This is a genomic window from Parafrankia elaeagni (assembly GCF_000374165.1).
Lineage (GTDB): Bacteria > Actinomycetota > Actinomycetes > Frankiales > Frankiaceae > Parafrankia > Parafrankia elaeagni.
Genome location: NZ_KB893746.1, coordinates 1 through 45,456 on the forward strand (window position 1 = coordinate 1; position 45,456 = coordinate 45,456).

General features: G+C 72.4%; 38 protein-coding genes and 1 pseudogene. 26 read left to right on the forward strand and 13 right to left on the reverse strand.

The window, feature by feature from the left end; genetic code table 11:
- Window positions 1-229 precede the first annotated feature (229 nt).
- The 5 genes from B207_RS37160 to B207_RS35025 all read right to left on the reverse strand — a co-directional run bounded on the left by B207_RS37160 (window position 230) and on the right by B207_RS35025 (window position 9,411).
- Window positions 230-3,280, reverse strand: coding sequence for a PKD domain-containing protein (locus B207_RS37160; RefSeq protein ID WP_018638881.1), 3,051 nt, complete (start codon window positions 3,278-3,280; stop codon window positions 230-232).
- Between the two features lie 8 nt (window positions 3,281-3,288).
- Entirely contained in the window at window positions 3,289-5,814 is a 2,526-nt protein-coding gene (locus B207_RS35020) for a DUF4129 domain-containing transglutaminase family protein (RefSeq protein WP_154675551.1), read from the reverse strand.
- Window positions 5,811-6,956 (reverse strand): DUF58 domain-containing protein, encoded by a 1,146-nt coding sequence (locus tag B207_RS0122615; protein ID WP_026311334.1) that lies wholly within the window; start codon window positions 6,954-6,956, stop codon window positions 5,811-5,813. Before B207_RS0122615 ends, B207_RS35020 begins: the two co-directional genes overlap by 4 nt.
- Complete coding sequence (locus tag B207_RS0122620; protein WP_018638884.1) at window positions 6,953-7,936, reverse strand: AAA family ATPase; 984 nt, start codon at window positions 7,934-7,936, stop codon at window positions 6,953-6,955. Before B207_RS0122620 ends, B207_RS0122615 begins: the two co-directional genes overlap by 4 nt.
- A 128-nt stretch (window positions 7,937-8,064) precedes the next feature.
- A complete protein-coding gene (locus B207_RS35025) occupies window positions 8,065-9,411 on the reverse strand; it encodes a serine/threonine-protein kinase (protein WP_051102627.1) in 1,347 nt (448 codons plus the stop codon).
- A 273-nt stretch (window positions 9,412-9,684) separates the two neighbouring features.
- Between B207_RS35025 and B207_RS0122630 the strand changes: the two genes are divergently transcribed.
- The 8 genes from B207_RS0122630 to B207_RS0122660 all read left to right on the forward strand — a co-directional run bounded on the left by B207_RS0122630 (window position 9,685) and on the right by B207_RS0122660 (window position 18,428).
- Complete coding sequence (locus B207_RS0122630; RefSeq protein WP_018638885.1) at window positions 9,685-11,364, forward strand: MFS transporter; 1,680 nt, start codon at window positions 9,685-9,687, stop codon at window positions 11,362-11,364.
- 114 nt (window positions 11,365-11,478) lie between these two features.
- Complete coding sequence (locus tag B207_RS0122635; RefSeq protein WP_018638886.1) at window positions 11,479-12,885, forward strand: mechanosensitive ion channel family protein; 1,407 nt, start codon at window positions 11,479-11,481, stop codon at window positions 12,883-12,885.
- Window positions 12,886-12,994: 109 nt separating this feature from the next.
- Entirely contained in the window at window positions 12,995-14,176 is a 1,182-nt protein-coding gene (locus B207_RS0122640) for a hypothetical protein (protein ID WP_154675552.1), read from the forward strand.
- A 197-nt stretch (window positions 14,177-14,373) separates the two neighbouring features.
- Window positions 14,374-15,726, forward strand: a complete 1,353-nt coding sequence (locus B207_RS37165; protein ID WP_018638888.1) for a hypothetical protein — start codon at window positions 14,374-14,376, stop codon at window positions 15,724-15,726.
- A 617-nt stretch (window positions 15,727-16,343) separates the two neighbouring features.
- Window positions 16,344-16,859, forward strand: a complete 516-nt coding sequence (locus B207_RS0122650) for a hypothetical protein (protein WP_154675553.1) — start codon at window positions 16,344-16,346, stop codon at window positions 16,857-16,859.
- Between the two features lie 117 nt (window positions 16,860-16,976).
- Entirely contained in the window at window positions 16,977-17,141 is a 165-nt protein-coding gene (locus B207_RS40770) for a pyridoxamine 5'-phosphate oxidase family protein (protein WP_018638890.1), read from the forward strand.
- A gap of 143 nt (window positions 17,142-17,284) precedes the next feature.
- The gene (locus B207_RS35035; protein WP_230205174.1) at window positions 17,285-17,515 is read left to right on the forward strand and encodes a hypothetical protein; all 231 of its coding nucleotides are present in this window, start codon (window positions 17,285-17,287) and stop codon (window positions 17,513-17,515) included.
- A gap of 58 nt (window positions 17,516-17,573) precedes the next feature.
- A complete protein-coding gene (locus B207_RS0122660; protein WP_018638892.1) occupies window positions 17,574-18,428 on the forward strand; it encodes a glycosyltransferase in 855 nt (284 codons plus the stop codon).
- 83 nt (window positions 18,429-18,511) lie between these two features.
- On the opposite strand, the gene B207_RS0122665 is transcribed toward B207_RS0122660, so the two are convergent.
- Entirely contained in the window at window positions 18,512-18,703 is a 192-nt protein-coding gene (locus B207_RS0122665; RefSeq protein ID WP_018638893.1) for a helix-turn-helix transcriptional regulator, read from the reverse strand.
- Between the two features lie 281 nt (window positions 18,704-18,984).
- Between B207_RS0122665 and B207_RS0122670 the strand changes: the two genes are divergently transcribed.
- Together B207_RS0122670 and B207_RS0122675 are read left to right on the forward strand one after the other, a co-directional pair.
- Entirely contained in the window at window positions 18,985-19,188 is a 204-nt protein-coding gene (locus B207_RS0122670; protein WP_018638894.1) for a cold-shock protein, read from the forward strand.
- An 857-nt stretch (window positions 19,189-20,045) separates the two neighbouring features.
- Window positions 20,046-20,792, forward strand: a complete 747-nt coding sequence (locus tag B207_RS0122675) for an S-methyl-5'-thioadenosine phosphorylase (protein ID WP_407671451.1) — start codon at window positions 20,046-20,048, stop codon at window positions 20,790-20,792.
- Here B207_RS0122675 and B207_RS0122680 read toward each other — a convergent pair.
- On the reverse strand, window positions 20,704-22,302 hold the full coding sequence (locus B207_RS0122680; protein ID WP_018638896.1) for a DUF2029 domain-containing protein: 1,599 nt from the start codon (window positions 22,300-22,302) through the stop codon (window positions 20,704-20,706). The genes B207_RS0122675 and B207_RS0122680 overlap by 89 nt on opposite strands.
- Before the next feature lie 184 nt (window positions 22,303-22,486).
- On the opposite strand from B207_RS0122680, the gene B207_RS0122685 reads away from it, so the two are divergent.
- Both B207_RS0122685 and B207_RS40775 read left to right on the forward strand, forming a co-directional pair.
- Window positions 22,487-23,686, forward strand: coding sequence for a molybdopterin-dependent oxidoreductase (locus tag B207_RS0122685; RefSeq protein ID WP_018638897.1), 1,200 nt, complete (start codon window positions 22,487-22,489; stop codon window positions 23,684-23,686).
- The gene (locus B207_RS40775; RefSeq protein ID WP_026311335.1) at window positions 23,683-24,381 is read left to right on the forward strand and encodes a hypothetical protein; all 699 of its coding nucleotides are present in this window, start codon (window positions 23,683-23,685) and stop codon (window positions 24,379-24,381) included. The genes B207_RS0122685 and B207_RS40775 overlap by 4 nt, the downstream gene beginning before the upstream one ends.
- Here the strand turns inward: B207_RS40775 and B207_RS0122695 are convergent.
- Window positions 24,265-25,434 carry a sensor histidine kinase gene (locus B207_RS0122695; protein WP_018638899.1) on the reverse strand — a complete coding sequence of 390 codons (1,170 nt, stop codon included), beginning with the start codon at window positions 25,432-25,434 and terminating at the stop codon, window positions 24,265-24,267. The two genes, B207_RS40775 and B207_RS0122695, sit on opposite strands and share 117 nt — an antisense overlap.
- Window positions 25,431-26,165: a response regulator transcription factor gene (locus tag B207_RS0122700; RefSeq protein ID WP_018638900.1), complete on the reverse strand. Its 735-nt coding sequence runs from the start codon at window positions 26,163-26,165 to the stop codon at window positions 25,431-25,433. The genes B207_RS0122695 and B207_RS0122700 overlap by 4 nt, the downstream gene beginning before the upstream one ends.
- 142 nt (window positions 26,166-26,307) lie before the next feature.
- Between B207_RS0122700 and B207_RS0122705 the strand changes: the two genes are divergently transcribed.
- The 6 genes from B207_RS0122705 (at window position 26,308) to B207_RS0122730 (ending at window position 31,577) form a co-directional block, all read left to right on the forward strand.
- Window positions 26,308-27,006 (forward strand): glycosyltransferase family 2 protein, encoded by a 699-nt coding sequence (locus tag B207_RS0122705; protein ID WP_018638901.1) that lies wholly within the window; start codon window positions 26,308-26,310, stop codon window positions 27,004-27,006.
- A gap of 11 nt (window positions 27,007-27,017) precedes the next feature.
- A complete protein-coding gene (locus B207_RS35040; RefSeq protein ID WP_018638902.1) occupies window positions 27,018-27,773 on the forward strand; it encodes a TIGR04282 family arsenosugar biosynthesis glycosyltransferase in 756 nt (251 codons plus the stop codon).
- A complete protein-coding gene (locus tag B207_RS37170; protein ID WP_018638903.1) occupies window positions 27,770-28,525 on the forward strand; it encodes a class I SAM-dependent methyltransferase in 756 nt (251 codons plus the stop codon). Before B207_RS35040 ends, B207_RS37170 begins: the two co-directional genes overlap by 4 nt.
- Window positions 28,526-28,573: 48 nt before the next feature.
- Window positions 28,574-29,623, forward strand: coding sequence for an NAD-dependent epimerase/dehydratase family protein (locus tag B207_RS0122720; protein ID WP_018638904.1), 1,050 nt, complete (start codon window positions 28,574-28,576; stop codon window positions 29,621-29,623).
- A 278-nt stretch (window positions 29,624-29,901) separates the two neighbouring features.
- A complete protein-coding gene (locus B207_RS0122725) occupies window positions 29,902-30,390 on the forward strand; it encodes a cupredoxin domain-containing protein (protein ID WP_018638905.1) in 489 nt (162 codons plus the stop codon).
- A gap of 284 nt (window positions 30,391-30,674) precedes the next feature.
- Window positions 30,675-31,577, forward strand: a complete 903-nt coding sequence (locus B207_RS0122730; protein WP_018638906.1) for a hotdog family protein — start codon at window positions 30,675-30,677, stop codon at window positions 31,575-31,577.
- Window positions 31,578-31,645: 68 nt separating this feature from the next.
- Here B207_RS0122730 and B207_RS0122735 read toward each other — a convergent pair whose 3' ends face one another.
- Window positions 31,646-32,347: a helix-turn-helix transcriptional regulator gene (locus B207_RS0122735; RefSeq protein WP_018638907.1), complete on the reverse strand. Its 702-nt coding sequence runs from the start codon at window positions 32,345-32,347 to the stop codon at window positions 31,646-31,648.
- Between the two features lie 81 nt (window positions 32,348-32,428).
- Between B207_RS0122735 and B207_RS35050 the strand changes: the two genes are divergently transcribed.
- On the forward strand, window positions 32,429-33,376 hold the full coding sequence (locus B207_RS35050) for an alpha/beta fold hydrolase (protein WP_018638908.1): 948 nt from the start codon (window positions 32,429-32,431) through the stop codon (window positions 33,374-33,376).
- 100 nt (window positions 33,377-33,476) lie between these two features.
- Here B207_RS35050 and B207_RS0122745 read toward each other — a convergent pair whose 3' ends face one another.
- A complete protein-coding gene (locus B207_RS0122745; protein ID WP_018638909.1) occupies window positions 33,477-34,103 on the reverse strand; it encodes a TetR/AcrR family transcriptional regulator in 627 nt (208 codons plus the stop codon).
- Window positions 34,104-34,684: 581 nt separating this feature from the next.
- Between B207_RS0122745 and B207_RS0122750 the strand changes: the two genes are divergently transcribed.
- The 5 genes from B207_RS0122750 to B207_RS0122770 all read left to right on the forward strand — a co-directional run bounded on the left by B207_RS0122750 (window position 34,685) and on the right by B207_RS0122770 (window position 41,151).
- Complete coding sequence (locus tag B207_RS0122750) at window positions 34,685-35,209, forward strand: gamma carbonic anhydrase family protein (RefSeq protein ID WP_018638910.1); 525 nt, start codon at window positions 34,685-34,687, stop codon at window positions 35,207-35,209.
- Window positions 35,206-36,492: a CaiB/BaiF CoA transferase family protein gene (locus B207_RS0122755; RefSeq protein ID WP_018638911.1), complete on the forward strand. Its 1,287-nt coding sequence runs from the start codon at window positions 35,206-35,208 to the stop codon at window positions 36,490-36,492. The genes B207_RS0122750 and B207_RS0122755 overlap by 4 nt, the downstream gene beginning before the upstream one ends.
- 131 nt (window positions 36,493-36,623) lie before the next feature.
- Window positions 36,624-36,848 carry a hypothetical protein gene (locus tag B207_RS41790; RefSeq protein WP_230205175.1) on the forward strand — a complete coding sequence of 75 codons (225 nt, stop codon included), beginning with the start codon at window positions 36,624-36,626 and terminating at the stop codon, window positions 36,846-36,848.
- Window positions 36,849-37,045: 197 nt separating this feature from the next.
- Entirely contained in the window at window positions 37,046-38,614 is a 1,569-nt protein-coding gene (locus B207_RS0122765) for an ABC transporter substrate-binding protein (protein WP_051102628.1), read from the forward strand.
- Between the two features lie 251 nt (window positions 38,615-38,865).
- Entirely contained in the window at window positions 38,866-41,151 is a 2,286-nt protein-coding gene (locus B207_RS0122770; protein WP_018638914.1) for an MMPL family transporter, read from the forward strand.
- 119 nt (window positions 41,152-41,270) lie between these two features.
- On the opposite strand, the gene B207_RS0122775 is transcribed toward B207_RS0122770, so the two are convergent.
- Window positions 41,271-42,707, reverse strand: coding sequence for an alkaline phosphatase PhoX (locus B207_RS0122775; protein WP_018638915.1), 1,437 nt, complete (start codon window positions 42,705-42,707; stop codon window positions 41,271-41,273).
- A 676-nt stretch (window positions 42,708-43,383) separates the two neighbouring features.
- Between B207_RS0122775 and B207_RS35055 the strand changes: the two genes are divergently transcribed.
- Window positions 43,384-43,890 (forward strand): hypothetical protein, encoded by a 507-nt coding sequence (locus B207_RS35055; RefSeq protein ID WP_154675555.1) that lies wholly within the window; start codon window positions 43,384-43,386, stop codon window positions 43,888-43,890.
- A gap of 164 nt (window positions 43,891-44,054) precedes the next feature.
- A pseudogene (locus B207_RS38800) lies at window positions 44,055-44,407 on the forward strand (type II toxin-antitoxin system RelE/ParE family toxin).
- Here B207_RS38800 and B207_RS37175 read toward each other — a convergent pair.
- Complete coding sequence (locus tag B207_RS37175) at window positions 44,388-45,200, reverse strand: transposase family protein (protein ID WP_018635919.1); 813 nt, start codon at window positions 45,198-45,200, stop codon at window positions 44,388-44,390. The pseudogene B207_RS38800 and the gene B207_RS37175 overlap by 20 nt on opposite strands.
- Between the last annotated feature and the right edge of the window lie 256 nt (window positions 45,201-45,456).

Consider the following 45,456-nt stretch of genomic DNA (forward strand, 5'->3'; position numbering starts at 1 on the left):
CCTCTCGATCCGTCAAGGCTCCGGGCAGGACGGACACAGGTGGCCCTTTAGGCACGCGAACGCAGCACTCGACCGCGCGGCGAGAAACCAGACACAGCGTCAGATCACCCGATGCGACCCACAGGCGTCGGACCACGACCAGCCAGCCCGACGCCTCCGACGACACGTGCACGTTCACGTCGGCCCCGGGGGGTGCCGCGCCGGGGCCGGCGCTGGTCGTCTCGACGCATCAGCCGGATGCCGCGGCCGGCGGCTGCTCCGGTTCCGGTGGCTGCTCCGGTTCCGGCGGTGGCTGCTGTTCCGGCACTGACTCCGGCGGTGGCGGTGGCGGGTCCTCCGTCGGCGGTGGGACCGGTGCGGGCGTGGTCGGATCCGGATCCAGCGTCGTTGGCGGAGGAGCCGGGGTTGTCGGCGGAGGTCCAGACTCGTCCGGTCCCGGTCCCGGTCCCGGTCCCGGGGACGGGGATGGGGATGGGGATGGGCTGCCCTCCTCACCTGGCCCCGGGCCCGGGACCCCAGAGGGCAGTGTGACCTCGTCGTGGGCTGAGGAGCGGCCGGCGGCGTTCTCGGCGATGATGCCGAAACCGTAGGTGCCGCCGGGGACGCCGTCGACGGTGTAGGACGTCCCGGGGTCGGAGGTGGCGCCGCCATCCCCGTCCTCGCCCCCGGCCCCCGGATACGAGTGGGAGACGAAGTAGGTCTCGACGTGGGTGTTGGACGGCAGGGTCCACGTCCAGGTGATCTGCGTGCCGACGACCGTGCGGGTGAGGACGATCGGATTTGGGACGGTGCAGCCCATCCCGGTTACCGGCTCGGAGGTCGCAGGGCCACCCGGCCCGGTCGCCGTGACGGTGACCGTGATCAGGCGGCAGTCCGGGGTGCGGAAGCGGATCTGGTCGCCCAGGGGCTCGACGCCGAGGCCGCCACCGTCCCCGCCCTCGGCGGTGTAGGACCACTCGTAGCTGACCGATCCGGCCGGCCCCGGGTTGCGGACGGCGACGGTGAAGCCGAACCCCTCGGCCGGGTTCACGACCAGCTCCGGCGGTTTGCTGGTGCACATCAGCCCGTCCGCCGGTGGGTCGAGCGGCCGTGGTGCCGCCGGGGTCGAGGCGCCGTCGTCGGCGTAGGCGGTGAGGGTCACGGTGAACACGGCGCAGCTGGTCGGGACGACGTCGAACGCGGTGTCCGACACGGGTGTGACGGTGACGTCCGGCAGGTCGGCGGTCAGGGTGAGGCGGGTGGTCGGGGCGCCGCCCGTCCCGGCCTGGGCGTTGACCCGCCACCGGTCCCCGCTCGCGGCCACCGTCATCGTCGGGACGGCAGGGCCGCCGGTGTCGGTGATCGTGACCGGCTGGCTGGCGCGGCTGACGTTCCCGGCCTCGTCGGTCACGGCGACGGACACGGTGAAGGTGGTGCCGGCGGCGCCCTCCTCGTAGGTGTGCGTGGCGGACGACGCCGTGCCCGGCCCGCCGGACGTCGTGCCGTCGCCGAAGTCGAAGGCGTACCCGGCGATCGGCGCCGTGCCGGCGGTGGATCCGGTGGCGTCCGCGGTGACCCGCAACGGGGCCGCGCCGCTGGCCGGGGCGACGGTCAGCCGCGCGACGAGCGCGTCGGCGAGCCCGTCGTCCGGCCCACCCGGCTGGACGTCGACGCCCGTTCCCGGGACCGGCGGCGGGGCGGTCTGGTCGACGGTGACGCGCACGGCGGGCGCGGCGTGCCGGCCGTCGGCGAGGGCGGCGTGCGCGATGACGAGGTAGTCACCGGGCTGGGACCAGGCGTGGCTCGCCTGGGCGCCGCCGCCAGTCGTCCCGTCCCCGAAGGACCAGGTCGCCCCGGCGATCCGGGTGCCGTCCCGGGCCACCAGCCGCAGTGTCACCGGTCGGCCGACGCCCACGCGTGACGCCGACACCTGGATGGCGACGCCGGTGTTACCCACCGGCGCGGCGGGCGGCACGGTCTTCGGCCGGGTGACCCGCGGGGTGGGTGCGGTCGGCGGCAGCGGGGCCGACACGTTCCGCGTCCCGTCGTCGTCACGGGGCTGGTCGGTCTCGCCGTTCCCGGCGCCGCCGGCCAGGCCCGCGCCGGGCCGGTCCGGGTTGTACTTCTCGACGACCCGCACGCTGCCGTCCAGCCGGATGGCGCCGGCCCGGAAGCTGCCCGGGTCGTTGAAGAACATGTACGGGCCCTGGGCGACCAGCTCGAAGCGGGTGCCGGCGGGCAGCACCTCGGGACGCGCGACGATCCGGCGGTCGGCGGCGTCCAGAACGATCACCCGCCCGTCGGTGAAGTCGGGGATGAAGACCCGGCCGGCGGCCTGCCGCGGCTGGCCGAGGGCATGGCCGGCGGCGGCGAGGTCGAGGACGGTGTCGCAGCTGCCCGTCGCCAGGTCGGTGATCACGAGGGTTCCGCGCTGGCCGCTGACCGCGTAGACCCGCGGCCGGGACTGGTCACCGAGGACCGCCACGGAGTCGTCGGCGGGCAGGGTGTCCAGACAGGCGCGCGTGCCGGGGGCGCCGTCGTCACCGAGTGGCAGCACGGTGCGCGCCGCCGCGTCGACCACCACTGGCCGGCCGGCCACCAGGACCAGCCGGCCGCCGTCCGACGCGGTGGCGGGCGCGCGCACCTTGCGGCCCCGTTCGTCGAGGCGGACGATGCCACCGCCGCCGCGGTCGATCAGCCACAGCCGCCCGGCGTCGTCGGCGACCACTCCGCCGGTCCCGGCGCGGGCCGCGATCGACTGCAGGCCCCGGGTCTGCAGCGTGCCCGGGTCGGCGGTCGTGACCAGCCCGGACTGTCCGTCGACGACGAAGGCGGCCTGCTTCGTGGGGAAGACCTGCAGCTGCCGCGCGGCGGTGGACGTCCCGAAGCGCACCGGTTCGGTCGGTGCGAAGGTCGCTCCGTCCACTCGCAGCACGCTGCCCGCCGTGCTGTTGACGACGTAGGCGTTCGGCCCGGCCTGCGCGGACGACAGCTCGCCCGCCCCGACGGCGACCCGGGCCACCACCTGGGATGACGCGCCGTCCACCAGGGCGGCCTGCCCGGTCGCGGACGACACCAGCCATGCGGCGCCGTCCTCGGCGGCCAGCTGCCGGGCGGAAACACCGCCGCCCCGGCTGACGACGGCGAGACCGCCGGCGACCAGCCCCAGCGCGACCGCGAGCCGCAGCAGCAGGAGGAGCCGTCCTCTCAGGAGGAGCCGTCCTCTGTGGAACAGCTTTCTGCGAAGTGGTCCTCTGCTCGGATGGCGCATGTCGCGGATGCTCTTCTCCTGCCGGGTCATCTGCCGGGTCATCGGGTGGCCGCCCGGGTGCGCGGCAGCAGCGGACGCGGGTCGATCGACGCACGGATCCGCCCGAGGCGGCTTCCGAGGGCGCGGCTGGACAGCCGGGTGAGATCCCAGGCACGGCGGGCCTCGTCCTCGCCCGGCTCGGCCGCCCCGAACAGCGCCATCGTGACCAGCGGCGCCAACGAACCGAGGTGGTGCGCGGCCGCGGTGCAGGCGGGTAGTTCGCGGGCCCGTCCGGCGACCTCCCGCGGGGTGAGCGCGGGAGACCCGGGCAGGCCGTGCTCGGTGAGCCGATCGCAGACCTCGCGCCAGGCCGCGGCGATCCGTGCCGCCGGCGGTCCGGCGCGGCGCCGCCGCCATCGACGGCGCCGCTTCTCCAGCGGGACCAGCACCAGGCCGAGCAGTGGAGCGGCGAGCAGGGCCGCCGCGTAGCCGGGCCAGGTACGCCCGGCCCGCTCGCCGCCGCCGGCGGCTGCCCCGGCCGGGTCGAGCTGGGGCACGACCACCGGCGCGACGACGTTCACGTTCAGGTCCTGCTGGCCCGCACCGCCGGTGGCGGGGCGGTCCGCCGGCGCCAGGGCGAGCCCGAGCCTGCTGGTGTCGGTCGGTTCGAACCCGACCCAGCCGATCCCGTCCAGGGCGACCTCCGGCCAGGCATGGGCCTGCCGGGTCGTCACGACGAAGCCACCGGGGCCGTCGGTGGACGCCCGGTCGAGCAGATACCCGACCGCGATCCTGGTCGGGAAGCCCTGGGCCCGGGCGAGGACGGCGAACGCGGCCGCGTGCTGCTCGGCGTAGCCGCGCCGGTCCGCCGCCGGGTCGGCGCCCGCCGCGCCCGCACCGGTCACCTGGCCCGGCGCGGTGGCGGTGGTGGCGGTGACGCCCAGCAGGCGGGCGACGGCACCGTAGGAATGGCCCGGCGGGGCGCCGCCGTCGTAGGGGAAGCGGTCCGGGTCGCGCAGGTAGTCCGCCAGGGCGACCAGCCGGTCGTACGGCGTCGCCGCGCTGGCCGTCACCTCGTCGGCGAGCTGGGCCACTTCCGGAGCGAGGCCGGGTGGCAGCGCGGCATAGCGGTCCGTCGCCGGCCCGGACGCCGCCCGGGCCAGGCGCAGCGCCTCGCCGTCGGGTGTCGCGACCTCGGCGCGGAGCCGGTAGCCCTCGCCGGTCCGCGGGGTGGCGACGGCCGCGAGCGAGCCCGAGCCGGGCTGCACGGACACCGCCCGGCCCCGCAGCCCGACGGGCACGCCGATCGAGGGAAGCAGCGTCCCGCCCCAGCCGTCGATCGTGACCTCCATGCCCACCTGCGTGGTCGTGACGGTGACCTCCGGGCCGTCTGCCGGCAGGGTGCCGCCGGCCCGGACGAACAGCCCCTCGTCGCGCCAGTCGGCGCCGTCGAAGTCGCCGAGCGCGGCGATGCGCAGCCGGTCGACGGGCAGCTGGCCGGTGGTGGACGACAGCCGGGCGGTGAACAGCGACCGCGGTGGGTTCGCCCGCTGCTCGACCTGAACCTGGGCCAGCGGGTCGAGCAGCGGTGCCGTCACGACCGGAGGCTCGCGGTGGTCCCGCGGGTCGAACCGCTCGGCACCGTCCGCCAGCGGCAGGATGCTCGCGCCAAGGGTGGCGGCCGCGGCGGCGCCCGCGACGAGCGGCAGGCCGAGCGTCAGCCACCCGGCGGACTCCGCCGAACCGGCCGAACCGGCCGAACCGGCCGAACCGGCCGAACCGGCCGCCTGGGACGTCCTGACCAGCACCAGAACGAGGGCGGTGAAGGTGAGACAGCCGGTCAGCGGCAGCTGCGACCGCCCACCCGACGCAGTGACGACAAGGAGGAGGACGTCGGCGAGCACCACCGGCAGGAGCGGGAGCAGCACCGCGTCGGTCCGCAGAACGAGCAGGACGGCCGCGACCGTCATCACCCACAGCACCAGGCTCGGGATGACGAGCAGCTCGACGGTCGGGTCCGCGGGCAGGGCCACGGTGAGCAGGTCCGCCCAGCCGTCCCGCAGCGCGGCACCGAACGCGGGCGGGCCGGCGGCGCCCCGGGCGGCGACGAGGGCGACCAGCGCGCAGGGCGCCCAGCCGACCACCGCGGCCAGCACCACCATGTCGGCCGGGCGAAGCCGGGCGGCCAGCACCGTGGCCAGCCCGCCGGCGAGCAGCACCGTCCCGCCGAGCGACAGCAGGAACCCCGCGCCCGCGAAGAAGCCGCTGAAGGCCGCCGCGACCTGCACCATCAGTACGACGGCCAGCGTGACCTGCGCCGGGCGCCGCCGCCGCACCCGCCCGGCCGCATCCGGCGGCCCGGGGGAGACCTGCACAGTGGCCGGCGACCGGAGCGCCGAGTCCGGCCCCGCGACCTGACCAGCCGACGGCTGCCCCGGGGGCACGCGCAGCGTGGCGACGTCGGAGATGTCCGCCAGCTCCATGTCCGCGGGCACGAGCTTGTGCAACCTGGGCGGCAGTGGACGTCCCACGCTGCCGCCCGTCCCCAGGCCGCCCGTCCCCAGACCGGGTGTCGGGCCGGTCACCGGACCACCCGGGTGTTCCACGCGGTGACGAAGTCGTCGCTGTCGCGCACGTTCAGCACCAGCGCGCCGCGCACCACCGGACCGGGCTGCCCCGGCCGCGCGCCGACCTGGATGACGCTGACCATCGCGAACCGGGCGCGGACCTTCGACACGGTGGCGGTGCCCGCGACCGGCGCCTGACCGGTCACGACCCCGAGGGCCATCCCGCCCTCCCGTGGGACGAGCGTGGCCAGCGCCCCCAGCCCGGGGTCGTCGGGAGCCGTTCCGACGTCGGCGAGGAGATCGAGCAGTGCCGTCGACGGGGCCGCGCCGCGTTCCGCCACGGCGTGACGTCCACCGGTGGTGCGCACCTCGACGCCGAACCCGTGCGTCACGGCGGCGGCGGCCAGCGACGCGGCGATGCGCACCGCGTCCTCGAACTGGTCCGCCTGGTACGGATCCGCGCTGGTGTCGAGCATGACCAGCATCCGCGGCTCCCGCGGGACCACGTTGTGGCGAACCATGAGGGTGCCCGTGCGCGCGGTGGACCGCCAGTGGACGAGCCGCAGGTCGTCGCCCCGCACGTACTCGCGCAGGCCGTGGAAGGCCACCCCGCCGGGTGCGGCGGAGGCGGAGGTCGGCCCGTCCACGTCCGGTGAGCCACCGGTCGGCAGCGGCGCGACCGGCAGCAGCCGCGGGTGCACCCGCAGCACCGAACGGGACGGGAACCCGCGCCGGACGTGCATCAGCCGCAGCGGATCGGCGTGGCCGACGGTCAGCGGACCCACCTCGAAGACGCCGCGGCGGGTGGTCGGCAGCTCGTACCGGGCCTCCTGGCTGCCGCCGGGGGGCAGGCTCGCCAGCGCTATCCCGACGTGGCGGCCGCCGACCGACTCACCGGCGACGATCGGCGGCGACCGGCGCCGCGCGGTGTTGGTCACCAGCAGGACTGCGAGCGCCGGATCACCCTCGGCGACCCGGTCCGGGCGGATCTCCCGCTCGATCGTGACGTCCGGCCGGGCGAGCATCCAGCCGGCGGCCACCGCGACCACGACGGCGGCGCCCAGGCCGAGAACGATCAGCTCGGGGTAGTCGAGCAGCACCCCCGCGACGACGAGCACCCCCGCGGCCGCGATCATCGCGGCGCCGGACCTCGTGATCAACGGGTGGCCTGCCGCTGGCTCGGGACCGGAACCGCGGCGACCGTCTCCCCGATCAGGTCCACGGCGCGCAGGCCGGACATCTCCGCCTCCGGGCGCAGCAGCACCCGGTGCCCGAGGACGTACGGCGCCAGCGCCTTGACGTCGTCAGGTGTCGCGTAGGTCCGACTGTCGGCCGCCGCGTGTGCCTGCGCGGCGGCGGCGAGCGCCAGCGCGCCCCGGGTGCTCACCCCGAGCCTGACCTCCGGGCGGCGCCGCGTCGACGCGGCGAGGGTGACGATGTAGCCGAGCAGTGGCTCGGACAGGTGGACCCGGCGGGTGATCCCGATCATCCGGTCGATGTCGGCGGTGGTCAGGACGGGCGTGACGGCGTCCACCGACCGGCCGCCCCGGCGGTTCGCCAGCACCTCGACCTCGGCGCCGTGGTCCGGGTAGCCGATCGTGAGCCGCATCATGAACCGGTCGATCTGCGCCTCGGGCAGGTCGTAGGTCCCGCCGTGCTCGACCGGGTTCTGGGTGGCCACGACGAGGAACGGGCGCGGCACGGCGATCGGCGTCCCGTCCACCGTGACCTGCTGCTCCTCCATCACCTCCAGCAGTGCCGACTGGGTCTTCGGCGAGGCGCGGTTCACCTCGTCGGCGAGGATCACGTTGCCGAAGACCGGGCCCGGCTGGAACTCGAAGGTCTCCGTCCCGGAGTGCCACACCTGCACGCCGGTGACGTCGGTGGGCAGCAGGTCGGGGGTGAACTGGATCCGCCGCATCGTGCCGGCGATCGAGTTCGCCACCGCCTTCGCGAGCGACGTCTTGCCGGTGCCCGGGACGTCGTCGATCAGAACATGACCCTCGGCCGCCAGGCAGACGGCCACGAGCCGCACGATCTCGGTCTTGCCCCGGATCAACGTCTCCACGTTGCGGACGAGCGCCGTGCCGCGCTCGGCGAACCAGGCCGCGTCATCCGGGCCCAGCAGCGATTCCGTCATGGTCCCCCCGATTCGATTCCGGCAGGCGTGTCGTCCTGCCGGCCAGTCCGGCCGTCAGCGCGGCATCGTCATCCGCGCCCCGGCACCGTCATTCGCGCACTGGCACCGTCATCCGCCGAGCAGTTGCGTCATCCGCGTAGCAGCAGTGCCGTGGCGACCAGCAGTCCCACCGCGGTGAGCAGCACGAGCGCGGCGACGGCCGTCCGGTAGCCGAGCCTGCGGTACTCGGCGTCGGTGCCGGTGCGGATCACGACCCGCGACTCCTCACCGACGACCCGCTGCAGCGCCGCCGTGCCCGCGACCACGCCCGAGCCACTGACGCCCGAGCCACTGACACCGGGGACCGGGCCGCCCGGCGGCAGGGACATCCGCAACACCGGCCCCGGCCCTGGCCCCAGCATCGGTCGCGGTGGTTGGGGTGGAGAGGGAGTCGGTGGCGGTGCGGGTGGTTCCGGCCGTCGGCGAGTCGGCGGTACGACCAGGGTGACCGCGGGCTTCGGCGGTCCGGGTGCAGGCACAGTCAGGCCTGTGCTGCCCCGCGCCGCCGGCAGCCCGCCGCCGGGGAGCGGCACCGCGGCCGGGTCGCTCGTCGCCAGCGCGCGGATGTCGTCGTCCAGGCCGACCACCAGGCCCGCCCGGCGCAGCCAGTCGGGACCGAGCGCCTCGGTGGCGGCGCCGGCGAGCGCGGCGGCGAAGTCCCGCGCTGTCTGGTACCGGTCGGCGGGGCGCTTCGCCAGTGCCCGCAGGACGACCGCACCGATCGGAGCGGGCGCGGTGTGCAGTGGCGGCGGCGCCTCGCCGAGGTGGCTGCGGCGAAGCCCTTCGGACGAGGACTGCGCGCCCGTCGGGGCCGCCCGGAACGGCGGCCGGCCAGCCAGCAGTTCGTAGAGGATGACGCCCAGCGCGTACAGGTCGGTGGACGGCCCCAACGGCCCCGCCAGGAACTGCTCCGGCGCCATGTAGCGCGGGGTTCCGACCGCCGTCGCGGTCCGCAGGTCCGAGCCCGTGTACTCCCGCGCGATGCCGAAGTCGGCGACCTTCAGCTGCCCGCCTTCCGTGAACAGCACGTTCGCCGGCTTCACGTCCCGGTGCAGCACGCCCCGGCTGTGGGCGTGGCCCAGCGCGGCGGCGGTGGCCAGACCCACCGCGCACACCTGGGCCGGGGACAGTCCTCGCACGGCCCGCGCGCGCAGTGTGCCGCCGCCGACCAGCTCCATGATGATCAGCGCGCGGTCGTCCAGCTGGATGTAGTCGTACACCCGGACGATGTGAGGGTGATCGACCTTGGTGAGGGTGAGGGCCTCCGCCCTGGCGTCGACACTACCGCCGTCCACGCCGGGAACAATTTTGATCGCAACCTGACGGTTCAGTCGATCCCGGCCCGACAGGACGACACCGAAAGAACCATGGCCGATCTCGCCGTGTACCGCGTAGCCCGGCAACGCAGCCGCGATCAGGTCATGTTCGCCGGTCAAGAAGTCGCCCCCCCAGGCACAGCGCGCTGCCGTCAAAGGCCCGCGACATTCCGACTGTAGCTGCTCGAAATGCCGTACGCCCGGCACGGCCCCCGTTGCGCCGGGATTTCGCCAGGTGCGGTTCGACATAGTCGGCCGGCTTCCGGCATCCCGGCCGATCCCGCCGAGGCCCCCGGCGTCGTGCGCTGACAATGCGGCGGCCGCGGTCAACAATGCGGATGGCCGGAGCCCGGACATCGACATTCGGCGGAGCCGCATTCGTGGGGAGGAAAGATGGCCAGCGCCGGGACGGGAACGGGGACGGCCGGGGTGGCGGCCAGGGCGGCGGGCGGTGACAGGGCCGTCCTGCCCACGCTGTGCGCCGGTCAGTTCCTGATGACCCTGGACAGCTCGGTCATGAACGTCTCGATCGCGACCGTCTCCGCGGACGTCGGAACGACGGTCAGCGGCATCCAGACCGCCATCACCTTCTACACCCTGGTCATGGCCGCATTCATGATCACCGGTGGTCGGCTCGGGAGGATCTTCGGCCGGAAGCGGGTCTTCGCCGTCGGCTGCGTGATCTACGGCTGCGGGTCGCTGACCACGGCGCTCGCCGGAAATCTGGCTGTGCTCACCGTGGGCTGGTCAGTGCTTGAGGGGATCGGCGCGGCGCTGATCATGCCGGCGATCGTCGCCCTGGTGGCGGCCAACTTCGCGCCCCCCGACCGTCCGCGCGCCTATGGCCTGGTCGCCTCGGCGGGAGCGATCGCGGTCGCCACCGGACCGCTCGTCGGCGGCCTGTTCACCACCTATCTGTCCTGGCGGTGGGTGTTCGCCGGTGAGGTGGTGGTCGTGCTGGTCATCCTGGCCTTCACCCGCCGGATGGCCGAGTCCCCGGCAGGGGAGCCCTCCGGTGGATCCCGGGGGTGGAGTGCCAGCCTCGACCTCACCGGAACCGGACTTTCCGCGCTGGGGCTGTGTCTGGTCGTCTACGGCGTCCTGCGGGCGGGGAGCTGGGGGCTGGTCAGGCCCAAGGACGGCGAACCGGCCTGGCTGGGGCTCTCGCCGGCCTGCTGGCTGATCTTCGCCGGCCTGTTCACCCTGCGGGTCTTCCTGTGGTGGGAGGAGAGGCGGATCGCCCGCGGACGGCCCGCGCTGCTCGACCCCGCGATGCTGCGGAACCGGACGCTGCTGGGTGGCCTCACGTCCTTCTTCTTCCAGTACCTCCTGCAGGCGGGGCTGTTCTTCGTCGTGCCGCTGTTCCTCTCCGTGTCCCTGGGGCTGTCCGCGGTCGAGACCGGGGTGTGGCTGATTCCGCTGTCCGCGACGCTGCTGGCCGCGGCCGTCGGCATCCCCAGGCTGCTCCCGCACGCCTCCCCGCGCCGCATCGTCCGCCTGGGCTTCCTCGCGCTCCTCGGCGGGATCATGACCATGATCGCGCTGCTGGATCTCGGTGCCGGCCCGGAGATCGTGACCTGGCCGCTGCTGCTGGCCGGCCTCGGCATCGGCGCGCTCGCGTCCCAGCTGGGCAGCGTCACCGTCTCCTCCGTCGCGGACGAGGACAGCGCCGAGGTCGGCGGGGTGCAGAACACGGTGACCAACCTGGGCGCCTCGATCGGCACGGCGGTGGCCGGTACGGTGCTCATCGCGAGCCTGACGACGTCGTTCCTGGCTGGCGTGCGGGACAACCCCGCGGCACCGCCGGACCTCGCGGCACAGGCCACGGTGCGGCTGACAGAGGGTGCCCCGTTCCTGTCGGACCACGATCTGGAGGCCGGCCTCGCCGACGCAGGCGTGCCCGCGCCGACCGCGGAGGTGATCGTCGACGAGAACGCCCGGGCCCGCGTCACGGCACTGCGCGCCTCGCTGGCGGTCCTCGCGCTCGTCGCGCTGCTCGCGACGGTGTTCACCCGCCGGATTCCGCCGCGCCAGCTCGCCGGCTCCGGTCGCGGCCCCTCCGCGACCGGGTGACCTGGCGGCCCGCCGAAGCGTGGCACCTTTCCGAAAGCAGGGCATGACCCGGACGGAGGCGGGCATACCGGGCCTGGCCTGTGGACAGCTACCGCTATGCGAGGAGCTTCGCCTATGACCGACCGTTCTGCGCTCGGCTCCATCCCCGGCATCGACGGCACGGACTCCAGCCTCGGCGTCCTTGTGATCATGGCCGGGGCCGCCATCGTCGGCTATCTGGCCGCTTTGCTCCTGTACCGGGTTCTGCGCCGCATCGGCCGGCATTCGCAGATCGTCCGCGACCTCGCCGTCCGCGGACGGCGGCCGACGCGTTTCGCCTTCGTCGTCCTCGGGCTGCTCACGGCCGCGAACGCCACCGTGGAACAGTCCTGGACGCCCCCCACCGTGCGGGTGCTCGGCCTGGCCCTGATCGCGGCGATCGCCTGGCTGGTGGGCGTTCTCGCCTTCGTCGTCGAGGACCTGGCCCTGTCCCGCTACCGGATGGACATCGCCGACAACAGGCATGCCCGCCGGATCCGGACCCAGGTGATCCTGCTGCGCCGGATCACCGTGCTGGTCATCTCGCTGATCGCGATCGCGTCGATGCTGATGACGATCCCCAGCGTCCGCGTGGCGGGGGCGAGCATCGTCGCCTCCGCCGGAGTGGTCGGCATCATCGCCGGTCTCGCGGCGCAGACCTCGCTCGCGAACGTCTTCGCCGGCCTGCAGCTGGCGTTCACCGACGCCATCCGGGTGGACGACGTCGTCGTGGTCGAGGACGAGTGGGGAAGAATCGAGGAGATCACCCTCACCTACGTCGTCGTGCACATCTGGGACGACCGCCGGATGATCCTCCCGTCCACCTATTTCACGACGAACCCGTTCCAGAACTGGACCCGCCGGGAATCGGCCGTCCTCGGCGCGGTGGAGTTCGACCTGGACTGGTCGGTCCCCGTCAACGACATGCGGGCCGAGATGCACCGCATCGTGGAGAACACCGAGCTGTGGGACAGAAGGGTCAGCGTCCTGCAGGTCACCGACGCCATCGGCGACCACGTGCGGATCAGGGTTCTCGTCAGCGGCAAGGACGGGCCGACGACGTTCGACCTTCGCTGCCATGTACGGGAGGCACTGGTGGACTGGCTGCGGCGCCGGCACCCGGTCGCGTTGCCGCGCACCCGAATCGAGCTCGATCGTTCCTCGGTCGAGTTCGGTTCCCGGAACGGGCACGGCGGACGATCCGTCCCCACGGAACGCGTCCGGCTGGAGAAGGAAGCACCCGAGGTGATCTCGGACGCCCGTCTGTTCACCGGCAGCGCCGAGGCCGAGGAGCGCTCCCGCGCCTTCAGCGAGACCGGTGAGCACGACGTGGACCCCGCCGGCATGCAGGATGGCGACGGGTCCACGGGCGACCGGTCCACGGGCGACGGGTCCACGGGCGACAGACCGGACGGCGAGCCGCGCGCTCCGCGGCAGCGCGGGACGGACGGGCGGGAAAACAGCGACTCGGCCCCTGCGCCCGCGTCAGCCCACGTGCGCTGACGAAACACCGCCGTCGGCGCAGCCCTCGCCGGGCTCGCCGCGTCACGCGGTGGCCCGGGTCTCGGGCGCAGACTCACGATCATCGGCCTGTTCGTGCGACGGTTACTGCGTGAGCTTGTTGGGTGACGCCCTGGAGAGCATGTCCACCAGCGCCGGGCGGTGGGCATCACTGCGGGCCGACCTTCACTGGTGGGCCGACAGCGCCGCGCTGACCAGGGCTCGGACCGCGGCTGCGGCTGCGCGTGGGATCCCTGCCGACATCCAGCCGCCAGGGTTCCCGCGCGCGCCGGTCGCCGCGGTCGCGGTGGACGAGCAGCGCGGTTCGCTCCTCGCCACCCCTCGTTCGCTGCGGGTCGAATGGCACGCCAGCGCGGTGGCCGCCGCGGACGGCGGCGCCGGTGCCACCGGCGCGGTGGTCGCCGTGGTGCGGGGGGCCGTGGTGCGGGGGGACGTGGTGCGGGGGGAGGAGTGGCGTGAGCGTTGCGCCGGGCACGTCCGGGGCTCGCAGGCCACCGATCCCGGCACCGGCCTGACCGCCCGGTGGGTCCGCGAACTCGTCTTCGTCCGACCCTGGCGGCTGCTGCCCTGCCTGCATTTGAAGGCCTACGACGCACTGGACTGGCACGGGCGGCCGGCGACCTGGCTGCGTGCCCAGCCACGCGAGAACGAGTTCTGGTCGACACCCAGCCTGCACAGCCTCACCGACGGCGACGCCTATGATCTTGTCGTCGACAGCGCCACCGGTGTGCTGCTGGACCTGACCACCTGGCACGCCGACCAGGAGGTCGAGCGGTGCTGGCTGAGCGACCCGCGGTTCGACGCCCCGCTCGACCCGGCCCACTTCGACCTGGCGACGGTCGGCACCGCCGCCGAGACCGAATCCCCGATCAGGCGAGCCAGACCGCTCGCCGAGCTCGCCGACGAGGTCGACTTCACCGTGCTGAGCCCGCGCGGTGAGCGCTACACCGGAGTCGTCGACACCGACGAGGGCGGGTCCGTCATCGTCGCCCATCCTTCGGCCGGCGGACCCGGCGGACCCGGCGGACCCGGCGGACCCGGCGGCTGGCGCCGGTGGTTCACGCAGTCCGGGGGAGCGAGGATGGCGGATCCGGCGGAATGGGAGCCGATCCAGCTGCCGGACGGCACCCATGCCCGGCGGTGGTCTCCCAGCGGCGACCCCGACCAGGTCCATCTGCGCTTCGAGCGGGCCGGCACCCAGGTCTGGGTACAGGGGCGTGGACGTCGCGACGTCCACCGACTGGCTGCCAGTCTCGAACCGATCAGCCGCTGACACTCGTCCGGACTCGCCTGTCCGGACTCGCCTGTCCGGACTCGCCTGTCCGGACTCGCTTGCCCGAACCGCCGCGGCAGCTCGATCCCGTCCTCCGGCGGCGTAGCTCTGCCCACTGTTGTTCTCGTGATGTGAACCTTTTCGGGGGTGATGGACTCTTTACCCTCTGCGGCAACCAGGCCGCAGAGGAGGACACGATGACGATGTCCGACCGGCCGGGAAGCCACCCGGCCGATCACCGCACCACCGGTCTCACCGGTCTCACCGGCGTCACACGCAGCGGCCCGGGCACCCGGAGCCGCCGGGGCTCCCGGGGCTCCCGGGGCCGGCGCCTGGCCGGGCTGATGCTGGTCGCCACCGCCGTGGTGGCGACGATCCCCGCGCAGGCGGCAATGGCCGGCGGGCCCGGGCCGCGGCCGATGCCGCCCCGGCCGACGCAGGCCCCTGCGACCCCTGCAACCCCTCAGGCTGCGATCACCGCGGCCTACACGCAGGCTCTCACCGGCGGTCAGGGCCCGGACCACGCCCTGGCGGCCGTCGAGGACGGCGCGGCCCTGGCCGGCACCCTCGCCCTGGCCACGGAGAACTTCCCGCAGGCGACCAGCACCGCCCAGGTGGCCGTCAGCGACATAGCCCTCCAGGGCCCCCGGAAAGCGGCCCTGCACTTCCACGTCACCTACCAGGGCGGCATCGACTTCGGTGTGCGGGACGGCACGGCCGTGGTCAGCGACGGCCGCTGGAAGGTGAGCCGCGAGACCTACTGCATGGTCCTGGGCTGGGCCGGCGCCACCTGCCCGCCGAAGGCCGGTCGCCCGCCGCGGAACGCGGCCGCGGCGCGGGCCGCCATCGGGCAGGCCTACGCGCAGGCGTTCACCAGCGGCGAGAACACCGCCCGCGCCCTCGCCGCGGTGGAGGACGGCCCGGCGCTGGCGGGCACCCTGGCACTGGCCACGCAGAACGTCCCGCAGCTCGTCTCCGCCTCCGCGGCGACCACGAGCGACGTCGTCTTCACCGACCCGCGGAACGCCTGGCTGCGCCTCCGTCTCACCTACCCGGAGGGCCTCGACTTCGGTGTGCGGGATGGCACCGCCGTGGTCAGTGACGGGCGGTGGAAGGTGAGCCGCGCGTCCTTCTGCGCCATCCTCGGCACGGTCGGCGTTCCCTGCCCGCCGAAGGCCGGTCGCCCGCCGCAGAACGCGGCCGCGGCGCGGGCCGCCATCGGGCAGGCCTACGCGCAGGCGTTCACCAGCAGCGGGGACCCGGCGCACAGCCTCGCCGCCGTGGAGGACGGCCCGGCCCTGGCCGCCACCCTCGCGCAGGCCCAGCAGAACTTCCCGCAGGCGACATCCAGTGCCTCGGTGACGACGAGTGACGTGACCTTCACCGACCCGCGGAACGCCTGGCTGCGGTTCCACGTCACCTACCAGGGCGGCGTCGACTTCGGTGTGCGAGGCGGCACGGCCGTGATCAGCGAGGGCCAGTGGAAGGTGAGCCGCGAGACCTACTGCATGGTCATGGGCTGGGCCGGTGCCACCTGCCCGGCTCCGTGACGCGGGTGAGCGCGGCGGAGTAACTGCTCCCGCCCGCGGAAGCTCATAGGACGGGCAACGTGGCCGGGCGGTTTCTGGCTCGGCCACGTCGCCCTCCCGCCTCGTCTCCGACGGTTCTGCGTGGCCCTACCGTCTGAGCTGGCCACATGTGGGACGGCGGGTTGCTCCCCGGGAATACCGAGATCGCCGACGGCAATACCAGTGATTTCGGACTCCCTACGGCCGAACAATGTGTTCGGGCCGTCCCGCCTCATGAACAGGTCGGTCGGTAATCTGCCTGGCTCGAATCGATTCGGGCTGTTTCGCGCACGCCGATGACGTTCCCGGTGCCGCCAGGCTCCGGCTCCGTCCGCGTCGCTTCATCGACCGACCCTGGAGATACGGCGGGCCCCACCCCGACGGCCACAACCACCACCCCGACCCCGGGACCCACGCTGCCGCAGCCCACCACTCCGGCCCCGACGCCCCCGGCCTCCTCGCCGACCCCCGCTTCCCCGCCCTCGAGCGACGCGCGGACGCCGGTGATTCTCGGCGCCAACCGCGGACCGAACGGTCTCGAGGTCGGCGTCGCACCCGCCGCACCGCCCGGAGCTCAGATCCCGTGGGCGACGGGCACCATGACGGTGCACGAAGGGAACAGGCTTCTGGGCACGGTGCCGATCGCGAAGCCGGACGAGCCCATGGGCAATCCCTACGCACATGGCATCCTGGACATCGACCTGCTGCCGGGATACCACCCGCTGACCCTCGACTACAGCGGCGACGCGAACTTCCAGCCGAACCGGGCCACGGTGTCGGTGGACATCCCGAACGCAGAGGTCATCGCGTCGGTTCCCGGCTCGCCTGTCGACGGCCAGCCGTACACCGTCGAGGTTCAGGTGGTGCCGCTGCCGGGAGCCAGCGGCATACCCACCGGCAAGGTTCGCAACGCGGAGGACTTCGCCCAGCCCTCGTTCGAGGCGACCCTCGACGCCCAGGGCCGAGCGACGATCACCGTGCAGCAGCGCCCGTCCAACCCTCCCCGCACGGCTCCGATAGCAGCACACCTTTTCATCGAGTATCTGGGTGACAGCACCTTCGTCCCCAGCCGCACGCTCGTCCAGTTCACCATTCTCCCGAGCCCGGCCGCGTAACGGCGCCGCTCGCGCCGACGGGTCAGGTAGCGAAGGCGCACCCTGCCCGGCAGCGCCGGGCAGGGTGCGGGCAGGCCTGGCCTCACCATTCGGTGAGAACCCGGAAAGGAGCACGAGATGAGCAGCGGTCTTCCACAGTCCCTGAAGGATCTGGTCGCATCCGGCCCGTCGGCGCACCTGAGCACCATCAACGCGGACGGAAGTCCCCAGGTCTCGGTCATGGTCCCCTATTCGGTGCAGCGTATCGGCGGTGTCGGCCCCTGGGCCCCGTCCTCGAAGTAGGGCACGGACAGCAGGGCGACAATAGGTGCCATGGCAATGGACAGAGAGCTTTTCCTGGATGTCGCCGCGTCGACGGCGCCGTCCGAGACCTGCCCGGGCGCCTGGCGGCGGAGCCGGCCGGGCGGCTCGTGAGCTTCGCGTCGATGGTGCTGTCCCTGGACGACTTCCTGGCCACCCGCATCCTCGAGATCGCCGTCCACTCGGACGACCTGGCGGTGAGCGTGGACGTCCCGACACCGGCGCTGCCCGTGCCGGCGACAGACGCCGTCCTGGCCCTGCTGACCCGTCTGGCGGCGCACCGGCACGGGCCGACGGCCGTCCTGCGGGCCTTCAGCCGGGCCGAGCGCGCACCCACGACGATCACGGCGATCTGACTGCCACTCTGTCCCCTTCGACCGCGAATGGGCGGCCTACTGAGGTAAGCACTGATTCGTGCAGCCTCTCCAGGTCGTCATCGTTCACCGCAACCAGCCGGCGCGCCTCGTCGACACGATCGACGCCTTCCGTGCCCAGGACGTCCCCGTCACGATCACGGTCGTCGACAACGGCTCGGAGGCCGTGCCGGCGGTCGAGGCCGCCGATGTCGCGGTCGTGCTGGCCGGCAGCAACCTGGGCTTCGGTCCGGCGGCCAACATCGGCTACCGCCGGTTCCTCGCCGACGGCGACGCGGGCGAATGGGTGGTGCTCGCGCCGCACGACGCGCTGCCCGAGCCGACCTGTCTGAGCAACATGCTGAGCGTGCTCGCCGAGCACCCACGCGCGGGGCTGGCCTGCGCGGACGTCGGTGACGGCGCGACACCGGTCATCGACCCCTACTTCGGCGGGATCCTCGTCCCGGCCCGCGTCGAGCAGGGATGGGAGCCGGTCGGCCACCCGCACGGGACGCTGATGCTCGCCCGGCGCTCCTGCCTCGACGAGGTCGGGATCTTCGACGAGCGCTACTTCGCCTACTGCGAGGAGGCGGACCTCGCGCTGCGGGCGACTGCCGCCGGCTGGGAGTCCGGCCTTGTGCGGGGTGCGATGGTCCGGAACCCGTCGGTCGGCTCGGCCTCGGCGTCGATCGACTACCTGCAGCTGCGCAACACGCTGCTGCTCGTGCGGGAGCACTCCGGCCGTTACCACGTGTTCATCCGGCTCTGTATCGCGCTGTGGCACCTGGCGTCGGGCGCGGTCGTCCCGGCCCGGCGCGGGCCCTACTGGAACGTGGAAGGACGCCTGCGCGGCCTCCTCGACTTCCTCCGCGGGCGTTTCGGCCCGCCACCCCCGCACCTGTTCGCCAAGCGCTGACGGGCTGCCCTACGCCCGGCGCGACCGGGGCAGGCAGCCCACCGCCAGGCGGGCTCACCGCCACGGCCCTACCGGAAGGGGCCCTATCGGAAGGGGCCGGTGTCGCCCTCGAGCAGCCAGGCCTCGATGTCGTGCGCCCGCCACCGGTCGAAGTGCGGCTCGGACTGGACGGGCCGGGGAAAACCGTCGCGGGCGCACAGCCGGCGGGCCCGCTCGACCGAGATCGACAACCGCCGGGCGATGTCCGCGGTTGTCCACAGATCGCCGGCCGTCATGCCTCCATCGTACGGCGGGGCGGCAGGGCGGCGCTGCGGAGCATCCCGCCCAGACCCGCCCCGGCGATCGTCCGGTTCCCGGCACGGTGGGCGGAACACGGAGGCAGCGTGCTCCCGCCTGGCACCCGTGACCGGGGGGTGTACGGTGGTCCCGTTGCTCTTCTCCTTGGTGCCGCCGGTCACCAGTACAGGATGGCATCACGATGATCGCCAATCGCGATCATCGGCGTAACGCCGGGACACCACGCGGGTGTGCCGCAGCAGGGGAACGAGGAAAGAACGTGTCCGAAGGTACTGTCAAGTGGTTCAACGCCGAGAAGGGCTTCGGCTTCATCACGGTTGACGGCGGAGGCCCCGACGTCTTTGCCCACTTCTCCTCGATCGTTGGAGACGGCTACAAGTCTCTCGAAGAGGGTCAGCGCGTCTCCTTCAACATCGAGCAGGGCCAGAAGGGCCCGCAGGCCGCCCAGGTGCAGCCTCTCTAGACCTTGACGGATTGCCGCGAGCCCGTGTTGGGACCGGGCTCGCGGCCTTCCGCACGAAAAGTCCCATAAGGCCGCACCAGGCCTGACCACGACAGGGTGGCAACCGGCCCACCCGTGTCGAGTTTTTGCCTGGGCTCTCGCCAGGTCGGTGACTGCTGCGGTAGTTCAACCGCCGATCAGTACCGTCGTTCCCAAGGGGAATTACGGTCGAGTACCGGCCGAAGGCCAGTCTTTTCCCGGCAGACGTGGTCATTACCGTCTGCCGGTAGGTGAACACCGCCGCCCTTCGGGCGCTGGTCCGTGCCGTCGAGCTGTAGTCCGCCGCGGCCGACGACCAGCGGGACCTTGCCGGGGGCTACGCCGGCCTGTGTGATCGAGGCACCCGTTGGCCCAGCCGCGGAGAGCCGTCACCAGCGCCGCATCTTGCCATGCCGTCACCAGCGCCGCATCTTGCCATGACGGTTCCGTGAGCTCCGTTCCGTGAGCTCCGTCGCCGGGCCTCGCGCCACCGCCGACCTCCTCGCCGGACGGCCACGATGACCGGGGCTGGGGCACCTCGCGCGACGCCGCGACCTCCGACGCCGCGACCTCCGCCGCCGCCGCTGCGCGGGGCGGGGCGGCGTCCCCACAGCTGGGTGTTACGAACCGCGGACGGATGCCCCGGAGCGTGGGAAAGGAACCTGCGGCGTCGGTAGCTTCCGCGTCGGCGGGGGTCGAGCGCGGCCCGGATCCCGCCGGAGCCGGGCCACAGCGAGCGATCCCGGGACCAGCTCGGATGGCGATGACGGGAGACGGATGTGACCGGCGCGGAAATCGGTGTGATCGGCGGAAGCGGCTTCTACTCGCTGTTCGACGGGATGACGGACGTCGCCGTGACGACCCCGTACGGGGACCCCAGCGACGTGGTCGCGGTCGGGGAGGTCGGCGGCCGGACGGTCGCGTTCCTGCCCCGGCACGGCCGGGGCCACCGGCATCCGGCGCACACGGTCAACTACCGGGCGAACCTGTGGGCGCTGCGCAGCCTCGGGGTCCGGCAGGTGATCGCCCCGGCCGCGGTCGGGAGCCTGCGCCCCGAGCTCACGGCCGGCACCGTCGTCCTGCCCGACCAGCTGGTCGACCGGACGTCCGGTCGACCGCAGACCTACTACGACTCCGGCGCGGCGCACGTCTCCTTCGCGGACCCGTACTGTCCGGCGGGCCGCTCGGCGGTGCTCAAGGCCGGCGCCGACAGCGGCCGGCCACTGGTCGACGGCGCGACGATGGTGGTGGTGCAGGGCCCGCGTTTCTCGACCCGGGCCGAATCCCGCTGGTTCGCCGCGCAGGGGTGGTCGCTGGTCAACATGACCGGACATCCGGAGGCCGTCCTCGCCCGGGAGCTTGCGCTCTGCTACACGACGATCGCGCTGGTCACCGACTACGACGCGGGCGTGGACGCCGCCTCGGCCGTCAGCCAGGCCGAGGTCTTCGAGGTGTTCGAACGCAACATCGAGCTGGTGCGCGACCTGGTGTGCCGGGTCATCCCGACGCTGCCGTCGACGTCCGCGCGGTCGTGCCCGTGCCCGGCCGCGCTGGACGGCCTGACGCTCCCCGTCGACCTGCCCTGACCCTGACGCTGACCCGCGCGATGCTGACGCCGAGCACGACGAGCGCCCCGACGACGTAGCCGCCGGGGCGGGTGATCCGGTCGGCGAGCGCGAGATCGGTGAACAGCGCCATGTAGAGGACGTAGGGCGCCGCGGCCACCGCCAGCCACTCCGGGCGCCGGGCGAGCACCGCCAGCGCCACCAGCGGTATCCCGTACCAGGGCTGGGCCGGGGTGGCGAGCAGGAAGGCCGCGCCCAGCAGCCGGAGCGCGCCGAGCTCCGCGCTGACCCTGGCCGGATCGGCGCGCCAAACCGCCGCGGCGACCCCGGCGAGGACGACTCCCGCGGCGAGCTTGGCGGACGTCCCGGACAGGCCGACCAGGCCCAGCAGCAGGAACCGGTGGCCGTCCTGGTAGCCCTCGACCGACAGGTATCGGGGCAGGAAGCCGACGACGTCCGGGCCGACGGCGAGCACATGCGGCAGGTACGACAGCGCGACGACGGCGACGGCGGTGCCCCCGACCGCCAGTGTCCGGCGGCGCGCGGCGGCGACGAGCAGCAACGCCGGGTAGAGCTTCACCGCGACCGCCGCGCCCAGCAACGCCCCGGCGGCGACACCGACCCGCGCCGCGGTGCCGCTGGCGGTCTGTGCCCCGGCGCCGCCGGTCTGTGCCCTGGCGCCGCCGGCCTGTGTCCTGGTGCCGCCGATGCCCGTCCCGTCGGCGTCGCCGAACCGCGGGGGCCTGCGCAGCCACGGCCGGCCGGGCCGGGCCGGGCCGGCCGGACGTCGCGCGAGCAGCGCGCAGGCTCCGACGGCGAACAACGCCGCGAGCACGTCGACATGGGCGTCCATGCCCGCGTCGAGCCCGGCGGACGGCGCCCAGGCGTAGGCGGCGGCGTACCCGACCGGATGCCCACGTCCCGCGAGGACCCGGACGAGCAGGCCGGTCAGCGCCAGCGAGACCAGCGCCCCGTAGAGCTGGACCTTGTTCTCCCGGGGCGGCCCCGGCAGGTAGTGGACCGCGGTGAAGTAGGCCTGCGCGACGGGCGGGTAGATCGTGTGCGCCTGCGGGTAGTTGAGCCTCGTGCAGCCCGGGCCGCGGTTGATCTCGGCGCAGGCGGCGTCGTCCGGCCAGAGCCAGTCGTCCCGCAGGTGCGCCAGCTCGGGGGAGCTGGTCGGGTGGCGGTACGGGTCGATCCCGGCGGCCTGGACCCGGCCGTCCCAGCTGTAGCGGTACAGGTCGTCGCTCATCCGCGGGCCCGCGCCGATGGCGAGCACATGCACCGCGACGGCGCCCGTGAGTAGCAGCCAGACCGTGGCCCGCCGGGAGCCGGCGCGTACCAGCAGCCAGGTCCCGAGCGCGGCCACCGCCCACCAGGCGAGTGCCAGGTACAGCACCGCGGGCGGGCCGGGCAGCGGGCCCGGCTGCGCGATGACCGCGCTCTCCAGCGCGAGCGCACCGGCGAGGGCGCCGGCCGCCGCGACGAGAGCCCACCGCCGCCGTCCGGCTCCTGGTACGGGTCCCTTCACGGGTCCCGTACCGGCGGCTGGTCTGTCGGGTGCCGGCGCGGGCGCCTCGGAGTGCGGACGGATCGCCATGGGGCCCCAGCCTGGCCGCGCCAGCCCGAGATGGCCCGTGCCCGGGCGGACGCTTCCGCGGACCGTAATGAGCCGGGCAGGTCCGGAAAGCCGACGTCCTGCCTACCGTGCGTGCATGAACCTGCTCGACCGCTCCTTTCCGTCGCCCCCTGAGCGGCTGCGGCGGGGCCCGCTGCGCGGTGACGCCTTCACCAGCCGCCTGCACGACCCGCGCGTCGCGTCGCTGCTGGGCCTGTGGCTCGGCGTGGCCTTCCTGACGGCGTTCCTGACCGGGCTGGTGTCGCACTTCATGCAGCACCCGCCGGGCCAGTTCGCCTGGTGGTCCAGGCCGGTGTGGTTCTACCGGCTGACCCAGGGCGTCCACGTCGCGGCGGGGCTGGCCTGCGTGCCGCTGCTGCTGGCGAAGCTGTGGACGGTCTACCCGCGGCTGTGGGAGTGGCCGCCGGTGCGCAACGCCGCCCACGCGCTCGAACGGATCTCGATCGTCCCGCTGATCGCCGGCGCGCTGTTCCAGCTCGCGACCGGGATCGCCAACATCGCCCAGTGGTACCAGTTCCGCTTCTTCTTCACGGTGACCCACTACTGGGTCGCCTGGATCACCATCGGCGCGCTGGTGGTGCACGTCGCCGCCAAACTGGCCGTCGTCCGGGCGAACGTGGGACGTCGCCGCGCCAGCCGGGCGCAGCTGACCGACCGGGTCAGCGAGCCCGAGCCGCCGGGCGAGGGGCTGTCCCGGCGCGGCTTCGGGATCGCGGTCGGCACCGCCGCCGGTGTGATCACGGTGTCGACCGCCGGCCAGTTCGTGCCCGGCGTCGGCGGCACCGTGCTGCTCTCGCCGCGCAGCCCGACTCTAGGGCCGCAGGGAGTACCGGTGAACCGCACCGCGGCCGCCGCCGGCGTCGTGGGGATCGCCCGGGACCCCGGGTACCGGCTCGAGGTCGTCGGCCCGCGCCCGTTCACCCTGACGCTGGCCGAGCTGCACGATCTCGGCCGCGCGACGTCCCGCCTGCCGATCACCTGCGTCGAGGGCTGGTCGGCCGACGCCACCTGGGACGGGGTGCGGCTGCGCGACCTGCTGGACCGGGCCGGCATCCCGGCCGACGCGAGCGTCCGGGCCGAGTCGCTGGAGGCACGCGGCGGCTACCGCACGAGCGAGGTCGCACCGCCGCACGCCCGTGATCACCTGACGCTGCTCGCGACCCGGTTGAACGGGGAGCTCCTCGACATCGAGCACGGTTACCCGGCCCGGCTGATCGCGCCGAACCGGCCGGGCGTCCTGCAGACCAAGTGGGTCCACCGGGTGGTGATGCTGTGAGCAGCGACGTGAGCGGCGACCTGAACGGCGACGTGAGCGGCAGTTCGAGCGGTGGCGGGCTGCGGCCCGGCCAGCCCGGCCAGCCCGGCCAGCCCGGCCAGCCCGGCCAGCCCGGCCGGGCTGGTCAGGTCGTGCGGGTCCTGCTCGTCTGCGCCGGACTCGCGGCGCTCGGCTACGGGCTCGCCGGCCTGTTCACCCACCCGCGACCGGTCAATCTGCCGAACTCGACCCGATGGCTGGCCGGCGGGGTCCTGGTGCACGACCTCGTGCTGGTGCCGGCGACCATGCTGGTCGGGCTCGTCCTCGCCCGGTTCGTCCCGGCGCCGTACCGGGCCGTGGTGCAGGGTGCCCTGATCGTCTCGGCTTCCGTGGCGCTGATGTGTCTTCCGCTGTGGCTCGGCTACGGGGGCACACCGGGAAACCCGACCACGAACCCGCTGCCCTACCGGCGCAACCTCGCCCTCGTGCTCGGGGTCGTGTGGGCCGCCGCCCTTGCGATCATGTTTCTTCGCGCGGTGCGGCAGGGCCGGGTGCGCGGCGACCAGGCCCGCGGCGCCCAGGCCCGCGGCCGCCGGATCTCAGGCGGCGAGGGGAAGCTCGACGACGAACCGGCAGCCACCGTCGATGTTGTGGACGGTCACGCCGCCACCGTGCGCCTCGACGATGCCGCGCACGATCGCCAGCCCGAGACCTGACTGGCTTCCCTCGACGGCCGGAGCCGTGGGCGGGGTGTGATCGTGCGCCCTGCCCACGGTGGGGGTGCGGGCCGGCTCGCCGCGGAACCCGGTCTCGAAGAGCCGGTCGAGGTCCGCGTCGGGGATGCCGCCGCAGGTGTCCGCGACCGACACCACCGCGCGTGCCGCCGACACGTTCGCCGTCACCGCGACCGTCCCGTCGCTGGGGGTGTGCCGGATCGCGTTGACCAGCAGATTGCTCAGCACACGGCCGACCTCGGCGACGTCGATGTCGACCTTGGTGGTGTCGTCGGCCTCGCCCCGCAGGAGCACCCCCTTCGCCCGGGCCAGCGGGTCCGCGGCGGCGACCGCGTCCGACACGACATCGCTGAGCGCCACCGTCTCCAGCGTGAGCTCCAGCGAGCCGGCGTGCAGCCGCGACAGCTCGAACAGGTCGTCGACGAGGCTGGAGAGCCGCTCCGAGCTGCGCACCATCGCCCGGTGGTAGCGGGCGACGGTGGCGGCGTCGCTGACGACCCCGTCGTCGAGTGCCTCGGCGGTCGCGCGGATGCCGGCGATCGGCGTCCGCAGGTCGTGGCTGACCCACGCGACCAGCTCGCGGCGGCTCGCCTCCAGCGCCCGCTCCCGTTCCCGCGCGGCGGCGAGCCGCCGGTGCGACTCGTCCAGCGCCCGGGCGATCGCCGCCAGCTCGGCGGTCGGCGGCGGCCGGCGGACGGGCTCGTAGCCGGGCTCGCCCAGATGCCCCGCGGCCACCGTCAGCGCGGTGGACGCCCGCGCCAGCGGACGGCCGAGCCACAGCGTCGTCGCCGTGGCGGCCACGGCGGACACGGCCAGCACCACGAGCACCACGTCGAGATCGTGGTCGGAGAGGAACATCGCCTGGGCCGTGCCGGCGACGCCGGCCGCCATCGCGGCGACCCCGGCGAGAACGAGCACCGCTCCCCAGACGCGGATCGGTGCGCGCCGCAGCCAGCGCAGCGCCGGCGCGACGAGCAGCGGCGCGACCAGTGAGCAGGCCAGCGCGATCCCGACGATGTGCAGCAGGTCCGTCACGACCGCTCCCCGCCCGCGCCGACGTCACCCGGACCGACGTCGCCCGCGCTGGCTCCGGCCTCGAACCGGTACCCGATGCCCCAGACCGTCAGCAGCAGCGCCGGACTGGTCGGATCCGCCTCGACCTTCTCCCGCAGCCGGCGGATGTGGACGGTCACGGTCGAGGCGTCGCCGTAGGTCCAGCCCCACACCCGCTCCAGCAGTGTCACCCGGGAGAACGCCTCACCCGGGTGCGCCATCAGGAAGGCGAGCAGGTCGAACTCCCGTACCGTCAGCGCCAGGGGCTCGTCACCGCGGGTCGCCACCCGGGCGGCGACGTCCACGACGAGGGAACCGGCCCGCAGCACGCCGCGCCCGGCCGGTGGCGGCGCCAGCGTGCGGCGCAGCACCGACTGGACCCGCAGCACCAGCTCGCGCGGGGAGAACGGCTTGGTGACGTAGTCGTCGGCGCCCGTCTCCAACCCGGCGACCCGGTCGGCCTCCTCACCGAGCGCCGTCAGCATCACGATCGGCACCGCGCTTCGTTCCCGCAGCCGGCGACAGACCTGCCGCCCGTCCAGGCCGGGCAGCATCAGGTCGAGCACGACGAGGTCGGGCTGGCACTCGGCGGCGAGCGCCAGGGCCGCGTGGCCGTCGCCGGCCCGCTCCACCTCGAAGCCGGCGTGGGAGAGGTAACGGCCGACGACGTCCGCGACGGTCGGGTCGTCCTCGACGAGCAACACCCGGGCCATCCGCCAACGTTAGACGTCCCGGGAGCCCCCGCCGAGGGCTGTCCACGTGTCCGTTCGTGCTTTGTAAGAAGCAGGCCGCGCCGGCGAGGACGTTCCCGTTCTGTAAGAACTGTCAGCACGTTCCGTCACTAGCCTGCCGACCATGCTCACTGAACGTCAGTCGCCGCCGGGCGCCGGCGCCGTCCACCAGGTGGATGTCGTGCTGCCGTGTCTGGACGAGGCCGCCGCCCTGCCCTGGGTCCTGGAGCGGATCCCGGCCGGCTACCACGCGATCGTCGCCGACAACGGCTCCACCGACGGCTCCGCCGCCCTGGCCCGCCGGCTGGGCGCCCACGTCGTCGAGGTGCCGATGCGTGGCTACGGGGCGGCCGTGCACGCCGGTCTGCTCGCCGCCCGCGCCCCCGTGGTCTGCGTCTGCGACGCCGACGCCTCGCTCGACCCGACGGAACTGCCGCGCCTCGTCGGCCCGGTCGCCGCCGGCGCGGCCGACCTCGTCGTCGGCCGGCGCCGGACCACACAGCGGGGCGCGTGGCCGCTGCACGCCCGCACCGGCAACGCGATCGTCGCCCGCCAGCTCCGCCGGCGCTGCGGGGCACCCGTTCGCGACATCGGCCCGATGCGCGTCGCCCGGCGCGAGGCCCTGCTCGCCCTCGGCGTGGCCGACCGCCGGTTCGGCTACCCGCTGGAGCTGCTCGCCCGGGCCGCCGCGGCCGACTGGCGCATCGCCGAGGTCGACGTCCCGTACCTGCCCCGCCGGGGCCGGTCGAAGGTCACCGGGACAGCCCTCGGCACCGCCCGCGCCGTGCGGGACATGTCGGCGGTGCTGCGGAGCATTCCGTGAGGCAACATGCCGTGAGCAAACGTTCGGTGACGCTGATCGTCATCGCCAAGGAGCCGCGACCAGGCCGGGTGAAGACCCGCCTGACGCCCCCCTACCGGCCGGAACAGGCGTCGGCGCTGGCCGCGGCCGCGCTCGCCGACACCCTGGACGCCGTGGCGGCGACCTGTGCGAGCTGCCACCCCGAGCTACCGGTGCGTCCCCTGGTGGTTCTCGACGGGACACCCGGCGACTGGCTGCCGGCCCACCTGCCGGTCGTCGCCCAGGCCGGCGGCCCGTTCGACGAACGGCTCGCCGCCGCGTTCGACACCGTCCGCGGCGAACCGGCCCTGCTGATCGGGATGGACACCCCGCAGGTACGTGCCCACACCCTGGCCGCGGCCTGCCGCACGCTGCTCCGCACGGACGCGGTCCTCGGCCCGGCGCTCGACGGCGGCTGGTGGGCACTCGGCCTGCGTGCGGCCGACGGCAACCTCGTCCGGGGAGTCGCGACATCCCGGACGGACACCGGCGCCGTGCAGCGTGCCCGGCTCGGCGCCGCCGGCCTGCGTGTGGTGGATCTTCCCGTGCTGCGGGACGTCGACACCGCCCCCGACGTGGAGCTGGTCGCGAACCTGGCACCGGACGGGCGGTTCGCCGCCCTGACCCGCTCCCTCCGGAACCCCGGCCTCCAGACCACCGGCCTCCAGACCACCGGCCTCCAGACCACCGGTCTTCAGACCACCGGCCGTCAGGCCGACCACGAGACACGTCTGACCCACTCAGGATGAGGGCCGACAACACCGCCGTCGCCCGCTCCGGAGCCGCGGGCGCGGTCGCGGGCGTGGGCGTGGGCGGGGGCGTGGGCGTGGGCGGGGGCGTGGCGTCACCGGGTGCCGTCTACGACGCCGCGCTGCGCGCACCGGGCAGCCCGCTCCTCGCCCGGCAGCACGGGCAGTGGAGGGCACTGCGCGTCGACCGGTGGCTGGGCCCGGCCTCGACCGCCGACGAGTCGGTGCTCTCCCGATGCCACGGCCCCGCCCTCGACGTCGGCTGCGGGCCGGGACGTCTCGTCGCCGCCCTCGCCGCCCGTGGCATCCCTGTCCTCGGCATCGACGTCGCTCCCTTCGCCGTCCTCCTGACCCGGCGGTCAGGCGCCTCGGCGCTGTGCCGCGACGTCTTCGGCCCGCTGCCCGGGGCCGGCCGGTGGCGCGAGGCACTGCTCGTCGACGGCAACATCGGGATCGGCGGCGACCCCGGCCGGCTGCTGAACCGGATCGCCCTGCTGCTGGCCCCGGACGGCACCGTGCTGGTCGAACTCGACCCGCCAGGCGCACCGACCGGCCCCTACTGGACCCGGCTGGCGGCCGCGGGCCTCGTCAGCGCCCCGCTGCGCTGGGCCGGAGTGGGCGTCGACGGGATCGCCGGACTCGCCGCCGCCAGCGGTTTCGACGTCGCGGAGACCTGGCGGGCCACCGGGCGGCACTTCGCCCGCCTCGTCCGCGCCGGCGATGCGGCCCGCTCTGATTTCCTCGGCTCGTAAGGACCCGCGGGGGCCCGCGGCGCCACGTCGGCACCTAGCGTCGCCAGCGTGCACATCCTCGTCACCGGCGGCGCCGGTTTCATCGGGTCCCATCTCGTCGAGGCGCTGGTGGCGGCGGGGGAGCGGGTCCGGGTCCTCGACGCGCTGGACCCCGCCGTCCACCGGACCCGCCCGACCCCGGAGAACCTGCCGGCCGAGCTTGTCGTCGGCGACGTCCGCGACGCGGGCGACGTCGAGTCCGCGCTCGATGGGGTGGACGCCGTGTGCCATCTCGCCGCGAAGGTCGGCCACGGCGTCGACCTCGACGACCTGCCCGCCTACACCAGCCACAACGATCTCGGCACGGCCGTCCTGCTCGCCGCGATGGCACGCCGCGGCGTGCGCCGGCTGGTGCTGGCGAGCTCGATGGTCGTCTACGGCGAGGGCGCGTACCGGTGCGCGGCCGACGGCCCGGTCAGGCCCAATCCCCGCGCCGAGGGCGACCTGCGGTCCGGACGGTTCGAACCCGCCTGCCCCGGCTGCGGACGTCCGCTGGAACCGACCCTGGTACACGAGGACGCGCCGCTCGACCCGCGCAGCGTCTACGCCGCCAGCAAGGTCGCGCAGGAACACCTCGCCGCCGTCTGGGCGGCTGCCTGCGGTGGATCGGTGGCCGCGTTGCGCTACCACAACGTCTACGGCCCGCGGATGCCGCGGAACACCCCCTACGCCGGCGTCGCGTCGATCTTCCGCAGCGCCCTGGAACGGGGTGAGCCCCCGCAGGTCTTCGAGGACGGCGCCCAGCTCCGCGACTTCGTCCACGTCCGGGACGTCGCGCGGGCCACCGCCCTGGCGCTGTCCCCCCGGGCCGCCGAGCCCGGGCGGCTGAGGGCCCTCAACATCGGCAGCGGCCAGCCGCGCACCATCGGCGACATGGCGTGGGCGCTCGCCCGCGCGTACGGCGGTCCGGACCCGGTGATCACAGGCCGTTACCGCGCGGCGGACGTCCGCCATGTGACCGCCTCGTCCGCCCGCGCCCGCGACATCCTCGGCTATCAGGCCGCGGTCGCCTTCGCCGAAGGCCTGACGGAGTTCGCCCGGGCCCCGCTGCGGGTGTGACCCGGCCGCCGTCACCACGTGGACGAGCTCTGAGCGGACGGTGACGAAGATCGACGCGATCGACGTCGTGGGTGACCCTGTTATCTGATCGCGAGCTCGTCGGACGTCGCCTGAGCGACCGGTCGCCGGAGTGACAGAGCGCACGCGAAGCGGGATGAGGGCAGCAGCATGGTCCCCAGCCGATCCGCTCGTTGTTCCGTGCCACGGAACTGCAACAGGCGGATGACGATGTGTGAGGAGCTGCTGTGAACCTCAGAGACATGACCCGAGGACGCCGAGTGGGAACGACGGGGGCACCCCTTCGCGTCGCCGTCGCCGGCGCCGCGTTGGCATTGGCGCTGGGCGCCTGCTCAGGATCCGACGACACGGACACCGCCGCCGGGGTCACGCCGGACGCGTCCGCTCCGGTGGCCGCGACGGCGGACGGTGCGGGCCACTCGTCGTCCTACGGATCGCACCCGTCCACCACGACTCCGGCGGTGGCTGCCACCGGAGCTCCGGCGGGCGGTGCGCAGAGCGCGACGACCGTGACCATCGAGAACTTCGCGTTCAGCCCGCAGACCGCGACGTTCAAGGTCGGGCAGACTGTCACCGTCGTCAACAACGACAGTGCTCCGCACACCTGGACCTCGGCGGACGGTGGCTTCGACACCGGCCGGCTCGAGCAGGGCCAGAGTGCCACGGTCACCTTCGGCAAGGCCGGAACCTTCACGGTGATCTGCGAGATCCACCCGTCGATGACCGGGACGGTGACGGTCACGGCCTGACGTGATGCGGGCCTCGTGCCGCTTCGTACCGGGTGGTCTGCCCGCGGCGTTTCGATCGGTGTTGCCGACAGACCCGGCCGGAGATGGTGCCCTCGGTTTCGAGGCCAGGGCCGCGCCGGGCACGGCGCCCGGGTAACGTCGAACCGGCCGCCACCAGCCAGCCCGGTCGTGGGCGCCGCTGATCGTGTGGCTTCGGAACGTGATTCGAGACCGCCGAAGGCGCCGTTGCCGCGCCCGCGTGGGCTCTGCTACGACGAGCCAGCGGCTCAGATCTGGAGTGCTCCATGCCGTCCGAGACGGATCCGTCGGGCACAGCGCCGCGCCGCTCCTTCGTCGCGGACGCGGCTCTCACCGAGCTTCTGGTCTCCGACCGGCGCTGTCTGATGGTGGCTCCGCTGACCGACGCCGTGCGTTCCCCGGAGGGCTCCGTCTCGGCGGGCATGATCCTCACCATCTTCGACGTCGGCGCCTCACACCCCGCAATGATCGCCTCCCAGCCCGGCTGGACTGCTACCCAGGACATCTCGCTGCACGGCGCGGGTCCGATCACCGAAGGCCCGATCGTGATCGACAACCAGCTCGTCCGGGTGGGGAAGAAGGTCGTCATCGCGTCCGCCGCCGTCTACGACGGGCACGGGGTGGACGACATCGAAAAGCTCCAGCAGCTGATCGACCAGGCAGGGCCGTCGGAGGGCCCCGCCGGCCTGGCTCGGGCTGGTGCCGGGCTGATTGCCTTTGCCCGCCTTCCCCGGGGGGCGGCGCCCGGCATGGACGACTACGACCCGGCCAGGTACATCGGGCAGGTCCGGCGCACCGGGGGCGCCGGCCTGGGCCCGGCGGTCGAGGGCTCTCTCTACGAGCGGGTGGGGCTGCGTCTGGTCGAGCCCCGCACCGGCCAGTTCGAGCTCGACCGAACACCGTACGTGACGAACAGCATCGGCACGATTCTCGGCGGGGCCCAGGCCATCATGGTCGAAGCCGCTGCCGAGGCCATGCGCCCCGGCATGGTGGCGGCAGACCTGCAGATCCACTTCCTGTCCCAGGTGCGGACGGGGCCGGCACGCAGCGTCGGCACGGTGCTGCGCGACGCCGGAGACCACTCGGTGGTGACGGTGCGGGTCACCGACGCGGGCCACGGCGACCAGATCCTCGCCCTCGCCACCGTCACCCTCCGCAGAGGGCAGTAGGCAGTAGGCAGAGGGCCGGTAGGCAGTAGAACGGTAGAAGGTAGGACGCAGGCGACTGCCCGTCGTGATCAGTCGACGTGGACGGGCCGGGCGTCCGCCGGCGGCTCGCCGAAGGTTTCCACCATGTCGCGCGGCGCGACCTGCTCCCTGGTCAGAGTCGCGCCGCGAACCCGGTCGAGCCGGAACCACCGCCCGGCGCGGCGGGTACGGCACCAGGCCAGCAGATACCAGTGCCCGCCGGTGGCCGCGAACACCACAGGCTCGACGGCCCGGCGCGTGCTCGTCCGTCCCTCCCGGTCGACGTAGTCGAGGACGACGACCACCCGCCGGCGCAGGGCCTCGTCGAGGGTGCGCGCCAGGGCCGGGCGGACATCAGCGATCTGGCGCCTCATCCAGAGCCGCGAACCGAGGTCGCGAGCCCGCCTCCGCTCGGTGACCGGCATCGCCGCCAGCACCTTCGCCAGCGCACTGCGGCCGTCCGGGGCGAACGGCAGGGCCGGGACAGCCGCCAGTGCCAACGCGATCGCCGTCGCCTCGGCGGCGGTGATGTTGAGGGGCGGCATGGTCGCGCCCCCATCAAGCACATACCCTCCGCCCGGCCCGGACTGCGCCCAGATCGGGACGCCGCCGTCCTGTAGTGCCGTGACGTCCCGTTTGATGGTCCGTTCGGACACCTCGAATCGCTGGGCGAGCTGCCGGCCCGTCCGGCCGGCCGGGCCAGCGGCCCGCAGCTGCTCGACGATGGCGTAGAGCCGATCCGTCCGGTTCATGTAGCTCCCGGCCAAGTGTCAGAGAACTTCCTCGGAGTCGGTGACACAACGGTGTCACCGACTCGCCTCGACGCTAGTCCCATGACGAAATCAGCGACGAACCCGACCGCAACGACGGCGGCGGCCCCGACCGTGATGACGACGGCGGTCCCGACCGTGATGACGACCTCGGCCACCGGGGCCACCTCGACGCTGACGGCGCCCGACGGTCGTACGGTCGCCTTCGACGTGCGGGGTCCGGCCGACGGCCCGATCGTCCTGTTCAGCGCCGCCGCCCCTGGCTCACGTCTGTTCGACCCGGACCCGCGGGCAACCGCCCAGGCCGGGGTCCGGCTGGTGACCCTGGACCGCCCGGGCTACGGCCTGTCCGATCCGATGCCAGACGGCCGGCCCTGTTCGGTCGCCGACGCCGCCGATGACGCCGCTCGCGTCCTCGACGCCCTCGGGGCGAGTGAAGCCGGTCTGGCCGGCTGGTCCGCGGGCGGCCGGGTGGTACTCGCCCTGGCGGCTCGCCGGCCCGAACTGGCCCGCGCGGTCGCGGTGATCGCGACACCCGCGCCGGACGAGGACGTGCCCTGGATACCCGAGGAACAGCGCGCCATGATCAGCGACCTGCGCAGGGACCCGGCCAGCGCACCGGCTGCGCTGGCGCGGGTCTTCGCCTCGCTGCCACCCGCGGAGTACGCGACGGGCTTCGTCTCCGGCGGGCCGGGCGACGAGGCGTTGCTGGCCGCCCGCCCGCGGCTGCGCGCGGACCTGGTCGACATGCTGGCCGAGTCGTTCCGCCAGGGAGCGGCCGGTATTGCCAGCGACATCTGCTCCTACACAGTGCTTCCGTGGGGCTTCGACCCGCGGTCGGTCGGCGCGCGAACCCGGCTGGTGTACGGGCAGGCCGACCAGACCGTCGGACCGGAGCACGCCACCTGGTGGGCGGACCAGCTGCCGGCGGCAACCGTCGAGGTGGTGCCCGGCGCCGGCCATCTTGTCGTGAGTCAGCTCTGGGGCGACCTGCTGAACCAGCTTCGCTAGGGGTGGCTCCGGTGGTCACGCTTCACGGCTGCGCAAGCCACATGAGCGGCGTGTTGGCCAAGCTCGGCGCACGTGACCGCACCCGGGCGGTCATCATCGCCTACGAGTCCGGCTTCGTGGAGGCAGGAAAGCACTGAAGATCCCGTGCGCTCGCCTGGGCACAGACCGCGACGACGTCGTCGAAGCACTCCAGGAGGGACGGCCGTTTCTCGGTGAGGTAGACCTGAGCGGCCGTGGCGAACCAGCCGAGGGCCATCTTTGTGAGGGCGCGGATCTCGAGCGTCGGGACGGCATCGCCACATCTGCTCTCCAGGACGGTGGCGAGACTCGTCTCGAACGCCCGAGTTCCCGTCGAGAACTGCTCCGCGGCGAGCTGTGGCTCCGTCGCCACCACGGCCTGGATCTGCTCGACCAGCCGTTGTTCGTAACCCTGCTCGGCGAGATCCCGCAGCAGGAGGTGCAGACTCGTCAGTGGCGGTTCACCGGCCGGCCTTTCGCGCAGGCGCCGGGTCGCGGCTTCGCGCCGCACGACGAGGTGATCGAAGAGAACGGCCTCCTTCGTAGGGAAATGATGGAAGACGGTGCGGCGGCCGACGCGTGCTGCTGATGCGATCTGGTCGATCGTCGTCTCCGTATATCCCTGCGTCTGGAACAGGCGGAGGGCCTCGTCGGCGATGCGTACGCGCTTCGCGTTCGGATCGCGCTCGCGGATCGGTGTTTCCGGCACGCATCGAGATTGTAGCCACCTGGCCCGGCGGGCGAGTCCGGTCGTCGGGCAGCCGAGACTCGCCGCGCTCAGGTGCCGTGGTGCGTGCCGGTGCCCCCGACCTTGACCGCCCCCCGTTGTTGCACTAGTGTCATAGTCGGAGAGTTTGCAGGTGGCAGGCCTGAAGTGCGGCCTCGCGGCCCGGGCCGCGGCTCGGGCGGAAGACGCCGCACCTTCCCCGCGGCGACACGGACCGCGGCACGGTACGCAGACACGTGGAGCCAGCATGCGTCCAGACGGACGGGGCGACCCCGCCTTACCCCGGGGTCGCCCCCGCTATCAGATTCATGGAGTGCCGCGCGTGAAATGGCGCGAGTCGGGCGGAGAGCCCGGGCCCTGACGCGCCGGGCGCATGTTCTCGGGCTGCTCTTTCCCGTGCCGCCCATTTTCTCGTCCTGGCTCCGGTTGTGCCGGTTTCTGGCTGCTCTTCGTCGGGCGCCGGCGGTGGGGAGCACGGGAAGGCGCCGCTGTGCACTTTTTCGGTGATGTCTCACGTCCCCGGCCCAAGATTCTTGAACCTCGGCCCCGACAGAGGAGATGCAATGATCGTCGTACCTTTCAACGGAAAGATTCCCCGGGTTGCGGCGTCCGCCCTGGTGGCCGACAACGTCACCCTGATCGGTGACGTCGAGATCGGTGAGGAGTGCTCGATCTGGCCCGGTGTGGTCATCCGGTCGGACACCACCCCGATCAGGATCGGCAACAACGTCCACATCGAGGAGAACTCGGTGCTGCACACCAGTACGCACATCGAGGACAACGTGATGATCGGCCACAACTGCACGATCGAGGCCTTCGTCGGCCACGACTGCATGATCGGGAACACGGCGGCGCTGATGCCGCTGTCGCGGGTCGGTGCCCACTGCGCCGTCGCGGCCGGATCCGTCCTGCTGGAGCAGGCGGAGATTCCCGAGTACTGCTTCGCCGTCGGCGCTCCCGCGAAGGTCCACTCGAAGATCGATCCGGACAACCCCAAGCACGCGATGCGGCTTGCCTCCACCTACCTGCCCACCATGCGCAAGATGGCCGACGAGTACCGCCGCCAGGGCATCTGGAGCCGGGCATGAGCGAGCCGGGCATGAGCGAGCCGGGCGCGAACCAGCCGGACAGCAGCGGGCCCGGCGGGCCGCTGGCAGGCATCCGCGTCATCGACTGGACGATCTGGCAGCACGGCCCGGTGGCCGGTGCCATGCTCGGCGACCTCGGCGCCGACGTCATCAAGATCGAGGAGCGGCTCGGCGGTGACTCGGGCCGGGCCCAGTTCGCCTTTCCCGACACTGGTACCTCTCCGTACTTCGAGGTCAACAACCGCAACAAGCGCAGCATCGCCGTCGACCTGAAACGGCCCGAGGGCGTGGCGCTGGTACGGCAGCTGGTCGCCCGCTCCGACGTGTTCATCCAGAACTTCCGGCCCACCGTCGCGGAGAAGCTGGGACTCGACTACGAGACGCTGCGTGCCGACAACCCGATGCTCGTCTACGGCGCTGGCAGCGCCTACGGGCCCAACGGCCCCGAACGCACCGCCCGCGCCTACGACCTGCTCGGCCAGGCCCGCTCCGGTCTGATGCTCAAGCCCGGCAGTGAGGAGGTCAGCATCGCCGACAGCGGCCTCGCCGACCAGATGGGCGCCATCATGCTCGCCTACGGCGTGCTCGCCGCCCTCCTCGCGCGGGAGCGCCACGGGGTGGGCCAGCGGGTCGACACATCCCTGTTCGGCAGCATGCTCGCCCTGCGCGGCCTCGCGCTCGCCCTGGAACTCATGACCCAGGACGGACGTGTCGCCACCTCGACGTTCCGTAAACACCTGGGCGACGAGCCCCCGTCGCGGGAGAACCCGGGCAACCCGCTGTGGAACTACTACCGCTGCGCGGACGGCAATCTGATCGCCATGGCCATGGTCCAGTCCGACCCGCACTGGGCCAACCTCCTCCACGCACTCGGCAACCCAGAACCGCTCGCCGGCGACCCGCGGTTCGCCAGCCACCTCAGCCGCTGCCAGAACGCCCGTGCCTGCGTCGCGATTCTCGACAAGATCTTCGCGGCCGAATCCCGGGGCACCTGGCTGCGCCGGCTGCTCGCCTCCGGCGACATGCCGATCACCGCGGTGAACACCACCGCCGACATCGCGAACGACCCTCAGGCGATCGCGAACAACTACATCACCTGGTTCGACCATCCCGCGATGGGCAGAACCCGGGTCCCGGGGTTCCCGGTCGCGCTCTCCGAGACGCCGGCCCGCATCCAACGCCAGGCGCCCGAGTTCGGCGAGCACACCGAGGAAATCCTGATCAACGTGCTCGGCCTGACCTGGGACGACATCTCCCGCCTGCGCGAACAGGAAATCCTGTAGTGGCCGGGCCTGGCCGGGCCGGGCCGGCGACGGAGTTCAGGCCGGGTACCCGCCTGCACAGCGCCACCTGCACGACCGAGGTCATCATTACCCAGGGCGGCAAAGGCGTCCTCACCTGCGGCGGGAAACCCATGACCGCACGGGGAAGTCAGGTCACGGACGCCCGGCCGGACGGGCCAGACCTGGAGTGCGGATCGGGCCGGCCGGAAGAGGCCCAGACCCTTCTCGGCAAGAGGTACCGGGCACCGGGCGGCACCTTTGAGGCCCTCTGCGTCCGGCAGGGCGCCGGAGCGCTGGAACTGGACGGCGTTCCTCTGGAACTGGTCAAGCCCAGAATCCTCCCGGCGTCGGACTGACGGCAACCCTGCTGGGGCCGCCTCGTTGCCACCGGCCGGATTTTCGACGGATCACCCATTCCTGGCTGCCCATCCGGCGGAGCGACCCTGACGCCGCCATCCACCCGGTCCGTGCCCCGTGCCCCGTGCCCCGTTTTCCGTTTTCCGTGCCTGCCGGATCCGTCCCCGATTATCTTTTCCGACGTCGACAGAGGTTCATGGTGATTCACAAGACACGATTACTCGTCACTGCCGCCGTGTGCTGCGCGACGCTCGTCCTGGGCGCCTGCGGTGGAGGAGGAGACAGCGACCCCGGTCCGTCCTCGGGTGCCTCCGGCGAACCGGTTGTCGGTGGCCAGGGACGGATACTCACCCTCAGCGATCCGCGGAGCCTGGATCCGGCGGCTCTCGGCAATGCCTACGCAACCACCGGCGTCGTCGGCAATGCGCTGTACGGGACGCTGATGACCGACTCGGCCGGTGAGATCCGGTACTCCATGGCCGAGTCGTTCAGGACCACCGACGCCGGGGCGACGTTCGAGCTGAGGCTGCGACCCGGTCTGGTGTTCTCCGACGGGAGCCCCCTGGACGCCGAGGCCGTGAAGTTCAACTGGGACAGGCTCAAGGACCCGGCCACCGCCGCCATCTCCCGCTCGGAGGCATCAATGATCGCCTCTGCGGAGGTGGTCGACGACACCACTCTGAAGATCGCCATGGCCACTCCGGTGCCGAAGTACGCCCAGGCCGTCCTCACCTCGTCCATGAACTGGATCGCCTCGCCGCCAGCCCTGGAGAAGGGGCCGCAGGCCTTCGACGCGAACCCGATCGGCGCCGGGCCCTTCACCCTGCGGAGCTGGACCCGCCAGGCCGCCATGGAACTGGTCAGGAACCCCCGCTACTGGGACGCGCCCAAGCCCTACCTCGACCGCCTCACTCTCCGCGCGGCCCTCGACAGCAGCCAGCGCCTGAACACAGTGCTCACGGGGGGCGCGGACGTCGCCATCGAGTCAAACTGGATCAATATCGACAAGGCCGAGCAGTCCGGCCTGCCGACGAATGTCATTCCGTCCGGAGGCGGCATCTTCCTGGCACTGAACACCCGCCGGGCACCGTTCGGCGACGTCCGCGCCCGCCAGGCCATCGCTGCGGCGATCGATATGGACGCCCTGAACCAGGCCGTCTACAACGGCACCGGCCAGCCCGTCGGCACACTGTTCAGCAAGGCCTCGCCCTACCACTCGGACCGGCCTCTGGCGACGACGGACCGCGCACGGGCGCAGCGGCTCCTCGACGAGATAGCCGCCGACGGAAAGCCGCTGTCCTTCGTCTTCTCGAGTGTGCCGACGACAGACGGCAAGGCGATCGCGGAGAACATCCAGGCCCAGCTCAGCGGCTTCACCAACGTCACCGTCAGGATCAGGACAATCGAGGTCACGGAGCTGGCCGCGTTGCGCACCACCCACGACTTCGATGTGCTCATCTCGTCCGCCTTCTTCCAGGACCCCGAACCGCGGCTGTGGACGACCTTTCACGGGAGCTCGGCGGCGAACCTGTCCGGCCTCGACGACCCGGCACTCAACGAAAGCCTCGTGACCGCCCGCGCCGCGGCTTCGGACGAAGAACGCAAAGCCGCCTACGACACACTGCAGGAAAGGCTGGCCGAGCTGACCCCGGTGGTCTTCCTCGCTCAGGCGGCACCCAGCGCCGTCTCGACCAGAAACGTCGGCGGACTCGTGCAGTACGGCCTCGGCTCACTGCAGCCCGAGGAACTCTGGGTCCAGAACTGAACTGGATCCAGAACTGAACGATCAGATCGAGGGCGCGGGTGGCCCGGACCTCGGCACCTGGTGCGACCAGAGGTCGTGGTTCCGGGGCGCCGGCAGGCCTGCCACCTCGACCCAACCAGACACCTTGTTTCTGCGGTGCGGGGTGGGTGCTGATTGAGACAGGGCGCGGTGCGGCTCGCGCGATACGTCGCAGGTAACTGTCGCAGTGGCGATCCATTGACATACGGAAAACACCCAATATTTTGTCTAGAATGACCGAAAAGTCCCATCCGGCAGCCGGCGGGGCCAGAGCTCTCGCGACGGTGTGCGGGCGTTACCGCTGGGCAGTCCTCGCGCTGTGGCTCGTCGGAGTCGTCGGCATCGCCCTCTGCGCACGTGCGGAGGGCCCCCGGACCAGCGCCGACGTCGCGGTCCCGGGCTCGGACTCCGCGCGGGCGCTGGAGCTGGCCGGCGAGACGGTTCCCGGCGGCCAGCTGAACGACACCGCCTCGGTGGTGCTGCACAGCCGCCGGGGCACGCTGGAGGACACCCCGATCCGTGACCAGGTCACCGCGATGACGGCCGAGCTGACCGCACTGCCCAACATCGTGATCGTGGCTGATCCGTTCAACCAGGTCGGCCCCCTCGTCCTCGGCACCCAGCCACTCAGCGCCGACCACCGGACGGGGATCACCTCCGTCGTCCTGAAAAGCTCGGCGCTCGAACCGGACCGCGATGCGGCCCGGCGGATCATCGACATCGCCCGTGCCTACGACGGGCCCGACCTGCAGGTGGAGGTCGCCGGCCCCGGGGCGACCGCGCTGAACGCCACGACGGTCTCGCCGGGGCCGCTGCTCATCGCGGCGCTCGGCGCCGTACTGTTCCTCGGCATCACGCTGCGCTCCCGGTTCGCCGTCGCACTGTGCGCGGCCGCGGTGGGCGCCGGCACGATCAGCGCGGTCGGGGTCACCGTGCTGCTTTCCCACGTGCTGACGATGACACCCCTGGCGCTGCTGCTCGCAGGCCTCATCGCGGCCGGGACCAGCCTCGGCGGCGCGGTCGTCGTCGTCCACCGCGCGCAGGAGAGCCTGCGCACCGGCGCCCGTCCGGTCGACGCGGCCAGCGAGGCCATCGGGCGGTCCGGCGCGGCAGTCGCGGTCGGCAGTCTCGCCGTCGCGGTGGCCATGGCGGTGGTCGTGAAGCTGGATCTGAGCTCCTTCGACGCCATCGCCGTGGGTGCCGCCGCCGCCGGTGCCGTGACCGTCCTCATCATGCTCACGCTGCTGCCGGCGCTGCTGGCCGTCGGCGGGCCGCACCTGCTCGGCTGGGTCGAACGACACCACCTGGAGACGACCGGAACCGGACTGCGTCAGCGTCCGGGGATGCGCGCGTGGTGGGCACGCTGGACGGGACGCCGGCCGGCCCACGCCGCCATCCTCGGCACCCTGGTCCTCGCCGTCTTCGCGGGCCTGGCCCTTCCGATCGACCTCGGCGGTGCCGACGACGGCGTCGATCCGACGTCGATGAGCACCCGCCGGGCCTACGATCTGCTCAGCGCCGAGTTCTTCCCCGGTCTCAACGGGCCGATGCTCGCCCTCCTGGACCGCCGTGACTCCCAGGTCACCGCCGCCGAAGTCGTCGCCGTCCTCGCGAAGACACCGGGCGTCGAGACGGCGGCGCTGGGCGCCGAGAACCCGGAGCGGGGCCTCGCCATGATCCGTATCCTGCCGGCGGCCGCCCCCCGCTCTCCCGAGGCCGTGGACCTGCTGCACAGGCTGCGCGACCAGGTCATCCCCACGCTGGTCGGCGACACGACGGCGCGGGTCCACATCGGCGGCGCCACCGCGATCTCGACCGACATCGCCGCCGACTTCCAGGGCGCGACGACGAAACTGCTCGCCGTGGTGCTGGCCGTGTTCGCCCTGTTCGGCTTCCTGCTGCTGGGCTCGGCGCTGCCCGCCGCGGCGCTCGCGGCCACCGCCGTGCTGTCCGCGCTCGCGGCGGCAGGACAGATCGCGTTGCTGTTCCAGACCGATGCGTTCGCCCGCTCCATCGGGCTGACGAGCGGGCCGGTCGAACCGTCGTTCCTGGCCCTCATCCTGATCGCGGTGATCAGCCTGTCTCCCGGGCTCAACCTGAACCTGCTGGTCGGGCTCAGCGAACACCGTGACCCGCCGGCCCTGACCACCCGGCGCGCGCGGCGGGTCGACAAGGGCCCGATCGCCACCGGCCACGCCGAGATCGGCCACGTCGTGCTCACCATGAACCTGGTGATGCTGTTCGTCTTCGCCGCGGTCGCCGCCCAGCCGTCACGCCTCATGAAGGTGATCGGGGTCGGGCTGGCGACCGGTGTCACCCTGGACGCCTTCGTGCTCCGTGCCACGGTGCTGCCCGCGCTGCTCCACCTGCTGCGACGGCGTGGCCGCCGGCCCGGAGCCGTCCGCCTCGCCTCCGCGGCACCGACCGCGGCGCCCGCAGCACCCACGACGGCGACCACGACGGCGACCACGGAAGCCCGCGGTCTGAGGGCCGCTCCGCCGGCGGGAATCCCGCGCTGACGAAACAGGGCCCGGACCTGGGTGGACCGGGCCCCGCCTCGTTTCACCGTGGGCGTCCTACCTGCGCGAGGTGCGTCCAGCGGCGCCGGCCGGCGGGACCGGCCGGCGGGTGGCCGGCGTCAGAGGACGCCGTTGCGCCACGGGCCGGTGATCGCGAACGTGATGCCGGGACTCTGCAGGTTCACGAACAGGAAGTCGCGGCCGTAACCGGACCCGAAGCAGGCGCCGGCCCACTCCGAGCCGGTGTAGTTGCCGGTGATGCCGTTCACCGGGCTGCCGGTCGGGATCGTGACGTTGTTCGCGGCGAACTGGAAGATCTCACCCTTCGGCGAGAGGCCGTGCAGGTACTCGACGCCATCGCCGTCCTCGCACAGCACGAGGCCGCCGCGCGGGCTCACCGTGATGTTGTCGGGGTAGTTGAGGACGTCCCCGCTCGGCGACTCGAAGACGCAGGTGAGGGTCATCCTGCGGGGGTCGTAGGCGTAGATCTGGCCCTGGCCGGCGGCGCCACCGCTGGTGCAGCTCATGTAGACGAGGCCGTTACCGAACCAGAGGCCCTCCGGCCGGGCGAACTCGGCACCACCGAGGGCCAGGCCCTGCTGCACCACGCCGTTGCCGGCATCGGGGTCGGGGTTGGCGATCGGCACCCACTCGACGGGCAGGACGGTCCCGGTGCCCACCGCGCCGCGCAGGTTTTTACGGGGCTCACCCTTGACTGCGAGCATCTCCAGCCGGCCGCCCGCGGAGAGCCGGCGGCGGCTCTTCGGGGTGAAGCGGTAGAAGCCACCGGGGGCGGCGTCCTCGGTCAGGTAGACGTAGCCCCCGTTGTCGATGGCCGTCGCCTCGTGGCTGAACCGGCCCATCTCGATGATCGGCCTGGCGTCGCTGACTCCGTCGGCGGGGACCTCGAAGACGTAGCCGTGCCGCTTGTCACCGTTGATCACGGTGGTCTCTTCGCAGCTCAGCCAGGAGCCCCAGGGCGTCGGGCCGCCGGCGCAGTTGCGGATCGTGCCGGCGAGGCTCGGGCGGGTCTCGATGTACTCGCCCATGTCGTTGTCCCAGCCGCTGTCCCTGGCGTCCGAGCGGCTGTCGCGGCCCCAGCGGCCCCTGTCCCGGCGACCCCGCTTGCCGTCCGGGTCGAACACGACGGTCGTGGTGCCGCCGGCCGAGGTCGGGTCGTAGGTCGGGATCCCGCCGTTGCCGATGGGCGTGCCGTTGGAGCGCTCGTGGTTGCGGACCAGGTGGATCCGGCCGCGGACGTTGAACGCGGCCATTCCGTCATGCACGGCCGGCGTCGGTGAGCCGTCTGTCATCGGGTCGCCCGTCCAGCCGAAGCTCATGTACTCGAAGCCCCTGGGGAGCCTGAGCAGTTCAAGGCCCGTGGTGCGGTCGACGACCGGGGAGAGCGGGCCGTAGCCGGAGCCTCTCCACGATCCGGCCTCGGCCATACGGGTTGACAGAGCGCCGAACGGCCCGATCAGAGCAGCACCCCCCAGTACAGCCGCTCCCTTCAGCACACCCCGGCGTCCCAGGTTCGACTGCACAGCGTCTTCCATCAACCGACTCCTTCAACGTTTCCTGGTCCTACGGTTTCGAAAACGTAGGAGGGCTGGCTGAACAGGCCGTGAACAGCCTCTGATCGGCGGTTGTACCTTCGAAGGGGCGCAGGACAAGGGCGTCCCTCGGTGTGGTGCGGCGGGGTTTTGAAGTGATTTTGTCAATCAGCAATCAGTGATGGCAGATGTTGTTCTCCGGGAATTCATTGAAAGTTGGTGTCCAGGTGGCTGGACCGGCGTTCGGCCGGCTTGGCCGGTCGATTCTGCCGGCGTGCGGTTCCACCGGCTCGTAGGTGAAGGTCAACGGCCCGGTGGACCTACCTGCCCCGGGCCGTTGACCCAGCACGACCAGGTCATCGATGCCCTCGCCAGTACTCGCCATGGCCAGGCGGCCGACCGCCGGTTCGCTCCCGCCAGGCATGGCCACTCCAGCCGTCCTCACCCACGAGGCAATGATTAGGTACGGCTGTGTTCGATGCCCTCCACGACCGCGGGTGCGGGTGCGGGTGCTTCCAGAGCCGCCGCGGCAGCCGCCGCGGCGAACCTTCTGCTCCGTGGCACGAACGTCTGCCGGCGTCCGCCGGTGCAGGTCACGGGCTCGGGGATGTCCGCGGCTGTCCACTGGTGATCGTCCCGCCCGCCGTACAGGTGCCGTACAGGTGCCGTACAGACCGCCTTGGCGGTGCTCGCGGAGCGTCACATGGATCGATCAAGCGGAACTGGGATTGAGGGTATGCCGTCGCCGAACTGGTTTGAGCGTTACAGCGAGGGACGTCGGGCCGAGGTGTGGCGCGAGTTGCGGCAACTCGGCGTGGGTATCCGTGACAGCGGCTTCGCGGCGGAGGCCCAGTTGGTGTGCGACGAGATGGCGGGCCGGGCGCGCAGGAACGTTGACGTCATCGTCGAGCGGCTGTCCGATGCGGGTTACCGCTTTCACACCAACGACGACGCCCAGGAACCGGTCGTTCCTCATGTGCCGCCGACCGCGGACGCTCCGATGCTGGCTGCCTGGCTGGAGGAACAGTTCGGCGCAGTGCCGATGACGCTGCTGTCCTGGCTGCGGATCGTCGGTGACGTGTGGCTCGTCGGAACCCATCCGGAGTGGCTGACCACGGCGTCGGCAGACCCGCTGGTGATCGAGATCGAGGGCTCGCGCTACTCCGACTCGCCGCGGATCTACTGATCCTCTGAGCCCTTGACGGCGCTGGCCACGTTGCTCCCGTCTGCTGGCCTGGCGCGTTCTGTCCACGAGCGTCTGCCGGTGTCCGGCCTCGTCCGCAGCCTTGGCTGTCAGCGGTCCTCGGCGATCCAGCGGGCTGCGAGTATAGCGTGGGCTATACTCGCGTGGTGGAAGGGCGGCAGCGGGAGGTCTACCTCGTCGATGAGGTCCGTGACTGGATCGACGGCTTGGACGTGGCCACGCATGCCCGGGTCGTGCAGGCAATAGATCTTCTTGCGGAGGCTGGTCCGGGTCTGGGGAGGCCGCTCGTCGACACGATCAGCGGCTCGTCGTTGCCGAACCTGAAGGAACTCAGGCCGGGACGGTGCGGATTCTGTTCTGCTTCGACCCGTGGCGTTCGAGCGTCCTGCTTGTTGCCGGGGACAAGGCAGGGCAGTGGAACGCCTGGTACGCCGAAGCGATCCCGCTTGCGGAGCAGCGCTACAAGACCTACCTGGAAGTTATTCAGAAACTCTCTTGATCCTCTCGAAGCTCAGTATTCGTTCGGATTGCTGTTCGTTGATTTTCTGGAGGCCGACGGCAGCCTGGACGTCGGCATCGATGCGACCGAGTTCGCTGCGGTGGCGGGTGGTGAGGATCCGCCAGTTCTTCGTGTGGGCGACTCCCCATTCGGCGGCGACCCGGACGGACGCGAACGCGGTGTTGAGCTGCTTCTGCCAGCCGGGCAGGGGTGTTCCGGGCTTCTTTTTCAGCGGGGTGTGGAGGGTGGGTTCGCCTTCGTAGCCGAGGTCGGTCAGGCAGCCACCGGAACGGTGTACCACCCGTGTCCAGCCGGCTTCACGGAAGCAGTGCACATCATGCCAGCTTCCCGGGAAGGCACGGCTGGCTCCGAGGAGCCGCCCGTGCAGGTCGACGGCGAGTTGGACGTTGACGCCGTGGCGGCGGTGCTTGCCGGACAGAAGATCGTCGCGATGGTGCCAGGCGAACGTCGGGATCAGAGTCCCGTCGATCAGGCAGACCAGGCCCTTGACCTGCCGGGACAGGGCCTCGGTGGTGGTGCCGAGAGCGTCGGAGAGGAAGGTGACCATGATCTGGTGGTAGGTCCAGGCGGTACTGATCCCGATCCCGAAGTCCTCCGCGAGTTCCTGGTAGGTGGCGTTGCGCCGCAGCCGGCACAGGGCCAGCCGCAGAGCACCGACCAGATCGAGACCGCGGGGACGGCCCTGGGCACGATGCCAGTCGGGGAAGTGTCTCTCGGCCATCGCGACGACGACGTCGGCGGCTTTCAGGCTCAGCCCGGGAAGTCGATACACTGGGAGCACCCTCTTCGTGGTCGATGTGTTTTCTTTGGTAAGACTCACATGCCACGAAGGGGGCCTCTCATGCCGGTACCGGGCGCGAGCTCCAGAAATCCTGGACGGAACGCGTAAGGATTTCCGGTTCGTTGCCGCCAGGGGGTTTCTGTCCGGGTTGCCCGTTTCCTGTTCCGGCGGAATTTTGGGCAGGGTCTGATCGAACCAGCTGATTATCGCATGCGAAACCGACTATTCCGAGTTTCGGAAAAACTCC

Bases quoted from the DNA above. Each gene is read 5' to 3' on its own strand.
- B207_RS0122620 (WP_018638884.1), bottom strand. From the start codon at position 7,936: ATGACGGAATCGCTGCTGGGCCCGGATGACGCGGCCTGGTTCGCCGAG.
- B207_RS35050 (WP_018638908.1), top strand. From the start codon at position 32,429: ATGACGAAATCAGCGACGAACCCGACCGCAACGACGGCGGCGGCCCCG.
- B207_RS0122675 (WP_407671451.1), top strand. From the start codon at position 20,046: ATGACGGACGTCGCCGTGACGACCCCGTACGGGGACCCCAGCGACGTG.
- B207_RS0122665 (WP_018638893.1), bottom strand. From the start codon at position 18,703: ATGACGGCCGGCGATCTGTGGACAACCGCGGACATCGCCCGGCGGTTG.
- B207_RS0122630 (WP_018638885.1), top strand. From the start codon at position 9,685: ATGGCCAGCGCCGGGACGGGAACGGGGACGGCCGGGGTGGCGGCCAGG.
- B207_RS0122775 (WP_018638915.1), bottom strand. From the start codon at position 42,707: ATGGAAGACGCTGTGCAGTCGAACCTGGGACGCCGGGGTGTGCTGAAG.
- B207_RS0122650 (WP_154675553.1), top strand. From the start codon at position 16,344: ATGACGGTGCACGAAGGGAACAGGCTTCTGGGCACGGTGCCGATCGCG.
- B207_RS0122705 (WP_018638901.1), top strand. From the start codon at position 26,308: ATGCTCACTGAACGTCAGTCGCCGCCGGGCGCCGGCGCCGTCCACCAG.
- B207_RS0122700 (WP_018638900.1), bottom strand. From the start codon at position 26,165: ATGGCCCGGGTGTTGCTCGTCGAGGACGACCCGACCGTCGCGGACGTC.
- B207_RS37170 (WP_018638903.1), top strand. From the start codon at position 27,770: ATGAGGGCCGACAACACCGCCGTCGCCCGCTCCGGAGCCGCGGGCGCG.
- B207_RS0122755 (WP_018638911.1), top strand. From the start codon at position 35,206: ATGAGCGAGCCGGGCATGAGCGAGCCGGGCGCGAACCAGCCGGACAGC.
- B207_RS37160 (WP_018638881.1), bottom strand. From the start codon at position 3,280: ATGACCCGGCAGGAGAAGAGCATCCGCGACATGCGCCATCCGAGCAGA.
- B207_RS0122635 (WP_018638886.1), top strand. From the start codon at position 11,479: ATGACCGACCGTTCTGCGCTCGGCTCCATCCCCGGCATCGACGGCACG.
- B207_RS0122730 (WP_018638906.1), top strand. From the start codon at position 30,675: ATGCCGTCCGAGACGGATCCGTCGGGCACAGCGCCGCGCCGCTCCTTC.
- B207_RS40770 (WP_018638890.1), top strand. From the start codon at position 16,977: ATGAGCAGCGGTCTTCCACAGTCCCTGAAGGATCTGGTCGCATCCGGC.
- B207_RS0122770 (WP_018638914.1), top strand. From the start codon at position 38,866: ATGACCGAAAAGTCCCATCCGGCAGCCGGCGGGGCCAGAGCTCTCGCG.
- B207_RS0122765 (WP_051102628.1), top strand. From the start codon at position 37,046: ATGGTGATTCACAAGACACGATTACTCGTCACTGCCGCCGTGTGCTGC.
- B207_RS37165 (WP_018638888.1), top strand. From the start codon at position 14,374: ATGACGATGTCCGACCGGCCGGGAAGCCACCCGGCCGATCACCGCACC.
- B207_RS35035 (WP_230205174.1), top strand. From the start codon at position 17,285: ATGGTGCTGTCCCTGGACGACTTCCTGGCCACCCGCATCCTCGAGATC.
- B207_RS41790 (WP_230205175.1), top strand. From the start codon at position 36,624: ATGACCGCACGGGGAAGTCAGGTCACGGACGCCCGGCCGGACGGGCCA.
- B207_RS0122750 (WP_018638910.1), top strand. From the start codon at position 34,685: ATGATCGTCGTACCTTTCAACGGAAAGATTCCCCGGGTTGCGGCGTCC.
- B207_RS0122735 (WP_018638907.1), bottom strand. From the start codon at position 32,347: ATGAACCGGACGGATCGGCTCTACGCCATCGTCGAGCAGCTGCGGGCC.
- B207_RS0122685 (WP_018638897.1), top strand. From the start codon at position 22,487: ATGAACCTGCTCGACCGCTCCTTTCCGTCGCCCCCTGAGCGGCTGCGG.